The 55,338-nt window shown below is 66.6% G+C and carries 55 protein-coding genes and 2 pseudogenes (1 of these 57 only partly in view); 26 read left to right on the top strand and 31 right to left on the bottom strand.

Features of this window, described 5'->3' with window-relative positions:
* Positions 1–194 precede the first annotated feature (194 nt).
* Both ACILR9_RS26775 and ACILR9_RS26780 read right to left on the bottom strand, forming a co-directional pair.
* Positions 195–1,184, bottom strand: a complete 990-nt coding sequence (locus ACILR9_RS26775) for a Bug family tripartite tricarboxylate transporter substrate binding protein (protein WP_395713032.1) — start codon at positions 1,182–1,184, stop codon at positions 195–197.
* A 190-nt stretch (positions 1,185–1,374) separates the two neighbouring features.
* Positions 1,375–2,568 (bottom strand): CaiB/BaiF CoA transferase family protein, encoded by a 1,194-nt coding sequence (locus ACILR9_RS26780; RefSeq protein ID WP_395713033.1) that lies wholly within the window; start codon positions 2,566–2,568, stop codon positions 1,375–1,377.
* Between the two features lie 152 nt (positions 2,569–2,720).
* Between ACILR9_RS26780 and ACILR9_RS26785 the strand changes: the two genes are divergently transcribed.
* Together ACILR9_RS26785 and ACILR9_RS26790 are read left to right on the top strand one after the other, a co-directional pair.
* Entirely contained in the window at positions 2,721–3,023 is a 303-nt protein-coding gene (locus tag ACILR9_RS26785; protein ID WP_395713034.1) for a hypothetical protein, read from the top strand.
* A gap of 131 nt (positions 3,024–3,154) precedes the next feature.
* Positions 3,155–3,493, top strand: a complete 339-nt coding sequence (locus tag ACILR9_RS26790) for a hypothetical protein (RefSeq protein WP_395713035.1) — start codon at positions 3,155–3,157, stop codon at positions 3,491–3,493.
* A 136-nt stretch (positions 3,494–3,629) separates the two neighbouring features.
* Here the strand turns inward: ACILR9_RS26790 and ACILR9_RS26795 are convergent, their stop codons facing one another.
* Together ACILR9_RS26795 and ACILR9_RS26800 are read right to left on the bottom strand one after the other, a co-directional pair.
* Positions 3,630–4,091, bottom strand: a complete 462-nt coding sequence (locus ACILR9_RS26795) for a type II toxin-antitoxin system VapC family toxin (RefSeq protein WP_395713036.1) — start codon at positions 4,089–4,091, stop codon at positions 3,630–3,632.
* Positions 4,088–4,336: a type II toxin-antitoxin system Phd/YefM family antitoxin gene (locus tag ACILR9_RS26800; RefSeq protein ID WP_395713037.1), complete on the bottom strand. Its 249-nt coding sequence runs from the start codon at positions 4,334–4,336 to the stop codon at positions 4,088–4,090. Before ACILR9_RS26800 ends, ACILR9_RS26795 begins: the two co-directional genes overlap by 4 nt.
* Positions 4,337–4,827: 491 nt before the next feature.
* Between ACILR9_RS26800 and leuA the strand changes: the two genes are divergently transcribed.
* From leuA to ACILR9_RS26820, 4 genes are all read left to right on the top strand, one after another.
* Positions 4,828–6,522: a 2-isopropylmalate synthase gene (gene leuA, locus ACILR9_RS26805; RefSeq protein WP_395713038.1), complete on the top strand. Its 1,695-nt coding sequence runs from the start codon at positions 4,828–4,830 to the stop codon at positions 6,520–6,522.
* Between the two features lie 78 nt (positions 6,523–6,600).
* Positions 6,601–6,852, top strand: a complete 252-nt coding sequence (locus tag ACILR9_RS26810) for a hypothetical protein (protein WP_395713039.1) — start codon at positions 6,601–6,603, stop codon at positions 6,850–6,852.
* 232 nt (positions 6,853–7,084) lie between these two features.
* Positions 7,085–8,491: a TldD/PmbA family protein gene (locus ACILR9_RS26815; RefSeq protein ID WP_395713040.1), complete on the top strand. Its 1,407-nt coding sequence runs from the start codon at positions 7,085–7,087 to the stop codon at positions 8,489–8,491.
* A gap of 13 nt (positions 8,492–8,504) precedes the next feature.
* Positions 8,505–9,704, top strand: coding sequence for a lytic murein transglycosylase (locus tag ACILR9_RS26820; RefSeq protein ID WP_395713041.1), 1,200 nt, complete (start codon positions 8,505–8,507; stop codon positions 9,702–9,704).
* Positions 9,705–9,842: 138 nt separating this feature from the next.
* On the opposite strand, the gene ACILR9_RS26825 is transcribed toward ACILR9_RS26820, so the two are convergent.
* Positions 9,843–10,781, bottom strand: a complete 939-nt coding sequence (locus tag ACILR9_RS26825) for a diacylglycerol/lipid kinase family protein (RefSeq protein ID WP_395713042.1) — start codon at positions 10,779–10,781, stop codon at positions 9,843–9,845.
* Positions 10,782–10,888: 107 nt separating this feature from the next.
* Here ACILR9_RS26825 and ACILR9_RS26830 point away from each other — a divergent pair, with 107 nt between their 5' ends.
* Together ACILR9_RS26830 and ACILR9_RS26835 are read left to right on the top strand one after the other, a co-directional pair.
* A complete protein-coding gene (locus tag ACILR9_RS26830) occupies positions 10,889–12,133 on the top strand; it encodes a glycosyltransferase (protein WP_395713043.1) in 1,245 nt (414 codons plus the stop codon).
* A gap of 75 nt (positions 12,134–12,208) precedes the next feature.
* Positions 12,209–12,589: a VOC family protein gene (locus ACILR9_RS26835; RefSeq protein WP_395713044.1), complete on the top strand. Its 381-nt coding sequence runs from the start codon at positions 12,209–12,211 to the stop codon at positions 12,587–12,589.
* A 120-nt stretch (positions 12,590–12,709) separates the two neighbouring features.
* Here ACILR9_RS26835 and ACILR9_RS26840 read toward each other — a convergent pair whose 3' ends face one another.
* From ACILR9_RS26840 to xseA, 3 genes are all read right to left on the bottom strand, one after another.
* Positions 12,710–13,144 carry a hypothetical protein gene (locus ACILR9_RS26840; protein WP_395713045.1) on the bottom strand — a complete coding sequence of 145 codons (435 nt, stop codon included), beginning with the start codon at positions 13,142–13,144 and terminating at the stop codon, positions 12,710–12,712.
* Positions 13,145–13,155: 11 nt separating this feature from the next.
* The gene (locus ACILR9_RS26845) at positions 13,156–13,884 is read right to left on the bottom strand and encodes a ribonuclease activity regulator RraA (RefSeq protein WP_395713046.1); all 729 of its coding nucleotides are present in this window, start codon (positions 13,882–13,884) and stop codon (positions 13,156–13,158) included.
* 206 nt (positions 13,885–14,090) lie between these two features.
* Positions 14,091–15,602, bottom strand: a complete 1,512-nt coding sequence (xseA, locus tag ACILR9_RS26850; protein ID WP_395713047.1) for an exodeoxyribonuclease VII large subunit — start codon at positions 15,600–15,602, stop codon at positions 14,091–14,093.
* A 234-nt stretch (positions 15,603–15,836) separates the two neighbouring features.
* Here xseA and purD point away from each other — a divergent pair, with 234 nt between their 5' ends.
* The 6 genes from purD (at position 15,837) to ACILR9_RS26880 (ending at position 21,813) form a co-directional block, all read left to right on the top strand.
* On the top strand, positions 15,837–17,114 hold the full coding sequence (purD, locus tag ACILR9_RS26855; protein WP_395713048.1) for a phosphoribosylamine--glycine ligase: 1,278 nt from the start codon (positions 15,837–15,839) through the stop codon (positions 17,112–17,114).
* Positions 17,115–17,146: 32 nt separating this feature from the next.
* A complete protein-coding gene (locus ACILR9_RS26860) occupies positions 17,147–18,274 on the top strand; it encodes an MBL fold metallo-hydrolase (protein ID WP_395713049.1) in 1,128 nt (375 codons plus the stop codon).
* 166 nt (positions 18,275–18,440) lie between these two features.
* The gene (gene queA, locus ACILR9_RS26865; protein ID WP_395713050.1) at positions 18,441–19,487 is read left to right on the top strand and encodes a tRNA preQ1(34) S-adenosylmethionine ribosyltransferase-isomerase QueA; all 1,047 of its coding nucleotides are present in this window, start codon (positions 18,441–18,443) and stop codon (positions 19,485–19,487) included.
* Positions 19,484–20,608: a tRNA guanosine(34) transglycosylase Tgt gene (gene tgt / locus ACILR9_RS26870; RefSeq protein ID WP_395713051.1), complete on the top strand. Its 1,125-nt coding sequence runs from the start codon at positions 19,484–19,486 to the stop codon at positions 20,606–20,608. Before queA ends, tgt begins: the two co-directional genes overlap by 4 nt.
* 13 nt (positions 20,609–20,621) lie before the next feature.
* Entirely contained in the window at positions 20,622–21,230 is a 609-nt protein-coding gene (gene pncA, locus ACILR9_RS26875; RefSeq protein ID WP_395713052.1) for a bifunctional nicotinamidase/pyrazinamidase, read from the top strand.
* A gap of 292 nt (positions 21,231–21,522) precedes the next feature.
* The gene (locus ACILR9_RS26880; RefSeq protein ID WP_395713053.1) at positions 21,523–21,813 is read left to right on the top strand and encodes a putative toxin-antitoxin system toxin component, PIN family; all 291 of its coding nucleotides are present in this window, start codon (positions 21,523–21,525) and stop codon (positions 21,811–21,813) included.
* 404 nt (positions 21,814–22,217) lie between these two features.
* Here ACILR9_RS26880 and pcaF read toward each other — a convergent pair whose 3' ends face one another.
* The 5 genes and pseudogenes from pcaF to ACILR9_RS26905 all read right to left on the bottom strand — a co-directional run bounded on the left by pcaF (position 22,218) and on the right by ACILR9_RS26905 (position 25,637).
* Positions 22,218–23,420 carry a 3-oxoadipyl-CoA thiolase gene (gene pcaF / locus ACILR9_RS26885; protein WP_395713054.1) on the bottom strand — a complete coding sequence of 401 codons (1,203 nt, stop codon included), beginning with the start codon at positions 23,418–23,420 and terminating at the stop codon, positions 22,218–22,220.
* 98 nt (positions 23,421–23,518) lie between these two features.
* Positions 23,519–23,965, bottom strand: coding sequence for a hypothetical protein (locus ACILR9_RS26890; protein ID WP_395713110.1), 447 nt, complete (start codon positions 23,963–23,965; stop codon positions 23,519–23,521).
* Positions 23,966–24,003: 38 nt separating this feature from the next.
* A pseudogene (locus ACILR9_RS26895) lies at positions 24,004–24,162 on the bottom strand (DUF3419 family protein); the annotation flags it as partial.
* Positions 24,163–24,248: 86 nt separating this feature from the next.
* A pseudogene (locus tag ACILR9_RS26900) lies at positions 24,249–24,488 on the bottom strand (DUF3419 family protein); the annotation flags it as partial.
* Between the two features lie 15 nt (positions 24,489–24,503).
* A complete protein-coding gene (locus ACILR9_RS26905) occupies positions 24,504–25,637 on the bottom strand; it encodes a glycosyltransferase family 4 protein (protein WP_395713055.1) in 1,134 nt (377 codons plus the stop codon).
* 207 nt (positions 25,638–25,844) lie between these two features.
* Between ACILR9_RS26905 and ACILR9_RS26910 the strand changes: the two genes are divergently transcribed.
* The 3 genes from ACILR9_RS26910 to ACILR9_RS26920 all read left to right on the top strand — a co-directional run bounded on the left by ACILR9_RS26910 (position 25,845) and on the right by ACILR9_RS26920 (position 29,727).
* Positions 25,845–27,605, top strand: coding sequence for an ABC transporter ATP-binding protein (locus ACILR9_RS26910; protein WP_395713056.1), 1,761 nt, complete (start codon positions 25,845–25,847; stop codon positions 27,603–27,605).
* Positions 27,606–27,651: 46 nt separating this feature from the next.
* A complete protein-coding gene (locus ACILR9_RS26915; protein ID WP_395713057.1) occupies positions 27,652–28,215 on the top strand; it encodes a methylated-DNA--[protein]-cysteine S-methyltransferase in 564 nt (187 codons plus the stop codon).
* Positions 28,216–28,332: 117 nt separating this feature from the next.
* Positions 28,333–29,727, top strand: a complete 1,395-nt coding sequence (locus ACILR9_RS26920; protein WP_395713058.1) for a malonyl-CoA decarboxylase domain-containing protein — start codon at positions 28,333–28,335, stop codon at positions 29,725–29,727.
* Here the strand turns inward: ACILR9_RS26920 and ACILR9_RS26925 are convergent, their stop codons facing one another.
* The 5 genes from ACILR9_RS26925 to ACILR9_RS26945 form a co-directional block, all read right to left on the bottom strand.
* Positions 29,728–30,660 carry an SMP-30/gluconolactonase/LRE family protein gene (locus ACILR9_RS26925; RefSeq protein ID WP_395713059.1) on the bottom strand — a complete coding sequence of 311 codons (933 nt, stop codon included), beginning with the start codon at positions 30,658–30,660 and terminating at the stop codon, positions 29,728–29,730.
* Between the two features lie 10 nt (positions 30,661–30,670).
* Entirely contained in the window at positions 30,671–31,456 is a 786-nt protein-coding gene (locus tag ACILR9_RS26930) for an enoyl-CoA hydratase-related protein (RefSeq protein ID WP_395713060.1), read from the bottom strand.
* A 4-nt stretch (positions 31,457–31,460) separates the two neighbouring features.
* Positions 31,461–32,258 (bottom strand): enoyl-CoA hydratase-related protein, encoded by a 798-nt coding sequence (locus ACILR9_RS26935; protein ID WP_395713061.1) that lies wholly within the window; start codon positions 32,256–32,258, stop codon positions 31,461–31,463.
* Positions 32,259–32,359: 101 nt separating this feature from the next.
* Complete coding sequence (locus ACILR9_RS26940) at positions 32,360–33,475, bottom strand: adenylate/guanylate cyclase domain-containing protein (protein WP_395713062.1); 1,116 nt, start codon at positions 33,473–33,475, stop codon at positions 32,360–32,362.
* Positions 33,476–33,549: 74 nt separating this feature from the next.
* Positions 33,550–34,443 carry an SDR family oxidoreductase gene (locus ACILR9_RS26945; protein WP_395713063.1) on the bottom strand — a complete coding sequence of 298 codons (894 nt, stop codon included), beginning with the start codon at positions 34,441–34,443 and terminating at the stop codon, positions 33,550–33,552.
* Between the two features lie 208 nt (positions 34,444–34,651).
* On the opposite strand from ACILR9_RS26945, the gene ACILR9_RS26950 reads away from it, so the two are divergent.
* The 4 genes from ACILR9_RS26950 (at position 34,652) to ACILR9_RS26965 (ending at position 38,598) form a co-directional block, all read left to right on the top strand.
* Positions 34,652–35,116 carry a cupin domain-containing protein gene (locus tag ACILR9_RS26950; RefSeq protein ID WP_395713064.1) on the top strand — a complete coding sequence of 155 codons (465 nt, stop codon included), beginning with the start codon at positions 34,652–34,654 and terminating at the stop codon, positions 35,114–35,116.
* Positions 35,117–35,137: 21 nt separating this feature from the next.
* Positions 35,138–36,334: an MFS transporter gene (locus ACILR9_RS26955; RefSeq protein ID WP_395713065.1), complete on the top strand. Its 1,197-nt coding sequence runs from the start codon at positions 35,138–35,140 to the stop codon at positions 36,332–36,334.
* A 69-nt stretch (positions 36,335–36,403) separates the two neighbouring features.
* Complete coding sequence (locus ACILR9_RS26960) at positions 36,404–37,807, top strand: FAD-binding oxidoreductase (protein WP_395713066.1); 1,404 nt, start codon at positions 36,404–36,406, stop codon at positions 37,805–37,807.
* A 98-nt stretch (positions 37,808–37,905) separates the two neighbouring features.
* Positions 37,906–38,598 (top strand): site-2 protease family protein, encoded by a 693-nt coding sequence (locus ACILR9_RS26965; protein ID WP_395713067.1) that lies wholly within the window; start codon positions 37,906–37,908, stop codon positions 38,596–38,598.
* An 886-nt stretch (positions 38,599–39,484) separates the two neighbouring features.
* Here ACILR9_RS26965 and ACILR9_RS26970 read toward each other — a convergent pair.
* The 3 genes from ACILR9_RS26970 to ACILR9_RS26980 all read right to left on the bottom strand — a co-directional run bounded on the left by ACILR9_RS26970 (position 39,485) and on the right by ACILR9_RS26980 (position 41,995).
* Entirely contained in the window at positions 39,485–39,832 is a 348-nt protein-coding gene (locus ACILR9_RS26970) for a RidA family protein (RefSeq protein ID WP_395713068.1), read from the bottom strand.
* Between the two features lie 50 nt (positions 39,833–39,882).
* Entirely contained in the window at positions 39,883–40,236 is a 354-nt protein-coding gene (locus tag ACILR9_RS26975; protein ID WP_395713069.1) for a RidA family protein, read from the bottom strand.
* A 175-nt stretch (positions 40,237–40,411) separates the two neighbouring features.
* Positions 40,412–41,995, bottom strand: a complete 1,584-nt coding sequence (locus ACILR9_RS26980; RefSeq protein ID WP_395713070.1) for a peptide chain release factor 3 — start codon at positions 41,993–41,995, stop codon at positions 40,412–40,414.
* Positions 41,996–42,236: 241 nt separating this feature from the next.
* On the opposite strand from ACILR9_RS26980, the gene ACILR9_RS26985 reads away from it, so the two are divergent.
* Complete coding sequence (locus tag ACILR9_RS26985; protein WP_395713071.1) at positions 42,237–42,542, top strand: hypothetical protein; 306 nt, start codon at positions 42,237–42,239, stop codon at positions 42,540–42,542.
* On the opposite strand, the gene ACILR9_RS26990 is transcribed toward ACILR9_RS26985, so the two are convergent.
* From ACILR9_RS26990 to ACILR9_RS27020, 7 genes are all read right to left on the bottom strand, one after another.
* The gene (locus ACILR9_RS26990; protein WP_395713072.1) at positions 42,484–43,986 is read right to left on the bottom strand and encodes an FAD-dependent oxidoreductase; all 1,503 of its coding nucleotides are present in this window, start codon (positions 43,984–43,986) and stop codon (positions 42,484–42,486) included. The genes ACILR9_RS26985 and ACILR9_RS26990 overlap by 59 nt on opposite strands.
* A gap of 14 nt (positions 43,987–44,000) precedes the next feature.
* On the bottom strand, positions 44,001–45,110 hold the full coding sequence (locus ACILR9_RS26995; protein WP_395713073.1) for a mandelate racemase/muconate lactonizing enzyme family protein: 1,110 nt from the start codon (positions 45,108–45,110) through the stop codon (positions 44,001–44,003).
* A 45-nt stretch (positions 45,111–45,155) separates the two neighbouring features.
* Positions 45,156–45,830 (bottom strand): amino acid ABC transporter permease, encoded by a 675-nt coding sequence (locus ACILR9_RS27000; RefSeq protein ID WP_395713074.1) that lies wholly within the window; start codon positions 45,828–45,830, stop codon positions 45,156–45,158.
* Between the two features lie 2 nt (positions 45,831–45,832).
* Positions 45,833–46,468, bottom strand: coding sequence for an amino acid ABC transporter permease (locus ACILR9_RS27005; RefSeq protein ID WP_395713075.1), 636 nt, complete (start codon positions 46,466–46,468; stop codon positions 45,833–45,835).
* Between the two features lie 54 nt (positions 46,469–46,522).
* Positions 46,523–47,395, bottom strand: coding sequence for a transporter substrate-binding domain-containing protein (locus tag ACILR9_RS27010; protein WP_395713076.1), 873 nt, complete (start codon positions 47,393–47,395; stop codon positions 46,523–46,525).
* A gap of 22 nt (positions 47,396–47,417) precedes the next feature.
* Positions 47,418–48,140 (bottom strand): amino acid ABC transporter ATP-binding protein, encoded by a 723-nt coding sequence (locus ACILR9_RS27015; RefSeq protein WP_395713104.1) that lies wholly within the window; start codon positions 48,138–48,140, stop codon positions 47,418–47,420.
* Between the two features lie 162 nt (positions 48,141–48,302).
* Positions 48,303–49,037 (bottom strand): GntR family transcriptional regulator, encoded by a 735-nt coding sequence (locus ACILR9_RS27020; RefSeq protein ID WP_395713077.1) that lies wholly within the window; start codon positions 49,035–49,037, stop codon positions 48,303–48,305.
* Positions 49,038–49,197: 160 nt separating this feature from the next.
* Here ACILR9_RS27020 and ACILR9_RS27025 point away from each other — a divergent pair, with 160 nt between their 5' ends.
* Both ACILR9_RS27025 and ACILR9_RS27030 read left to right on the top strand, forming a co-directional pair.
* Positions 49,198–50,364, top strand: a complete 1,167-nt coding sequence (locus ACILR9_RS27025; RefSeq protein WP_395713078.1) for an NAD(P)/FAD-dependent oxidoreductase — start codon at positions 49,198–49,200, stop codon at positions 50,362–50,364.
* A gap of 16 nt (positions 50,365–50,380) precedes the next feature.
* The gene (locus ACILR9_RS27030; RefSeq protein ID WP_395713079.1) at positions 50,381–51,391 is read left to right on the top strand and encodes an asparaginase; all 1,011 of its coding nucleotides are present in this window, start codon (positions 50,381–50,383) and stop codon (positions 51,389–51,391) included.
* 52 nt (positions 51,392–51,443) lie between these two features.
* Here the strand turns inward: ACILR9_RS27030 and ACILR9_RS27035 are convergent, their stop codons facing one another.
* The 3 genes from ACILR9_RS27035 to ACILR9_RS27045 all read right to left on the bottom strand — a co-directional run bounded on the left by ACILR9_RS27035 (position 51,444) and on the right by ACILR9_RS27045 (position 54,084).
* Complete coding sequence (locus tag ACILR9_RS27035) at positions 51,444–51,878, bottom strand: PIN domain-containing protein (protein ID WP_395713080.1); 435 nt, start codon at positions 51,876–51,878, stop codon at positions 51,444–51,446.
* Between the two features lie 9 nt (positions 51,879–51,887).
* A complete protein-coding gene (locus tag ACILR9_RS27040; RefSeq protein WP_395713081.1) occupies positions 51,888–52,169 on the bottom strand; it encodes a hypothetical protein in 282 nt (93 codons plus the stop codon).
* Between the two features lie 100 nt (positions 52,170–52,269).
* Positions 52,270–54,084 (bottom strand): ABC-F family ATP-binding cassette domain-containing protein, encoded by a 1,815-nt coding sequence (locus tag ACILR9_RS27045; RefSeq protein ID WP_395713082.1) that lies wholly within the window; start codon positions 54,082–54,084, stop codon positions 52,270–52,272.
* A gap of 78 nt (positions 54,085–54,162) precedes the next feature.
* Here ACILR9_RS27045 and ACILR9_RS27050 point away from each other — a divergent pair, with 78 nt between their 5' ends.
* Entirely contained in the window at positions 54,163–55,113 is a 951-nt protein-coding gene (locus tag ACILR9_RS27050; RefSeq protein ID WP_395713083.1) for a hypothetical protein, read from the top strand.
* Positions 55,114–55,124: 11 nt separating this feature from the next.
* Positions 55,125–55,338, top strand: partial view of a DUF1491 family protein gene (locus tag ACILR9_RS27055; RefSeq protein ID WP_395713084.1) — the 5' portion only. Its footprint extends 122 nt past the window's final position; the window shows 214 of its 336 coding nt (coding positions 1–214); the start codon lies at positions 55,125–55,127; its stop codon lies beyond the right edge, outside the window.

Here is a 55,338-nt window from a genome sequence, read left to right on the forward strand (position 1 = left end):
GTGTTGTAGCCGACCCTTCGAGACGCGGCCTACGGCCGCTCCTCAGGGTGAGGTCTCCTTTGATGCTTCAACCAAAGAAGATCACGCTCTAGGTACATGATGACTTGCCAGTTTAGGGTCTACCGGACCGAGAGTGTCTCGCTCATGCTCATGAGCGAGACACTCGCGGTCCGGAAAAGTAATGAGGCCGCCGCCTACTGCGGCTCGAGGTTGAGGCCCTTGACCAGCTCGATCCAGATCGGTCCCTCCTCGGCGACGATCTTCTCGAAGAACACGTGATCCCTCGCGGCATTGTCGATGCCGAAGGTCGTCAGAATCTTCTGGATGCGCTCGGTCTTGCCGATCTCGACCATCATGTCCGAGAGCTTCTGCACGATCTCCTTCGGCATGCCCGCGGGCCCGACCAGCCCGATCCAGCCCTGGACCTGGAAGGCCCGGTCAGTGACGCCCTGCTCCCAGAACGTCGCGACGTCGGGCAGCTTCTTCATGCGGGTCTTGGTCGGCACGGCGATCGGACGGCCATTACCCGACTGCAGCACGCCGCTCGCGGCGGCAACGCTGCCGCTGCCGCCCTGCACAGCGCCCGAGCTAACGTCCTGCCACATCGGCGCCTCGCCGCGATAGTGCACGGCTTCCATGGTGAGCTTGAAGTGGCGGTTCAGCGCCTCGACCGCGACATGGCTGTAGGAACCGGCGCCGTAGGTGCCGAGACTGGTCTTGTTGGCCCGCGCATAGGCGTCGAGCTCCGCCAGGTTCTTCACCGGCAGCTTGGCGTTGACGATCAGCGGCAGGTGGCCGGCATCCATCCACGAGATCAGCACGAAATCCTTGTCAGGATCGTAGGGCAGCTTCTTGAACAGCACCTTGTTCATGATCATGGTGGTCGAGATGGTCCACATCAGCGTGTGGCCGTCCGGGGTCGCGCTCTTCACCTGCTCGGCGGCGATGGCGCCGCTCGCGCCTGCCTTGTTCTCGACGTAGACCGGCTGCCCGGTCATCTGGGCGATGCCCTCGCCGTAGGCGCGAGCAAAAATATCGGTGAGCCCGCCGGCCGGATAGCCGCAAATAATCTTGATGGGCTTGTTCGGCCAGGACTGGGCTATGGCCGGAGCGGCCAACAGGCCGACGGAAGCAGCGGCGGAACCAAAACGAAGCACCTCGCGCCGCGTCGCACGCACGATCATCAACATCCTCCCTGCGGCGCAACGGGCCACCCCGCCCGACGGTCTTGGCCGTCATTGCTCGCGCCAGACGCCACCATGGCGTCGATTGCGCCGATGGTAAACCCCATGACTTTGTTCAAGTCATGACAGGCAGAGTTTGTCCGCGTGTCGGAAAGAACTCATGGCCATGAGTCTGGCGAACGGATGTGCCCTAGGCGGTCTTGGTCGCGCCCGACTTCAGCATGGCGTCGACTTCCCCCTCGCTGTAGCCCGCCTCGCGCAGCACCTCGACGCTGTGCTCGCCGAGCCTGGGCTGCAGGCGCGAGATCTCGGGCTTGGTCTTGCTGAAGCGCGGCGGGATGTCGGGCATGCGCAGCCGGCCTTCGGTCGGATGCTCGACCTCGTGCCAGAAGCCGGTGGCCTGCAGCTGCGGGTCGACGAACAGATCCTCGAGCGTGTTGACCGGGCCGTGCGGGACGTTCGAGTTCTTGAGCAGCTCGACCCATTCCGCGTTGGTCCGCGTGGCACAGATTTCCGCCAGGGTGGCGTAGTAGTACTCGACGTTCTTCAGCCGGTTGGCGAGCGAGGTGAAGCGCGGGTCCTTGCCGAGATCCTCCCGCCCGATCAGGCCGCAGAATTCCTTCCAATGGCCGTCGGTATAGGGCAGCAGCGCAAAGTGGCCGTCCTTGGACGGATAGGGCCGGCGTTCCTTGTTGAGCACGCGCTTGTAGCCAGCGGATTCGAGCGCCGGCCGGAAGGTCTCGCCGTAGAGATGCTCGACCATGACGAACGAGACCAGGGTCTCGAACATCGGCACCTCGACCGCCTGGCCCTTGCCGGTGCGCTCGCGCGCGAACAGCGCCGCGAGCAGGGCCGACACCACGCCATTGGAGCTGGTCTTGTCGGCGACGATGGTCGGCAGGAAGCGCGGCTGTCCGGCGACCACGGTCTGCAGCGCCGCCAGGCCGGAGCCCGCCTGGATGATGTCGTCATAGGCAGCCTTGGGACCCATCGGCCCGGCCGAGCGATAGCCATAAGTCGCCAGATAGACCAGCCGCGGATTGATCTTCTCGAAGGCTTCGTACTCGACACCCAGGCGCTTGGCAGGCTCGGGACGATAATTGTGCATCAGCACGTCGGCGGTCTCGGCGAGCTTGAACAATGCCTTGCGGCCGGCCTCCTGCTTGAGATCGAGCACGATCGAGCGCTTCGACCGATTGCAGCCGAGATAGAACGCGGCCATGCCGGGATTGCGCGCCGGACCGAGCTGACGCGTCGTGTCGCCCTCGGGCGGCTCGATCTTGATCACATCGGCCCCGAGATCACCCAGTTGCTGCGCCGCCCATGGCCCCAGCACCACCGTCGTGCAATCCAGAATCCTGACGCCGGCCAACGGACCCGCCATCGATGCCTCCTCCCCATCCTTTCAGTTCGACTACCACAACTTGGTCACCGGGGGCAGGAAACATGGCGCGTTAGACTCTCCAAAGCTGCAACGAGGCAATGCAACGCCGATCCGTATCGCCTCGTTCTTGCAGCACGTGTGGAGGGTCAGCGATGCTCGGAAACGCGAAATCAGGACGGACTGCCAATTGGTGGAAGGTCTCGGTGGCCATCCTCTCGGGCTTGGCTGCGCTGTCGATCGCGGGCGGCGCGCAGGCGGACAATTGGAAGAAGCACCGTCACCATCACCATCATCATTACTATGACCGGGACTACGTGGTCGTGAAGCCGCGCTACCGGGCGCCGCGCACGGTTTACGTCGTGCCGGAGCCGGTCATGGTCTATCCGCAGCCCTACTCCTACGGACCGGCCTATCCACCGAGCGTCAACTTCAATTTCAGCCTCCCCATGCGATAGGCGCGGTCACAGCTTGGCCACGGGCTGCCTTGCAGGATCGGCCCATGGTTCCACCAAGTCGTCACAATTGGACTCGTACCCCCTCCGTTGGGACGAAAAGCAGAAGTCCTTGTTGTCAGGAGGAGGCTGCAATGCGTTTGGTGGATTGGCGGACCATCCTGGTCGCTGCGATTGCCGGAGCCGGCGTCATGATCTCGACGGCCGGCGCCCAGGCGCACGATGACGATCGCTGGGAACGCCGTCACCACTACAAGGACAAGCACGATCACTGGCGGCACCACGATCGGCCGCCGCGCGTCGTCTACGAGCGTGCCCCCCGGGTCGTCTACGAACGCGCGCCGCAGGTGGTCTATGAGCGTCAGCCTGTCGTGGTCGCGCCACCCCCGGTCTACCTGGCGCCGATGGCTCCCACCTACGGGCCGCCGGCCGATCCGAGCCTGAACTTGAACTTCAACATCCCCCTGCGCTGAAACAGGCTCTGAAAGATTTTGGCTGGCGACCGGCCCGCCACGTCAGTCCCTGAGGGGGCACCGAGCTTACGCCGTTTTTCGCGGTGAGCGCCTGTAGCAGCCGCAACTTCGACTCCATGATCCGAAGAGGAAACTGTCATGCCGGGCCTCCTTCGGCAGCAGCCTCGTCAGGCGACAACACGGCGACACCGAACGGCAGGAAATGCTTCGTGTTGCGGGTGACAATGACGAGTTCATGCGCTGCGGCGATGCCAGCGATCACGGCATCGGCCATGCCGGGATCATGGCCGGCCGCGAGCGCCTTCGCTTCCAATCGCCCGCCGATCGCGGCAGCCTGCGCGTCGAAGCCAATGATCTTGTCATCGTATGTGGAGACGAGACCACTGAGCCATGCTTTCAAGCTCGCGGCCTTCGCCGTTGCCCCCTTGTGGTCGAGGAGCGCGATCCCCTTCTCGATCTCATGAATGGAGACAACCGACAGGAATAACCGGCCGTCGCCGTCCCTGCGGTCCAGCCAAGTGAGGAAGGCGTCGGATGCTTCCGCCTTCGATGGCGCGAGCATGGAGACGACGTTGGTGTCGAGAAGAAAGCCGCTCAAAGCTCGACAGCCCGCGATGGCCTGCGATTACGCGGGAACTCTCCGCCTGGGAACGTTCTGAGATAGCTGACAAGGCCCGGCCGTTTGCGTTCGAGCGCCTTGCGGGCAATCTCCGCCGCCTCGACCGAAACCAAAGCCGCGACGGGTTTGCCATGACGGGTGATGGTCACGATCTCTCCTTTGATGGCCTCGTCAACAAGGCTGGAAAACCCAGCCTTGGCGTCTCTGAGGTTGATGGTCGGCATGTCGCGCGCCCTCCATATGTAGACATACGTGACTACAAGTAATTGGCTGTGGCGCGGACTTCAATGCCGATTTTCACTCCCTGAGGCGTCAGCCTTCGGGGCCGAACAGTTAATCGAACAGGTCGCCGAACCATTGCTCGAGCACCTCGATCTCGGCCTGCGTGACCGGAACGGGATGGGGCCAGTCGTCGGTGACAGTCATGATACGGTCCGGCTGGCGCATGGCCGCGATGCCTCCTGCTGGTTGTTTCTGGGAACTGCCAGGACAAGCAAACCATCCGGCGGGTTGACTCCTGCCCGCGGGGCCGTATTGTGACCCCGATGCTGCGACTGACGACGCTTCGACTTATTGGCTGATCCGCCGGCCCTCCCGGGCCCCTGCGGATCGCTTGTCGTTCGTCATTCCATACCCACCAGTCGCCGCCACATTTCTTTTCTATCGCAGTGTTCGTCCCGAGCCATACGGCCGTGCGCGGCGCGAGGAGCCAGTCATGTCACCCCAGAAACCGATGATGCCGAACGCGGGCGAGAAGTACGTTGCCTTCAAGCCCGTTCCCCTCGCCGGCCGACAATGGCCGTCCAAGGTCATCACCAAGCCGCCGATCTGGTGCGCGGTCGACCTCCGGGACGGCAACCAGGCCCTGGTCGAGCCGATGGACTCCGACCGCAAGACCCGCATGTTCAGCCTGCTGTGCAACATGGGCTTCAAGGAGATCGAGGTCGGCTTCCCGGCGGCGTCGGAGACCGATTTCGACTTCGTGCGCGAGCTGATCGACAACAGGATGATCCCGGACGACGTCACCATCCAGGTCCTGACGCAGAGCCGGCCCGAGTTGATCGAGCGCACCTTCGAAGCCTGCCGCGGCGCCAAGCGCGCCATCGTCCATCTCTACAATTCGACCTCGACCTTGCAGCGCCGCGTGGTGTTCGGCCTCGACTATGACGGCATCATCGACATCGCCGTTTCCGGCGCCAGGCTGGTCAAGCAGCTGGCCGACGCCGATCCCAACACCGAATGGGTCTACGAGTATTCTCCGGAGAGCTTCACCGGCACCGAGCTCGAGTTCGCACGCGATATCTGCGCCGCGGTCGGCGACGTCTACCAGCCGACGCCGCAGAAGAAGATGATCGTCAACCTGCCGGCGACGGTCGAGATGGCCTCGGCCAACGTCTATGCCGACCAGATCGAATGGTGCCATCGCAACTTCAAGTACCGCGATTCGATCATCCTGAGCCTGCATCCGCACAACGACCGCGGCACCGGTGTCGCAGCGGCCGAGTTGGGCTACATGGCCGGCGCCGATCGCATCGAGGGCTGCCTGTTCGGCAACGGCGAGCGCACCGGCAACGTCGATCTCGTCACTCTGGGCCTCAACATGTACACCCAGGGCGTCGATCCCGAGATCGACTTCTCCAACATCAACGAGATCCGCCAGACGGTCGAATACTGCAACCAGCTGCCGGTGCACCCACGCCATCCCTACGGCGGCGACCTGGTGTTTACCGCCTTCTCCGGATCGCACCAGGACGCCATCAACAAGGGCTTCAAGGCCCTCCAGACGTCGAACAGCAAGATGTGGGAGGTGCCCTACCTGCCGATCGATCCGGCCGATCTCGGGCGCACCTACGAGGCCATCATCCGCATCAACAGCCAGTCGGGCAAAGGTGGCATCGCCTACATCCTGAAGAGCGACTACGGCATCGACATGCCACGCCTCCTCCAGGTCGAGTTCTCCAAGACCATCCAGCAGATTGCCGACGAGACCGGCAAGGAGATCCTGCCGGCGCTGATCTGGGACACATTCCGTCGCGAATATCTCGAGAACAGGACGCCGGTCGATTTCGTCAGCCACACGACGGTGCCGGAACCCGGGCATCCGGATATCCGGCTTCTCGATGCGCGGGTAAGCTTCCACGGCAAGGAGCAGACGATCAGCGGCCGCGGCAACGGCCCGATCGCCGGCTACGTCGATGCCCTTGCCAGGAACTGCGGCGTCGGCATCAAGGTGCGCGACTATCATCAGCATGCCACAGGCGCGGGCTCCGACGCCCAGGCGGTGAGTTTCATCGAGGCTGAAACCAGTGACGGCCGGGCCATGTGGGGCGTCGGCATGGATTCGAACATCGTCACCGCGTCGCTCAAGGCGGTGACGTGTGCCGCGAATCGGGCGATCACGGCGAAATAGCGGTATCGTGTGCCGAAGGCGTTCACTACCATTCTGTGCGGGGCGCTGCGCCCCGCACATTCTAGTGGAGTGCCTCACATGCCCCGCATCATGCCCAAGTCGCCGGTCGGATACCTGTTCATCGGCGTGGTCGTCGGCGCCGTGCTCGGCGCCTGCGCCGCCGGTGCCAATCAGCCCAACATGCAGGCCGCGCTTGGCTCGCTCCAGGCGGCCCGTCAGGAGCTGATCCAGGCCAGGCCGAACAAGGGTGGCTACCGCGAGCGCGCCATCAATTTCGTCGACGCCGCCATCGCCGAGACCAGGTCCGGCATCGCCTACGCCGGGAATTGATTCTCATTGCCTCCCCAGCTCCGCTGAGGAGGAGAATGAGATCAGAGATTCCCCTCCCTGCGCGAAGCGCGGGGAGGTGCCCCGTCATACGGGGCGGAGGGGTCATGAGCAGCGGGACTGAGGCTCATGACCCCTCCGTCGCGTATGACGCGACACCTCCCCAGCGAAGCTGGGGAGGAGAATGAGATGAGCACCTCGACGACCGTGCCCGTCAGCGCGTAGAACGGCCGTCATGGCCAAAGCGAAGAGTTCCTCCCCCAAGAAGTCCCGCCCGAAGAAGAGCGGCCCGAAGAAGAGCGAGTCGAGCGCTCCCGACGCGAACCTTCTGGGCGATCTCATGAAATGGGCGAAGGCGGCCGGCGCCGACGCGGCCGATGCGCTCTATGTCAACGGCGAATCGATCTCGGTCGCCCAGCGCATGGGTGCGCGCGAGAAGCTCGAAAGCAGCGAAGGTCGCGATCTGGGATTGCGCGTGTTCGTCGGCCAGCGCCAGGCTTTCGTGTCCTCGACCGACTTCGCACCGGCGTCGCTGCGCATCCTGGCCCAGCGCGCCGTCGACATGGCGCGTGCGGTTCCCGAGGACCCGGTCTGCGGCATCGCTCCGGAAGAGCTCCTGGCGACAAAATGGCCGGACCTCGACCTTTACGAAAAGAAGCGCCCCACGACGAAGTCATTGCTCGCGCTCGCCGCCGAAGCGGAGGACGCGGCGCGCTCCGTACGGGGCGTCACCAACTCGGAAGGCGCCGAGGCAAGCTGGGGGCGCACGTCGTTCGTGCTGGCCGCCAGCAACGGCTTCTCCGGCGCCTACCGACGCAGCGGCTACAGCCTGTCCTGCGCGGTTCTCGCGGGAGAAGGCACGGCGATGGAGCGTGACTACGAATGGTCGAGCGCCATTCATTTCGACGACCTGATGGCCGCCGCCAGGATCGGCCGCAATGCCGGCAAGTTCGCCGTCCGCCGTCTCAATCCGCGCAAGGCGCAGAGCGCCCGCGTGCCGGTCGTCTACGACCGACGCGTCTCGAGCGGCCTGATCGGCCATCTGGCAGGCGCCATCAACGGCCGCGCGGTGGCGCGCGGCACGTCATTCCTCAAAGACAAGATGGGGGCCAAGGTCTTCGCCGACGGCATTCGCATTCTCGACAATCCCCTGCGCAAGCGCGGCCTGGGAAGCCGGCCTTTCGATGCCGAGGGCCTGTCGACCCGGCGCTACGCGGTGATCGACGATGGGGTGCTCACCACGTGGCTGCTCGACCTCGCCGCGGCGCGCCAGCTCGGGCTGAAGCCGACCGGCCATGCTGCACGCGGCACCTCGGGGCCGCCTTCGCCGACGACGTCGAACTTCTACCTCGAGAATGGCGAGGCGACCGTCGACGAACTGATCTCGGACATCAAGAGCGGTCTTTTCATCACCGACATGATCGGCTTCGGCGTGAACGGCGTGACTGGCGATTACAGCCGCGGCGCGTCGGGCTTCTGGATCGAGAAGGGCAAGCTCGCCTGGCCGGTGAGCGGGATCACGGTGGCGGGCAACCTGAAGGGCATGTTCCTCAACATGACGCCCGCCAACGACCTGCAGTTCAAGGGCTCGACCAACGCACCGACCGTGAGAATCGAGGGAATGACCGTCGCCGGGTCGTGATAGACTCGCTGCCATGACCCCTCTTTGGAAAATCGCGCTCCTGGCCGCAACGACGGCCCTCTTCGCCGGGCCGGCCGTCGCGCAAAGCGACTTCCAGTCGTGCCTGCAGACCATCAAGGCCGAGGCGCTCCGCCAGGGAGTGCCTGCCAATCTGATCGACCGCGCCTTCCAGGGCCTGACTCCGGATCAGAAGATCATCGATCTCGATTCGCGCCAGCCCGAATTCTCGCAGACCTATGCCAAGTATGTCGGCAGCTCGGTGTCCGCCGACCGCATCGCCAAGGGCCAGCAGCGGATGGCGCAGAACCGCGCCTTGCTCGACGCCATCCAGGCCGAGTACGGCGTGCCGCCACAATACATCATGGCGTTCTGGGGCCTCGAAACCAACTACGGCGGCTTCATGGGCGATTTCCAGGTCGTGCGCTCGGTGGCGACGCTCGCCTGCATGACCAAGCGCCGCGACTTCTTCAGCAACGAGACCGTGCAGGCGCTGCGTATCCTCGCCCTCAATCACATGACCCGCGACCAGATGCGCGGCTCGTGGGCCGGCGCCATGGGCAACATGCAGTTCATGCCCTCGACTTTCATGAAATGGGGCGTCGACCGGGACGGCAACGGCCGCATCGATCTGTGGACCAGCCTGCCGGACTCCTTCGCCTCGGCGGCGAATTATCTGCGCGGCGTCGGCTTCAGGCCGGGCCTGCCGTCGAGCGAGGAGGTGGTGCTGCCGCAGGGCTTCCCGTTCGACCAGGCGGACTCGACGATCGAGAAGCCGGTGCGGGCGTGGGCGGCCATGGGCGTCAAGAAAGCGGGCGGCGCGCCGCTGCCCAATGTCGACGAGCCGTCGTCGATCATCCTGCCGGCGGGCTGGCGCGGCCCTGCCTTCATCCTCTATCCGAATTTCAAGGCGGTGATGAACTGGAACCGTTCGACGCTCTATGCGCTGGCGGTCGGCATCCTGGCCCGCCAGATCGCCGGCGGCCCGGCGGTCATGCAGGCCCCCCCGGCCGACGACGAGCCGCTGTCGCGCGACTCCATCGTCGACATGCAGTCCCGCCTTGCCAGGCTCGGCTTCTACACCGACGAAGCCGACGGACTCGCCGGCCCCAAGACCCGCTCGGCGGTTCGCCTCTTCCAGAAACAGGTCGGCCTTCCCGCCGACGGCCACCCGACGCCCGACGTGGTGCGCCGCCTGCAGCAGACGGTGCGCTGAGCAGCGGCGCTCATTCTCTTCCGGACCATGGCTCGAATCCCTCCTCCGTAAGACGGGGGAGGATTGGAGATGTGTCCACTCCGCAGATGAGCGCCACGGAGTGGCGCGCTCCCGGCGCAGGAGGAACGCGCTCCCAGCCTACGACGGATGGAGCAGCCGCACAGACCCGGCAGCGAGGCCGATCGACACGGGCAGCGTGAGGGCGTCGTCGCCATCGATCTGTACCGGCTGGCGGCGGGTCTCGCCGGCATCGCTCAGCACGGCAATGCGGACCTCTCGGCCGGTGACCACGCGGTATCCGCCGGTATGCGGCAGGCGGCCCAGCAGCAACGCCAATCCGAAACACAGAGTCTGGGCGCGGCCCCAGCGCTCGAACAGGCAGACATGCAGCAGCGGCTTGGCGAGCGCGGCAGCCGGAGCTATCATGAACGAACCGGCATAATGCCGGCTGCGGGTCACGATCACCGAGGCTGCCTCGTGACGCACGCCATCGATGTCAACCGCATAACGCACCGGCCGATAGCGCCACGCCTCGATCAGCGATTGCCAGACGTAGGCGGCGCGGCCCCAGCGCCGCTTGAGTCCGGTGCTGACGCCCGCGACCACCTTGGCATCGAAGCCGGCGCCCGCCATCAGGAAGAAGCAGCGCGGCGGCTGCGAACCGCTGGCAGCCTGGCCGGCCTGCACCGGAACGGTGCGGCCGGAGACCATGGTCCGGGCGAGGGCGGCAGCTGAGAAATCGAGCCCAAGCTCGTGCGCCAGGACGTTGGCCGTGCCGAGCGGCACGATGCCGAGGGCTGGCCCAACGGCCGATCCGTCGGCGCCCCGTCGGGCGAGGCCGTTCACGACCTCGTTGATCGTCCCGTCGCCTCCGGCCACGGCAATGACGGCGTAGCGACGGGTATCGCAGGTTTCGGCCAGGTGCCTGGCATCGCCAGCCGCCTTGGTTTCGACGACGTCGACCGTCCAGCCCTCGTCGCGGATCTCACCCACCACAGCGTCGACCAGCCCGCGGCGGCGCCGGCCCGCCGTCGGGTTGACGATGAACAGCATTGCCTTGGGTGCAGGAAATGTCATCGAGCTGCCACAACCGGTTCATGGCGACGCAACGGCTGACATACACAATTCAAAGCGTTTCGTGCAATCGCGCACGACAGATTTTGTATCGGTCGCCTTTTATCCACATGACCGTGATCGAACGCCATCAACCGGCCCGCCATCGCGCCATCTTCCTGTCGGACATCCATCTTGGCACGCGCGGTTGCCAGGCCGAGCTGCTGCTCGATTTCCTGAAGAGGAACGAGAGCGAGTACCTGTACCTGGTCGGCGACATCGTCGACGGCTGGCGCCTGAAGCGCTGGTGGTACTGGCCGCAGGCCCACAACGACGTCGTGCAGAAGATCATGCGCAAGGCGCGCAAGGGCACGACCGTCATCTACGTTCCCGGCAATCACGACGAGGCGGCACGGCAATACTGCCAGCTGACCTTCGGCGAGGTGCGCGTCGAGGAGGAGGCGATCCATGTCACGCCCGGGGGGCGCAAGCTCCTGGTGATTCACGGCGATCAGTTCGACGGCATCGTGCGCTATGCGCGCTGGCTCGCGATACTCGGCGATTGGGCCTACACGATGGCGCTGCGCCTCAATACCCTCTTCAATTGGGGACGCCAGCGCCTCGGCCTGTCGTACTGGTTGCTGCCAGAGTACGTGCACGCGCGCATCCGCCCGCCCGTCTCGTGGAGCTACGCCTTCGTGCGGCGCTTTCATGCGCCTTCCGCCGCCGTCCTCGTGGTGGCTCAATCGATCCGCGACGAGCTGGCCGAGCGCGGCTTCAAGAAGCTGGTGCCGTGGTCGCGCGGCGTCGACATCGCAGCATTCCGGCCATGCCCTCATCGCAACATCGAGGAGACGCGGCCGATCTGGCTCTATGCCGGACGCGTCGCGATCGAGAAGAACATCCAGGCCTTCCTCGACCTCGACCTGCCCGGCACCAAATGGGTGGTGGGCGGCGGCCCGCAACTGGGGAAGCTGCGGCGGCGCTATGCCAAGGCGCGCTTCTTCGGCTCGGTCGATACCGAGAAATTGTCGGCGCGCTATGCCGAGGCTGATTGCTTCGTGTTTCCCAGCCGGACCGACACGTTCGGCCTGGTCATGGTGGAAGCGCTGGCGTCGGGCGTGCCGGTTGCCGGCTATCCCGTGCCCGGACCGCTCGACGTGATCACCGATCCCAAGGTCGGCGCGCTCGATGACGATCTCCGCTCGGCCTGCCTGGCCGCCGTCGGACGCGACCCGTCCGACTGCCGCCGCCACGCCGAGACCTTCACCTGGGCAAGTTGTGCCCAGCAGTTCCTCGCGACCCTGCAGCCCATTCCGCGCGGGACCTGGCAACCCCTGAAGCGCCGCGTCCTGCCCGACGCGGCGGCGTCATGAACGTTGAACCGGTCGTGAATGTTGAACCGATGGCCCGGGTTCCTATTTTGCTGGAGTGAAGCCAGCGGAGGCCCCATGCCAGCCCTCAACCACCTGATCATTCCGGCGAAGGACAAGGACGCGTCGGCCACCTTCCTGGCCGACATCCTGGGTGTCGAGGCGGGTCCGCAATGGGGTCCCTTCCGCCCGGTGCAGACCAGCAACGGGGTGACGCTGGATTTCGTTGATTCACAGGACGTGCGCACCTCGCACTACGCCTTCCTGGTCGAGGACCAGGAATTCGACACGGCGTTCGCCAAGATCAAGGCCGCCGGAATCAGCTACTACGCCGATCCCCACAAGCACGAGCCCGGCAAGATCAATCACCATTGGGGCGGCCGTGGCGTCTACTTCGACGACCCGGACGGCCACCTCATGGAACTCATCACCAAGCCCTACGGTGCCTTGCCGGCGTAAGGCGGCGAAAAGGAAAGGTCCCTCCGGGATCTCAAACGAAGTGCAACATCTTGCTAGAAGGGTGTTGTCATGGGCAACAGCATCGTTGTCATCCCGAGCACAGCGAGGAACCTTTGTTCATCAACCAGGCGGCGTGATGCGGCTTCCCGCCAGCACGCCGGCACGGCCTGCCCCGACGCCGGTCTCGCGAATCGTGCAGGCTTGAGCGCCGGCCGGCATCTCGACATCGACATAGCGGATGTCGCCCGCCGCCAGCGTGATCGATGACGGGTTCGCCGAATCGGTCGTGATGCATCGCATGGCGTGCCAGCCGGGGCTGAGCGCGATGCGCATCCAGCTCTTCGGCGCCAGCTGACCAACCACCATTGCCCCCGCCATCACGTTGACGGCACTGCCGCTGGCGGCCGGATTGTAGAAGTAGACGGCCGCCATGCCGGCAGGCGGCGGGCCGAATTGCCGATCGATCGCATCCTGATTGGGCGATGCCGTGGTGACTTGGCCGGATGCGCAGCCTGCCACCACCAGCGCGAGAACGCCCATCGTCATCCAGCGCACGACGCGGCCCTTCAGCCGGCGGCCGGCTCGCCGGCCTTGATCCAGGCTTCGTAGAGCGCCTTCGTCTCGTCGTTCGGCGGATAGGTTCCCGAAATCGGAATCCCCTGGCTGATCCGGATGGCGACGAACTTTTCCAGCCGCTCCTGCTCGAATGAGTCGCGCGCCACCTCGTCGGCGATATGGCGCGGCACGACGATGGCGCCATCCTCGTCGGCCACGATGATATCGCCGGGGTAGACCGGAACACCGCAGATTCCCACCGGTGTCTGGGTCTCGACCGGATGCAGCCGGGTCATGCTGGGCGGTGCCGCGGCTGCGGTGCAGTAGACCGGAAAATCCATCTTGCCGATCACCGGCGTGTCGCGCATGGCGCCGTCGCTCAGCACGCCGGCAACGCCGCGCACCTTGAGACGCAGAGCCAGGATGTCCCCCAGCGTGCCGGCGGCGGTGTTGCCCTCGGTGCCGATGACCAGGACATGGCCGGCCGGCGTTCCTTCGATCGCCTCGCGCTGGGCGCTCGGCGGATCGCTGGGCTTCGGCGGCTGGTCGAGGTCCTCGCGTCCCGGAATATAGCGCAATGTGAAAGCCGGCCCGACCATGCGCGCGGCGCCTGGATTGACCGGCCGCACGCCGTTGATGGCGCTGTTGCGGAAGCCGCGCTTCAGCATCTGCATCGATACCGTGGCGGTGCTGGCATACGTGAAGTTCTTGATCGTGTCCGTCGACAGAGGCGTGGTCATGATGTTTCCCCGAGATGCGCGACCCTATCCGGCCGCGTGGCGCGATTCCAGTTGGGACGCTTGATTTGCGAAAGCGATATTCTGTCATCCTGAGCGTAGCGAAGGATCTCATCTTCACTCGCGGCAGACGACACTGCGACAACTGGCGATGAGATCCTTCGCTGCGCTCAGGATGACATCGGGGTCTTCGCGACCGAATCCTCAGGTCACAGCAACGAGCCCTGCTCGCCACCGCCGCCACGACGACGGGGCGCAGGCGCTGGGCGCGGGGCGGCGCTGGCGCCATCGGTCACGCGCGCGCCGATGCGGCCATCGGCGAAATCGATGGCGAGCGTGTCGCCGGCCCTGAGATCGGCGGCGGCCAGCACGGGATGACCGTCCTGATCACGCACCAGCGTGAAGCCGCGCGCGAGGACGGAGCGGAACGAATAGCTTTCGAGCAGCTTGCCTGCCTGCTCGACCCGTCGCTGGCGATCTTCCAGGAACTCAGCGGTGCAACGCTGCAGGCGGTCGGCGAGCTGATCGACCCGATCGGCCGTGCGTTCGATCTTCTGGCGCGCCTCACCGAGGTAGCGCTTCATCGCGCTGTCGAGCATGCGCGATTCGCTCGTGAAGGCTTGCTGCTTGGCAAGCAGCACGGCAACCGGGCTCACCAGCCGCGCCGCCGCCAGCGCATGGGCGCGGCGCTCGACGAGCTGACGGATGGCAAGCGCCAGGCGTTCGCCGCGCTCGTCGAGGCGCTGCTGACGCTCCTCGATCAGCCGACGCGGATCGCCCAGGCCGCGCGCCAGCCCGGCAAGCTCGACGCCGCGTTCGCGCAACAGGCGGCTCACCCCGCCGACCAGGCGCTTGGCGTAGTCGAGCGTCTCCGCCACCAGGTCGGCACGCACCGGCACCGCCATCTCCGCCGCCGCGGTCGGCGTCGGCGCCCGCCGGTCGGAAGCGAGGTCGATCAGGGTGGTGTCGGTCTCGTGACCGACGGCCGAGATCAGCGGAATGGTCGATGCGGCAGCGGCGCGCACGACGGCCTCTTCGTTGAAGGCCCACAGATCCTCCAGGCTGCCGCCGCCACGCGCCACGATCAGCACGTCGGGTCGCGGAACGGGCCCGTCCACGGGCAGGCGGTTGAAGCCATTGATCGCGGCCGCGACCTCGCCCGCCGCCTTGTCGCCCTGCACGGCGACCGGCCAGACCAGCACCCGGCGCGGAAAGCGTTCAGCCAGGCGATGCAGGATGTCGCGGATCACCGCGCCACTGGGCGAGGTCACGACGCCGATGACCTCGGGCAGGTACGGCAGCGGTCGCTTGCGCTCGGCATCGAACAACCCCTCGGCCTGGAGCTCGCGCCGCCGGTCCTCGAGCAGCTTCAGCAATGCTCCGGCGCCGGCCAGCTCGACGCGATCGACGATGATCTGGTAGCGCGACGAGCCGGCATAGGTCGTCAGCCGGCCGGTGGCGATGACCTCCAGGCCTTCCTCGACCCTGACCCCGAGGCGCGGGATCGTCGCCTTCCAGCAGACGGCGTCGAGCACGGCGTTCTCGTCCTTGAGCCGGAAGTAGCAATGGCCCGATCGCGGGAACGACGGCTGGCTGATCTCGCCGCGCACGCGCACGCGCGGGAACGCCGTCTCGATCTCCCGCCGCAGCGCGAAGGAGAGCTCCGAGACGGTGAATTCCGGGACGTTGCTGACGACCTGTTCGGATGCCGTTGCTTCCATGGGCTGAAGCTATACCGGCGCATCGAGCCCGGTAAGCGGGCGCCTGTGGGTCGCTGCCGGCTTATCCACCATGGCCGAAAACTCCGCTTTGCACCCGAATCGTTTCATGGTTAGGGCCTGTAACGAGACAAGTGGTCCAGTTGTGTCGACGCCTGTTTTGTTACAGGCCTTGTCGTCGCACGGCACCTGTCGGGATATCTGAAATTCAGCCATAGATTTCAAGAGGTTGGGGTCATGCGGGTGTTGGTCGTAGGAGGTGGCGGCCGGGAGCACGCGCTGTGCTGGGCGATCGCCGCCTCGCCGCTTTGCAGCAAGCTCATTTGCGCACCCGGCAATGCCGGCATTGCCCGGGTCGCCGAATGCATCGACGTGGCGGCCGATGATCTGGCGGGCCAGGTGGCGCTTGCGCGCAGTCAGAAGATCGACTTCGTCGTCGTCGGACCCGAGGTGCCTCTGGTCGCCGGCCTCGCCGACCGTCTGACTGAGGCCGGCATCAAGGTGTTCGGCCCGTCGGCCCAAGCCGCCCGGATCGAAGGCTCCAAGGGCTTCTCCAAGGACCTGTTTCGCCGGGCCGGCATCCCGACCGGCGCCTACGAACGCTTCACCGACGTCGGCAAGGCCGTCGATTACATCGAGGCCTGCGGCGCACCCATCGTCGTCAAGGCGGATGGCCTGGCGGCCGGCAAGGGCGTTGTCGTGGCCGAGACGGTCAACCAGGCGATCATCGCGGTCCGCGACATGCTGTCGGGCAACCGCTTCGGAATCGCCGGCGCTTCGGTGGTGATCGAGGAGTTCCTGGTCGGCCAGGAGGCCAGCTTCTTCGCCTTGTCCGACGGCGAGCATGCCCTGCCCTTGATCGGCGCCCAGGACCACAAGCGCGCCTTCGATGGCGACAAGGGGCCGAACACCGGCGGCATGGGCGCCTATTCGCCGGCGCCGATCTTCGATGCGGCCATGCAGAAGCGCACCATGGACGAGATCATCCTGCCGACGGTGCGCGCCCTGGCCGAGGCCGGCACGCCATTCAAGGGCGTCCTCTATGCCGGGCTGATGATCACCGACCAGGGGCCGAAGATCTTCGAGTACAATTGCCGCTTCGGCGATCCGGAATGCCAAGTGCTGATGCCGCGCCTGAAATCGGACATCCTGCCGGCCCTGATCGCAACGGCCGACGGCAACCTGCGTCACTTCGACCTGCGCTGGTCGGACGAGACGGCCCTGACCGTGGTGATGGCGGCGAAGGGCTACCCGGATGCCTATCAGAAGGGCAGCGAGATTCGCGGCCTGGAAGCGGCGAGCCGGATCGAAGGCGTCGAGATCTTCCATGCCGGGACCAAAGCAGACGGCAATCGTGTGCTGGCCAACGGCGGCCGAGTGCTCAACGTGACGGCCGTCGGGCGGACCGTCGAGGTCGCGCGCGACCGGGCCTATCGCGCCATCGACCTGATCGACTGGCCGGAGGGGTTCTGCCGTCGTGATATCGCATGGCGGGCCCTCGGTTCGCAGCCGTGACACTGGCGGGCATCTGTGGCTAGGGTGGTCTCATGCCCGATTCACCCGATTTCGCCCAGCGCCTGCTGGCACAACTGCGTTTCCCCTGCGGCGACGTGCCGGAACCCGGCACGGTCAAGAACGTCGCCCCCGGCATCTACTGGTTGCGCATGCCGCTGCCCTTCCAGCTCAATCACATCAATCTGTGGCTGATCGAGGATCACGACGGCTGGATCATCGTCGACACCGGCATCAACATGCCGCAGACGCGCGAGCTGTGGGAACGGATCTTCGCGGCGGACCTCGGCGGCAAGCCGGTGGTCCACGTGATCGCCACCCACATGCATCCCGACCATGTCGGCATGGCGGGCTGGCTGTGCGAGCGCTGGGGTGCCCAGCTCTGGATGACGCTCGGCGAGTACATGAGCGCGGTCGCCGCCCGCAACGACTTCATCGAGAACGAGGACGTGCGTGCCGCGCATCTGGCGCGCAACGGCGTGCCGGCCGACAAGATTGCCCTGTTCCACCGCCACAAGGGCGGCTACGCCAAGGGCGTGGGGCCGCTGCCGACCTCGTTCCAGCGCCTGATCCACGCCCATCCCATCACGCTCGGCGGCCATCGCTGGGACGTCATCGTGGGCCGCGGCCATGCGCCCGAGCATGCCTCGCTATGGTGCCCCGAGCTCAACGTGCTGATCGCCGGTGACCAGGTGCTGCCCAAGATCAGCACCAATGTCGGCGTGTGGCCCAACGAACCGCGCGCGGATGCGCTCACCTGGTTCCTCGACGGCTTCTCGCGTTTCCGCCGCCTGCCGGCCAACGCCCTGATCCTGCCCTCGCACGGCTTCCCCTTCATCGGTCTGCACACCAGGCTCGATCAGCTGGTGGCCCATCACGACGCCCGCATGAACGACATGGCCAACGCCATCGCCCAGCGCGGCGCCGAGGGCGCGACCAGCTGGGACATGGTGCCGGTCCTGTTCCCCCGCCATCTCGATAACAACCAGGTCGTGTTCGCGTTCGCCGAGACCCTGGCGCACCTGCATTGCCTGGAGACGCGGGCGCGCGTGAAGCGTGAGGTCGTGTCCGGCGTCCATCGCTTCGTCAGCCTGGTCGATCCCGGCATGGACCCGCCGCCCGACGATTCGGACGCAGAGGTGATGGATATCGGCCAGACCTGATTCAAGACCTCCTCCCCAACGAAGTTGGGGAGGTGTCGCCGTCTTACGGCGACGGAGGGGTCATGAGTCTCAGTCGCGATGCTCATGACCCCTCCGTCCGCGATTACGCGGACACCTCCCCAGCAGAGCTGGGGAGGAGCATGAGACGAGCGCAGCACCATTCCCCATGCGAGTCGACCTGTTCGATTTTGCGCTGCCCGGCGAGCTGATCGCGCAGCGCCCTGTCCAGCCGCGCGATTCCGCGCGACTGCTCGACGTGGCGCCGGACGGATTGCACGATCGCAGCATGCGCGACCTGCCAGCTCTCCTGCGCCGCGGCGACCTGCTGGTGTTCAACGACACCAAGGTGATCCCGGCGCGCTTGCAGGGCGTACGGCCGGGGTCCAGCGGACGCCGGGATGTCGCCATCGAGGCCTTGCTGATCCGCGATCTGGGGCATGGCCGCTGGCTCTGCTTCGCCCGACCAACCAAGCGCCTCCGGCCCGGCGATCGACTCACTTTCGCCGAAGCTCTTGCCGCCACGGTCGACACCAAGAACGCCGACGGCTCGCTGGTGCTCGCCTTCGAAACCACCGGCGCCGCCTTTCTCGCAGCCCTTGGACGCGCCGGCGCGGTGCCACTGCCGCCCTATATCCGATCGGGCATCGCCGATGCGCAGGACCGCGCCGACTACCAGACTCTGTTCGCCCGGCGCGATGGCTCGGTGGCAGCGCCCACGGCCGGCCTGCATTTCACGCCGGCGCTGATGGCCGCGCTTGAACAGGCCGGCATCGCCACGGCTGGCGTGACCCTGCATGTCGGCGCCGGGACCTTCCAGCCGGTGCGGGTCGACGACACCGACGCCCATGCCATGCATGCCGAATGGGGCGAGGTCCCGGACGAGACCGCCCGCGCCATCGACCGCACGCGCGCCGCGGGCGGCCGGATCGTGTCTATCGGCACGACCGCGTTGCGCCTGCTCGAGACGGTCGCGCGCACGCACGACGGCGCCATCGTCCGCTGGGCCGGCGAGACCGACATCTTCATCGTGCCCGGTTTTCGCTTCCGCGCCGTCGATCTGCTGCTGACCAATTTCCACCTGCCGCGCTCCACCCTGTTCATGCTGGTGGCGGCCTTCGCCGGACTTGAGCGCATGAAGGCGGCCTATGGGCACGCCATCGAGCGGCGCTACCGCTTCTATTCCTACGGCGATTGTTGTCTGTTGCACCGATGAGCCTCTCGTTCGATTTGCTGGCACAGCATGGCCTCGCGCGGCGCGGCCGCATCGGCACGGCCCACGGCACGGTTGAGACGCCCGCCTTCATGCCGATCGGCACCGCCGGCACGGTCAAGGCGATGATGCCCCAATCGGTCGCCGAGACCGGCGCCGAGATGATCCTCGGCAACACCTACCATCTGATGCTGCGGCCCGGCGCCGAGCGCGTGGCGACGCTGGGGGGGCTGCACAAGTTCATGAACTGGCCGCGCCCCATCCTGACCGATTCGGGCGGCTTCCAGGTAATGTCGCTCAAGGAGCTGCGCAAGCTCGACGACGACGGCGTCACCTTCCGGTCGCCAATCGACGGCACGCAGCACCGCCTGACGCCAGAGCGCTCGATCGAGATCCAGAAGCTGCTCGACGCCAACGTCACCATGTCGTTCGACGAGTGCACGAGCTGGCCGGTCGAGGAACCCGAGGCCGCGGCGTCGATGCGGCTGTCGATGAAGTGGGCCGAGCGCGGCAAGCGGGCGTTCAGCGTGCGGCCGGGCTACGGCCTGTTCGGCATCGTGCAGGGCAGCGTCTTCCCGGCGTTGCGCATGGAAAGCGCCGCGGCGCTGACGGACGTCGGCTTCGACGGCTATGCGGTCGGCGGACTGGCGGTCGGCGAAGGCCAGGAGACCATGTTCTCCGTGCTCGACATCATCGTGCCGATGCTGCCGGCCGACCGGCCGCGCTACCTGATGGGCGTGGGCCGGCCGGCCGACATCGTCGGCGCCGTGCGACGCGGCATCGACATGTTCGACTGCGTGCTACCGACACGCGGCGGCCGCACCGCGCAGGCTTTCACCCGGCGCGGCGAGCTCAACCTGCGCAACGCCCGCCATCGCGACGACCCACGGCCGATCGACGAACACTGCGCCTGCCCGGCCTGCCGCCATCACAGCCGCGCCTATCTGCACCACCTGATTCGCGCCGAGGAGATCCTCGGCGCCATGCTGCTCACCTGGCACAACCTGCATTACTATCAGGACCTGATGCGCGGCTTGCGCGGCGCCATCGACTCAGGCCGACTCGACGACTGGTCGGCGGCGTTCGAGGAAGAGCAGCGCCGCGGCGATATCGCGCCCCTATGATGGAGCCGGCAGGATGCCGAACGAAGCCCTGATCGTCATCGACATGCAGAACGACTTCTGCGAAGGCGGCACGCTCGCCGTTCCCGGCGGGAACGCGATCGTGCCGCTGGTCAATCGGCTGATCGAGCGCCACGACCACGTGATCCTGACGCAGGACTGGCATCCGCCAGGGCATGCCTCGTTCGCCAGCGCCTGGCCCGGCGCCAGCCCGTTCAGCGCGCGCGATTTTCCCTACGGCCCGCAGACCTTGTGGCCCGACCATTGCGTTCAGGACACGCCGGGCGCCGCGTTCCACCCGGACCTGCAGATTGGCAAGGCGCAAATGGTCGTGCGCAAGGGCTTTCATCGCGGCATCGATTCCTATTCGGCATTCCGCGAGAACGACCGCGTCACGCGCACCGGGCTCGATGGTTATCTCAAGGAGCGCGGCTTCACGCGCCTGGTGATGTGCGGCTTGGCGCTCGACTACTGCGTCGCCTGGTCGGCGCTCGACGCCCGCCAGGCCGGCTTCGCGGTCGCCGTCGTCCAACCCGCCACCGCCGCCATCGACCTCGACGGCAGCAAGGCCCGCATGCTGGCCGAGATGCAGCAGGCCGGCGTCACGCTCGACGACGCGCCGTAGTCTCTCTCATTCTCCTCCCTACGCGTTGCGTGGGGAGGTGTCCGCGTAACCGCGGACGGAGGGGTCATGAGCAACGCGACCGAGGCTCATGACCCCTCCGTCGGCGAAGACGCCGACACCTCCCCAGCAAGGCTGGGGAGGAGAATGAGGAAGGCGCCACCGGAGTGGGCGCCGCATCCCAGCGAAGAGTTTGCCAAACACGTTCCAGCGCCAGCGCGATGCCCTGGCCGACGCCGATGCACATGGCCTTCCAAAGAATCTCGATTGGTGGCAAAATTGATATCAAATCTTGATGTTAGTCGTAGTTGATACCAATGTCTTCGTTGGTGCCTGTCTCGGGGCTGGCGCTTGCAGTGCCATCATCGCTAAATGCCTCGATGGCACATGCATCCCGCTCATGGGAGCTGCGCTACTCGCCGAGTATGAGGATGTGCTCGCGCGATCGGTGTTGTTTCGGCGCTCTCGTCTTTCCGCCTCCGAGCGGTCCGAACTGTTCGACATCTTCACCGGGCGATGCGAATGGACGCGCATCTACTCTGGTTGGAGGCCGAACTTGCGGGACGAAGGGACAATCATCTCGTAGAGCTTGCAGTGGCCGGAGGTGCCAGTCACATCATCACTCGAAATGTGCGCCATGTGGCAAGAATGGAACTACGGTTTCCCCACCTGTCCGTTGTCACCCCCGAGGGATTTCTCAAGGAACAAATCAAATGAGTGCTCTCACGCTGCGTTTGCCGAATGACAAGCATGCTCGCTTGAGGTCGTTGGCGCGCCGTCGCGGCACGAGCGTCAATCGCCTCATGGAGGAGATGGCAACCGTCATGATCGCGGAAGCCGACGCCGAGACCCGTTTCGCTGCCAGGGCGGCGCGCGGAAGGGGCAAGACCGCCCGCGGCCTTGCCCTGTTGCGCAAAGCCGCTTTGAAGAGGTGAGGATCGCGAGCGTGTATCCTTCGCGCGCTCGGCGACTAATCGGTTTACCGGCGCCTCACACCCGCTCCAGCGCCAGGGCGATGCCCTGGCCGACGCCGATGCACATGGTGCAGAGCGCGCGCTTGCCGCCGGTCGCCTCGAGCTGGTTGAGCGCGGTGATCATCAGCCGGCCGCCCGAGGCGCCGAGCGGATGGCCGATGGCGATGGCGCCGCCGTTCGGGTTGACGTTGTCGGCATCGTCGGCGAGGCCGAGCTGGCGCAGCACCGCCAGCGCCTGGGCGGCGAACGCCTCGTTGAGCTCGATCGTGTCGAAGTCGCGCACCGTGAGGCCGAGCTTGCCGAGAAGCTTCTGGGTCGCCGGCACCGGGCCGATACCCATGACGCGCGGCGGCACGCCGGCCGACACGGCACCCAGGATGCGCGCACGCGGCGTCAGCCCATTGGCCTTGGCGGCGGCTTCCGAGGCGATGATCATGGCGCAGGCGGCGTCGTTCAGGCCCGACGAGTTGCCCGCCGTCACCGAGCCGCCCTCGCGGAAGGCGGCCGGAAGCTTGGCCAGGATCTCCATCGTCGTGTCGCCGCGCGGATGCTCGTCCTTGGCGACGATCGCTTCGGTCTTGCCCTTCTTGACGCAGACCTCGACGATCTCCTTGTCGAAGAAGCCGCGCTCCTGCGCCGCCTTGCAGCGCCGCTGGCTGCGGTAGGCGAAGGCATCCTGGTCGGTGCGGCTGATCTGGTGCTCGCCAGCGACGTTCTCGGCGGTCTGGCCCATGGGGTCGACGCCGTAGGCTGCCTTCAGGCGCGGGTTGATGAAGCGCCAGCCCAGCACCGTGTCCTCGAGCTTCATCGAGCGATCGAACGCGCCCTCGGGCTTGCCCATGACGTAGGGCGAGCGCGTCATGCCTTCGACGCCACCGGCGATCATCATGTCGGCCTCGCCGAGCTTGACCGCGCGCGCCGCGTGACCGGCGGCTTCCAGCCCCGAGCCGCACAGCCGATTGACCGTGGCGCCAGCGACCTCGACGGGAAGTCCGGCCAGCAGGCCAGCCATGCGCGCGACATTGCGGTTGTCCTCGCCGGCCTGGTTGACGCAACCATAGATCACGTCATCGACCGAGCCCCAATCGACACCTGCATTGCGTTTCATCAGCGCCTTGATGGGATGGGCGGCAAGATCGTCCACGCGCATGGCGGCAAGCCCGCCATTGTAGCGGCCGACCGGCGTGCGAATGGCATCGCAGATGAAGGCTTCGGTCATGTTGGATACTCCCGACTCAGTCGATCTGCCGGGTTAGCATCGCCCCTCGGGCTTGCCAACTCCCGGTCGGGAAGCGTTCGGCTCCCGAGCCGGAAGCGTTAACCCGTTGGTCTGCGGTGGAACACGGCGTATTGGGCATAACCGCCATGTGGGCGGTCGAGGCAGCGCAGCGAACCGGCATGGCTCGCCATTTCCGCGAGCTCGGCCTCGAGCGCCACGCGCGGCTCGACATGAAACCACGCCAGCCACTGGCGGAGGCCGGCGCGGAACCATCCCGGCAGGCGCTCCTGGCCGCCGAAATCGACAATGTGCAGCTCGCCGCCTGCCGGCAACCATTGCAGCGCCCATGCAAGTGCATCCTGCCAGGCCGCGATCATCGACAGGCTGTACGAAAAGAAGATGCGCGAGAAACCCGGCACGCCAAACAGCAGCGACGCATCGAAGCTTGTGGCATCGGCGCGGGCGAGGCGGATGCGTGCCTCGAGCCCCGCTCGATCGATGGTCTGGCGGGCGGTTGCCAGCGGAGCAGGACGTAGCGATCGCACGAGGCGTCGGGGCAGGCGGCGAGATATTCCGTCACCGAGCGATTCAACACCTCGATGCGATCGACGCGCGCGCGGACCGTGTCGAACTGCTCGCGCCGCAGGTAGGGCGGCAACGGCCCTTGGCCGTCGGCGCTGTAGCGTCGGCCGAACGCCTGCCAGGCGAAGTAGTTGTCGTCGAGGCTGAAGCCGCAGGCCAAGCGTTCGACGCGCGCGCAGCACCGCGCCGATTGAGCGCCACGTGAGCCCGGCTGAGATCAACGGCGACGATGTGCGCGGGGTCCCCGGTCAGGTACGACAGGACATTGCAACCGCCGGAGGCGATCGCCACCACACGACACTGCGGCCCGAGCGCCAGCGCTTCGAGATCGATCTCGGGACCCTCCCAGATCTGGGTGTAGACGAGACCGCGAAAGAGGCGCTCGAACAATCGTTCCAAAACCCCTTCGAGGGAAAGCGCACGGTTGCGCCGCACGGCTTCTTTCAGACGGACGCGGCTTTCAGCCCGCAGATCGGCCACTCGCACTCACCTCGGATCGACTCAATCCGAGACGTATAACCCGTCATGCATGCCAGTTTGATGACGGCCCTCTTGCGGGCGCGACGTGGGCTTTGCCGCTCCATTGACCGTCCGCAGCGGACGACGCGCTCCTGCCGCCAGGGCGCGATAGGCCGCGACATAGTCGTCGGCCATGCGGCGGGCGGTGAAGCGCTCCTTGAATCGGGCACAAATTCTCTCGTGCGACAGGCTCGGCAGCTGATGCTCAATGGCATCGACGGCGCCCGCTTCGTCGTTGACCACGAAGCCGGTCAGGCCGTGCTCGATGACCTCGCCAACCGAGCCGCTCGGATAGGCGATCACGGGCGTGCCGCAGGCCATCGCCTCGATCATCACCAGCCCGAAGGGCTCGGGCCAGTCGATCGGCAGCAGCAGCGCGCGCGCGCCGCTCAGGAACTCCGACTTGTCGGCGTCGCTGATCTCACCGATGTACTCGATGCCCGGCAGGTCGAGCAGCGGCCGGATCTCGTGAGCGAAGTAGTCGACATCGACGCGATCGACCTTGGCTGCGATCTTGAGCGGCAGGTTGCAGCGACGGGCGATGCGGATCGCCCGATCGACGGCCTTCTCGGGCGATATGCGACCGAGCACAGCGAGGTAATCGCGCTTCCTCGCGCGCGGCTCCAGCAGGGCGGAAGGCAGCCCGTGATAGATCGTCTTCAGCCAGCGCGCCTGGAGCAGCGGCGTGCGCTGGGCATTGGAGATCGAGATGACCGGCACGTGCGTGAACTCATTGAAAACGGTCTGATGCTCCGGCAGATCGAGCCGGCCATGCATGGTGGTGACAAACGGCGTGGGCTGGCGCGAGAACATCGAGAACGGCAGATAGTCGAGATGGAAATGCAGCAGGTCGAATTCGTGGGCGCGTCGTCGCACCTGCTCCAGCATCGCCACATGAAGCGCCATAGGGTCGCGCACCTTGTCGTCCATGCGCAGCGCACGCGGCCACATCGCTTCGAGCTTCGCCGATGTCCGCGAGTCGCCACTGGCAAACAGCGTGACGTCGTGGCCGAGCGCCACGAGCTCCTCGGTGAGCCAGGACACGACGCGTTCGGTGCCGCCGTAGAGTTTCGGCGGTATGGCCTCGGTCAACGGTGCAATCTGCGCGATACGCATAAAACCTGCCTCCTGTGAAACGATCGACACGAGCGCCTGACAACAACGAACCCCGGCGAAGCGCCGGGGTTCGGTACACGAATTCGAAACTGCAGTGACGTCGGAATGCAGTCGTGGAATGGCAGCCACTCATTGATCACGGTGCGCTCCCCCGTCGAAGATGTAACGAAATCACGGCTCATTCGTTGCAACCTTCTGGAAATGGGGATGGACCGACTCAGCGGCTACGCCGACCGACCCGTTGCATTCGTGCTGCGCTATGTGCGCAGGCGATGGATTGCGCATGCCTCGATTCTTGCCGCCGTGCTCGGCGCCGTCGGTTGCTCGATAAGCACGCAGTACGGAGTCAAATTCCTGGTCGACACGCTGTCGGCCGGACCAACCGCCGACGGCATCTGGATGGCCTTCGCCCTTCTGGTGTCGCTGATCGCTGCAGACAACCTGTTGTGGCGTCTGGCCGGATGGATTGCAAGCCATGCCTTCGTCGGCGTCACGGGTGATCTGCGCAGCGAACTCTTCCGCTATCTCACGGGACATGCCCCTAGCTATTTCGCGCAACGCCTGACGGGCACCCTCACCGGGCGGGTAACCGCCACCTCGAACGCCACCTTCGCCGTCGAGAATCTCTTCATCTGGAACGTGCTGCCGCCCTGTGCGGCGACCATCGGTGCGATCGCCTACCTGGCCGTCGTCAGCCTGCCGATGGCGATGGCGCTGTTTGCCATCTCCGGCATCATCATGATCTTGCTGTTCAGGTTGGCGGCCCGCGGCACCCCGCTCCATCACGGCTTCGCTGATCGTGCCGCGCGAGTCGAGGGCGAGCTGGCCGACGTCCTCGGCAATATGCCGCTGGTCAGGACTTTCGGCGCCATCGGCCGCGAGCACAGGCGCTTCGACCGCACGATCGACAGCGAAATGAGCGCGCGCCGCCGCAGTCTGCAATATCTCGAAGGGCTGCGCCTGCTGCATGCGGCCATCACCATCGTGCTGACCGTCGCAGTGCTCGCCTGGGCGATCGCGCTGTGGCAGCGCGGCGCGGCGAGCGTCGGCGACGTCGTGCTGGTCTGCACGCTGGGCTTCACGGTCCTGCATGCCACGCGCGATCTTGCGGTGGCGCTGGTCGACGTCACCCAGCATATGGCGCGGCTTGCCGAGGCGATCGCCACGCTGCTGCAGCCCCATGCCTTGCGCGAGCATCCAGCGGCGGTGCCGCTGGTGCCCCGGCGACAGGGCGTGGCGTTCGAGAAGGTTGCCTTCGCCTATCCCGGCGGCAGCAAGCTGTTCGAAGGCTTGACCCTCAGGATCGCCGGCGGCCGGCGAACCGGTCTGGTCGGTCCGTCGGGCGGCGGCAAGTCGACGGTGCTGGCGCTGCTGCAGCGTTTCCACGACGTCGACAGCGGTCGCATCCTGATCGATGGCCAGAACATCGCGCACATCACGCAGGAAAGCCTGCGCGACGCGATCTCCTTCGTGCCGCAGGACATTTCCCTGCTGCACCGCTCGATCCTCGACAATATCCGCTATGGCCGGCCCGACGCGTCCGATGCGGACGTGGTCGCGGCCGCCGAAGCGGCGTGCTGTCGCGACTTCATCGAAGCCCTGCCGGAGGGCTTCGCCACGATCGTCGGCGAGCGCGGCACGCGCCTGTCCGGCGGTCAGCGCCAGCGCATCGCCATCGCCCGCGCTCTGTTGAAGGACTCGCCGATCGTGCTGCTCGACGAGGCGACGTCTTCCCTCGACGGCGAATCCGAGGAGCTGATCCGCGAGGCGCTCGACCACCTGATGCAGGGCCGCACCGTGATCGCCGTCGCGCACCGCCTGTCGACCCTGCGCAGCTTCGACCGGATCATCGTCCTCGATCGCGGCCGCGTCATGCAGGACGGCTCGCCCGAGGAGCTGCTGCTGCGCAAGGGGCCGTACCGCGCGCTGATGGACAGCGAGCTGGCGCGCCTGAGGCGGGTGGCATGACGGGCGCGCCTTGACGGGTTGATTGGTCAGGTCGACGGTATTCGCCATGACGACCAACACCGCAATTGCGCAGGGCTTTTCCCTTTTCGAGACGCCGCTCGGCGTCTGCGGCATCGCCTGGAATGGGCGCGGCATCACCGGGCTGCAATTGCCCGAGGCGAGCGCCGATGCCACGCGCGCGCGCCTGCGACGGCGCTGGCCGGGCGCGGCGGAATCCGACCCGCCGGCCGACGTGCGGCAAGCGATCGACCGGGTGCTGGCGCTGCTCGCCGGCGCGGCGGTCGATCTTGCCGACGTGACGCTCGACCTCGACGGGGTCCCCGAGTTCCATCGCAAGGTCTACGCGGTGGCGCGCACCATCCCGCCCGGCCAGACACTGACCTACGGCGACATCGCCAAGCGACTCGGCGTGCCGCAGGAGGCGCGCGAGGTCGGCCAGGCGCTTGGCCGCAATCCGGTCGCCATCATCGTGCCTTGCCATCGCGTGCTGGCGGCCAATGGCAAGATGGGTGGCTTCTCCGCCAACGGCGGCGTCGCCACCAAGCGGCGCATGCTCGAGATCGAAGGGGCGCTGAGCAACGGCCCGCTGTTCGACTTCGCGCGCCGCTGACGTCACGAGATTGCGTCGCCGGCGGACGGCGCGGCAGAAAGTGGCACGGTTGCTGCTGCGGCAATTGCGATGGTCGCCGCCACTGCGGTGACACGTTCGGCATGACATAATCGGACCATGGTTCTTCCTCTTTCCAGCACCGTGGATCGCACCATCGAGCGGCTGCGCAACGCTTTCGTCGAGACGACGCGCGGCGCGCGCGAGGTCGTGGGCGCGCCGATCCGTCCCGACCTGCCCGACGACGACATCCCGCGCCTCAAGGGCCGCATCGACGCCTGCCTCGAAGGCAAGGGCGGCGAGACCGCGCAGCGCCGGCGCGCCGCCGAGCTCGGCCAGACCTACCTGTCGCTGTCCGCGGCCGGTCGCAGGAAGTTCCTGCTGACGCTCGCACACGATTACGGCCTGCCGCGCGAGGCGGCACTGGCGACGGTCGAGCAGTGGCGCGCCTCGAAGGAGGCGCCGCGCGCGCTGGTCAAGGCGCTCGAGCCGCCGGCGGTGCGCCTGCTGCGCGAGTTCGTCGGCGTGCCGCAGGGCGTGAAGTTCGTGGTCGACCTGCGCGCCGAGCTGCTGACGCTCGGCAAGTCGGACGCCGCGGCGCGCATGCTGAGCGAGGATCTGCGGCCGCTGCTCGGCGCCTGGTTCGATGTCGGCTTTCTCGACCTGGTGCGCATCGACTGGGAGGCGCCGGCCTCGCTGCTCGAGAAGTTCGTCGCCTACGAGGCGGTGCACGCCATCCGCTCGTGGCGCGACCTCAAGAACCGGCTCGACAGCGACCGGCGCTGCTTCGCCTTCTTCCATCCGCGCATGCCGGACGAGCCGCTGATCTTCGTCGAGGTGGCTCTGGTCGACGGCCTGGCCGGCAACGTGCAGCGCCTGCTCGACGCGCGCGCCGCCACGCACGACGTGCGCCAGGCCAACACGGCGATCTTCTACTCGATCTCGAACTGCCAGCAGGGGCTGGCCGGCATCAGCTTCGGCAATTTCCTGATCAAGCGCGTCGCCGACCAGCTGGCGCGCGACCTGCCAAACATCAAGGAGTTCGCCACCCTCTCGCCGATCCCGGGCCTGCGCCACTACATCGACGGACGGTTGAAGACCGACGGCGACCAGGCCCTCACGCCGGCCGAGATCGCCTCGCTCGCGCCGGTGATCGACGAGGCGACGGGCGCCGCCGCGGTGCGCAAGCTGCTCGACCGCCCGGTGTGGTGGGAGGTGCCGGCGATCTCCAAGGCGCTGCGCCCGATCCTGAGCCGGCTGGCGGCGAAGTATCTCACTGCGACCGACGAGCGCGGCCGCGCGATCGACCGCGTCGCCCATTTCCATCTCGGCAACGGCGCCATCGTCGAGCGGCTGAACTGGCTGGGCGACACCAGCGCCAACGGCTTCCGCCAGTCCTACGCCATGATGGTGAACTACCGCTACAAGCTTGCCGACGTCGACGCCAACCACGAGGCCTACGCCTCGGGCCGCGTCGTCGCCAGCCGCGAGGTACGGGCCCTCGCCAAGGGGTAGCTACTTGTTCAGATATTCGAGCTTGAGGCCCGGGCGCGGCCATTCGAAGCTCACCAGCTTGCCGGTCAGGGAGAGCGTGGCGTAGGCGGTGCGCAGGTCCTTGCCGCCGAAGCAGACGTTGGTGACCATCGCGTCGGGTAGCTTGTACTGGGTCACCGACTTGCCGTCGGGCGAGATGTCCGACACCGCACCGGTGATCAGGGTGGCGACACAGATGTGGCCGGCCGAATCGACGGCGAGCGAGTCGAACATCTGGTAGCCGCCGAGGCCCACCACCACGCGGCCCTTCTCGCCGCGATAGGGCCCGTTCGCCGACCTGATCTCGCCCGGCGCCGAGAGCTCGAAGCCCCAGCAGCGCGCGGTCGGCGTCTCGACGACGTAGAGCGTCTTGCCGTCGGGCGACAGGCCACAGCCGTTCGGCCGCTCGAGCGGGAAGATCTTCTCCTCGATCTTCGAGCCGTCGGCCTTGGCGTAGTAGACCGCGCCGCGGTCGTTGTCGCGCTCGCGCGTCTTGCCGAGGTCGGTGAACCAGAAGCCGCCGGCATCGTCGAACACCAGGTCGTTGGGGCCGTTCAGCTTGCGCCCGTCACACGACTCGTAGAGCGTGTCGAACTTGCCGGTCTCCGGGTCGACGATTTGGATCGAGCCGCCCTTGTAGTCGGCCGGCTGCGTGCCGGGAAAGGTCCGTCCATCGGGCAGCTTGATCCAGTTGAAGCCGCCATTGTTGGTCACGTAGATCTTGCCGTTCGGCCCCATCGCCGCCCCGTTCGGCCCGCCGCCCAGCTTGGCGATCACGTGCTGCTTGCCGTCGGGCGTCACGCGCGTCAGCGTCTGGCGGGCGATCTCGACCAGGATCACCGAACCGTCGGGCATGGCCACGGGGCCTTCCGGAAACAACAGGCCCGAGGTGATCTCCTTGTGCGGCGTCGTCATGGTCTCTCCCTCACTTGCCTTTGAAAGCCGGCTTGCGCTTGCCGAGGAAGGCCGCGACGCCTTCCCTGAAATCCTCGCTGCGTCCCAGCTCGCGCTGGAAGTCGCGCTCGACATCGAGCTGCTGGCTGAGATCGTTGCCGCTGGCACGCCCCATCGCCTCCTTGATGCGGGCCAGCGACAGCGTCGGGCCGTCAGCCAGGCGGCGGGCGATATCGGTCGCAGTCTTCATCAGGTCGGCGTCCTCGACGACGTCCCAGATCAGGCCCCAATCCTTGGCCTGGGCGGCGCTGATCTGCGGCGCCAGCATGGCGAGCGCGCGGGCGCGCTGATCGCCCACCAGGCGCGGCAGGAACCACGTGCTGCCGCCGTCGGGCAGCAGGCCGATGCGGGCGAAGGCCTGCAGGAAGGTCGCCGACCTGGCCGCAACCGCGATGTCGGCCGCGAGGGCGAAGCTCATGCCGACGCCCGCCGCCGGACCGTTGACCGCGGCAACGATCGGCTTGGGCAGGCCGCGCATCAGGCGGATCACCGGGTTGAAGAATTTGTCCAGGGCGGAGCCCGAATCGCCACCGACGCTCTCGCGATCGGGATCGGCGAGGTCGGCGCCGGCGCAGAAACCGCGGCCGGCGCCGGTCAGCAGCACGGCGCGCACCGAGGGATCCTGGGCGAGCTTCTCCCAGCAATCCTTGATCTCGGCGATCATCTTGCGCGAGACGGCGTTGAGCTTCTCCGGGACGTTCAGCGTCAGCGTGGCGAGGCCCTGGTCCTTGGCGAGGGTGATCTTGTCGTAGGTCATCTGCTTATCGTCCGGTGAAATTGGCGGGGCGCTTGGCGAGGAAGGCGGCGACGCCCTCCTTGAAATCGGCGCTGCGGTTCAAAGCGACCTGGCTGTCGCGCTCGAGATCGAGCTGCTGCTCGAGCGTGTTGGTGGCGGCCGCGTTCATGGCCTGCTTGATGGCGGCATAGGAAAGTGTCGGCCCCTTGGCCAGCCGATGGGCGAGTTTTTGCGCCTCGGCCATCAGCGCGTCGTCGTCGAAGACCTGCCACACCATGCCCATGCGCGCCGCTTCCTCGGCCGGCACCGAGCCGCCGAGCATCGCCAGCCCGCGGGCGCGCGCGTCGCCCACGATGTGCGGCAGGAAGTACGTGCCACCGAGATCGGGGATCAGCGAGATGCGCACGAAGGCCTGGTCGAAGCGGGCCGAGCGCGCCGCCAGCACGATGTCGCAGGCGAGCGCCAGGTTGGCGCCGCCGCCCGCCGCCACGCCGTTGACGGCAGCGACGATCGGCTTGGGCAGCTGCCGGATGGCACGGATCATGGGATTGAAGAGGCGATCCATCGCGGCGCCAAGATCGCGCGGGCCATCGCCCGCGTCCTCGCCCGGGCCGCCGTCGGCGAGGTCGGCGCCGGCGCAGAAGCCGCGGCCGACGCCGGTCAGCAGCACGGCCCGGACATCGCCATCGTCCTTCGCCCGGGCGAGCTCGCGATTGATCGCCTCGATCAGGGCCGGGCTCATGGCATTGAGCCGCTGCGGCCGGTTGAGCGTCAGGGTCAGCACGCCGTCCTCGAGAGCGGCGATAACGGGCGTTCGGTCCATGGCGGCGGAGACTGGCACGCGGGCCGGTCCCGCGCCATCGGGTCACGTCGCATCGCGGCACTTTGGTTCCTGTCTGCGGCCAGCGATGGCGAAGATCCCGATCAGGTGGGCAGGGTGAACACCTCGACCGGCTGGACGACGCCGCGCAAGTGATGGAAGCCCAGCGAGGTGAGCGGCACCGGACAGACCTCGTTGAAATCGGCCGACGCCAGCACCGGCACCTTGAGCTCCTTGGTCAGGCTTTCCAACCGGGCCGCGCGATTGACCGCCGGACCGATGACGGTGAAGTCCAGGCGATTACCGGTGCCGACATTGCCGAACGTCACGGTGCCGACATGCAGGCCGATGCCGAAGCGCACCGGCTCCAGACCACCGGTCGCGCGCGCCTCGTTGGCGGCCTCGATGTCGCCCAGCAGCCGGCGCGCGGCGCCGATCGCGGCCGCCGTGACCATCGGCAGGAACAGCGCATCCTCGGCCGGGAAGTAGCCCATCACGCCGTCGCCGATGAACTTCAGGATCTCCCCGCCATGCGCATCGAGCGCGTCGCCGACCAGCTGCAGGTAATTGTTCAGGAGATCGAGCAGCTCGCCCGGCGCCATGCGCTCGTTCATGCCGGTGAAGTCGCGCAGGTCTGAGAACCATAGCACCGCGCGGATCTCCTGGCCCTCGCCGCGCCGGATGGCGCCGTTCAGCACGCGCTGGCCGATCTCGCGGCCGAGATAGGTCCGCGCCACCGTATCGGCGACACTGCGCTCGATATGCGACTCGACGACCGCGCCCACCATGTCGACCGCGCGCTTGAGGTCGGCGATGTCCTGCTCGGAGAATCCCATCGGGCTGTCGGTGGCGAAGGTGACGACCGGCAACGGTCCGCCGCGGCGCAGATGCAGCGGCAAAGCGAGATAGTCGGTGCCGCCGTCTTCCTTCAGCTCGCGCAGCAGCAGGTGATCGTCCGGCCCGACATCCTTCAGGTGATAACGCACGACGCGATCCTGCTCGCGCGCTTCCTGCAACGGGCTGCCGATATAGGCCGAGGTGAACTGGATGCCGACGGCACGGGCGATCTCCTGCACCTTCTCGCCGCGCCGCCACATATAGCCCATCGCCTCCAGCTCGGGATGGACGAGCTGCAGGCCGACATAGATGCGCCACAGCGGCAGGCCGGCCTCGACCAGACGCACCGCCAGGCGCTCGAGGAAGGCCGCCGGCGTCGCCACCTGCCGGCCCTCGTGATCGAGCCAGTCGGCGATCCGACGAAGTCGGCCGCCGCAGCAGCAGCAGCAGCCGGCGGTCAGCTGCCGACCACCGCCGCCACTTCCTCCGACGAGGTCCGGTAGACCTTGGTGGTCGAAAGATCGGCGATCTTCTCGATATTGTCGGCGACGTCCTCGATCGTGGGCGCGCGGCCGGCGATGCGCACGCCCGGCGCCTCGCGATACTCGATGCGCGCGAAGTAGCCGGCGCCGGCGCTCCAGATCTCGCCGGTGCGCTGGCACTGCTCGCTGCACAGGTAGGCAACCATCGGCGAGACGAACGACGGGTCGAGCCTGGCCAGCATCTCGGGCGTCATCAGGCTCTCGGTCATGCGCGTGCCGGCGACCGGCGCCAGCGCATTGATCAGCACGTTGTATTTCTGCCCTTCGAGGCGCAGCGCGTTCATGAAGCCGACCACGGCGAGCTTGGCGCCGCCATAGTTGGACTGGCCGAAATTGCCATAGATGCCCGAGTTGGACGACGTCACGACGACACGGCCATAGGCCTTGGCGCGCAGGATCGGCCACGCGGCATGCGTCACGTAGGCAGTGCCGAGGAAGTGCACCTTCACCACGAAGTCGAAATCCTCGACCGTCATGTTGTGGAAGGTCTTGTCGCGCAGCACGCCGGCATTGTTGACCACGATGTCGACCGTGCCGAACGTGTCGACCGCGGTCTTGACGATGTTGGCCGCGCTCTTGGCCTCCGCCACCGAGTCGTAATTGGCGACGGCGCTGCCGCCGGCCGCCTTGATCTCCGCCACCACCTTGTCGGCCGCGGCGTGGTTGCCGCCCTTGCCGTCGACCGCGCCGCCCGGATCGTTCACCACCACCCTGGCGCCGCGCGACGCCAGCAGCAGGGCGTGGGCGCGACCGAGACCGTTGCCAGCGCCGGTGACGATGGCGACCCGGTTGTCGAAGCGGATTGTCATTCGCGATCTCCCCTCAATTCTCGCCCTGTCCTCAGGTCTCGTCCCGCAGATGGGCCGGCCGCTTATAGGGCGATCGTCCTCGGCTATGGAATCCATTCCTACTCGGCATTTTCGCTTCACGCAGCCTGCGTCGATGCTCCGCCCATCGCCGCGACCGCTCCGGCCGCGGATTGTCCAGCTGGCCACGGCCAGCAGAACGGAGATGCCCATGTTTGTTCGCCCCGCCCTCGTTTCAACCCTCCTGCTCGCCGGACTCGGCCTGGCCGGTCCGGCGCTTGCCGGCGAATGCCCTGCCGACAAGCTCAAGGCCGACGCCGTCAAGCCGGTCAGCCACGGCCCGCAAGGCGTGACCGACAAGGTCCTGTCGACCATCGACCTCGCCGGCGAAAAGATCGCGCTCAAGGGCCGCCTGATGCGGGTGCGCAGGCTCGAGGTCCAGCCGGGCGGCATCGTCCCCTGGCACAGCCATGCCGAGCGACCGGCCCTGATCTACATCGTCAGCGGCGAGATCGTGGAGAATGCCAGCAACTGCGCCGTGCCGATCCTGCACAAGGCCGGCGAGGTGGCGCGCGAGACGCATGCCACCGCGCACTGGTGGCAGAACACCGGCAAGGCCACGGTGGTCCTGCTGTCGTTCGACATCGCCGCCGATCCCAACGACCACCACATGTGATCGCGCCGCGAGGATCGAGCCATGCCCCTCATCCTGCGCGCGTTCACGATCGGCCTCACCGCCTTCCTGACCGTGGTCGATCTGTTCGCGACGCAGGCCATCCTGCCGGCGCTCGCGCAAGCCTACGGCGTATCGCCGGCCGAGATGGGCTTCGCCGTCAACGCCACCACCATCGGCATGGCGGCGGGCGGCCTCGCCGTCGCGCTGCTCGGCCGCCGGCTCGACCGCCGGCGCGGCATCCTCGCGAGCCTGGCGCTGCTCGCCCTGCCGACGGCGCTGCTCGCCACCATGCCCGACCTGCCGCTGTTCACCCTGCTGCGCATCGCCCAGGGCCTCTGCATGTCGACAGCCTTCGCGCTCACGCTCGCCTATCTCGGCGAGCATACCAGCGCCGCCGATGCCGCCGGCGCCTTCGCTGCCTACATCACCGGCAACGTGGCGAGCAATCTGTTTGGCCGCCTGCTGGCGGCCGGCCTGGTCGATCACTGGGGCCTCGCCGCCAACTTCCATGTCTTCGCCGCGCTCAATCTTGCCGGGGCCGTCCTGGTATGGTCCAGCGTCGCGCGCACGCCGCCGATGCAGCTGACCGAGCTGAGCTACCGCCGGCCGTTCAACAGCTTCCTCGGCCATCTCGCCAATCCGCCGCTCAGCGTCGCTTTCGCCATCGGCTTCCTCATCCTGTTCGCCTTCATCGGCACCTTCACCTATGTGAACTTCGTGCTGGTGCGACCGCCCTTCTCGGTCGGCATGATGATGCTGGGCATCGTCTACTTCGTGTTTCTGCCGTCGATCGTCAGCACGCCGCTCGCCGGCAAGGTCGCAGCCCGCATCGGCACCCGCCCCGCCCTGTGGTCGGCCTTCGCCCTCGCCGCCGCCGGGTTGCCCTTCCTGCTCGCCGACAGGCTGTCTGCCGTGCTCATCGGCCTCGTCCTGATCGCCGCCGGCACCTTCTTCGCCCAGGCCACCGCCACCGGCTTCGTCGGCCGCGCCGCCGCGATCGATCGCGGCGCGGCGAGCGGTCTCTATCTCGCCAGCTACTTCCTGGGCGGCCTCACCGGCAGCGCGGTGTTGGGCGTGCTGTTCGATCGTCTGGGTTGGACCGCGTGCGTCGCCGGCATCGGCCTGTCCCTGGCACTCGGCGCGCTGCTGACGACGTGGCTGGTCGTGCTTCCCGTTGCCGAACCGCAACCGATGCCACTGCCTTCTCCGTCCCGATGACGCACCCTCGCTCGGTTGGCTTTCGCCCGGTTTCAGCGTATCCACGAGCTCTACGCCAGGAGAACCGCAATGGCCGCCCAGGCCCAGGCAAGAGCCCCCGAGGTCGATCTCACCGTCGCCGAGCTGAAGAAGCTCTTCGGCGACCGCGTCAGCACCGCCCATTCCGTCCGCGAGCAGCACGGCAAGGACATCTCCTTCCACGAGGCGCACCTGCCCGATGCCGTGGTGTTCGTCGAGTCGGCCGAGGAGGTGCAGCAGGTCGTCCAGCTCTGCGCCCGCCACAAGACGCCGATCATCGCCTTCGGCACCGGCACCTCGCTCGAGGGCCATATCAGCGCCCCCAACGGCGGCATCTCGCTCGACGTCAGCCGCATGAGCAAGGTGGTGGCGGTCAACGAGGCCGACCTCGACGTGGTGGTGCAGCCCGGCGTCACGCGCAAGCAGCTCAACGAATATATCCGCGCCACCGGCCTGTTCTTCCCGATCGACCCCGGCGCCGACGCCTCGATCGGCGGCATGACCAGCACGCGCGCCTCGGGCACCAACGCGGTGCGTTACGGCACCATGCGCGAGAACGTGCTGGCGCTGCAGGTCGTGACGCCGGACGGCCGCCTGATGCGGCTCGGACGGCGGTCGCGCAAATCGTCGGCGGGCTACGACCTGGTGAAGCTGTTCGTCGGCTCGGAGGGCACGCTCGGCATCATCACCGAGATCACGCTGCGCCTCTACGGCATCCCCGAATCGATGGTCTCGGCGACCTGCGCCTTCGACACGCTCGCGGGCGCGGTCAACACGGTGATCCAGACCATCCAGTCCGGCATTCCGGTGGCGCGCATCGAGCTGATGGACACCGAGACGGTCGACACCGTGAACAAGTACTCCAAGCTCGACCTGCCCCTGAAGAGCACCCTGATGCTCGAGTTCCACGGCACCGAGGCCGGCACCCGGGAGCAGGCCGAGATGGTGCAGGCGCTCGCCGCCGAGAACGGCGGCAGCCACTTCGCCTGGACCGGCCAGGCCGAGGAGCGCAGCAAGATGTGGCAGGCGCGCCACGACGCGGCGTGGGCCGCCAAGTCGGCGCGACCTGGCTGGGGCATGTGGGCGACCGACGTCTGCGTGCCGATCTCGCGGCTCGCCGAATGCATCCTCGAGACGCAGAAGGACATCGTTGCCAGCCGGATCTACGCCCCGATCGTCGGCCATGTCGGCGACGGCAACTTCCATCTCACCATGATGGTCGACCCCGACGATCCGACCTACCTGCCGCGCGCCGAGGCGCTGAACGACCGCATGGTGGCGCGCGCCCTGGCGCTCGGCGGCACCTGCACCGGCGAGCACGGCGTCGGCCTGGGCAAGATCAAGTTCCTCTACGAGGAGCATGGCGAGGCGATGTCGCTGATGCGCTCGATCAAGAAGGCGCTCGACCCCGACAACATCATGAATCCCGGCAAGATCATCGGGCCGATCAACTGAGGGTCCGTGACAGACCCTGACACGACCAACCACAGGACAGGCGCCGGTCGCGCGGCCCCTCGCGGCGCCCCTCCTCGCGCCATTCGTCGGGAACCATCATGAACGAGCAGTTGCTGTCGACGCTGTACACCGCCTCGACCTGGGTGATCCCTGCCCTGCTGGCGATCACCCTGCACGAGGCGGCGCACGCCTTCGTCGCCTCCCGGCGCGGTGACCCGACCGCCGAGCGGCTGGGTCGCGTCACCTTCAATCCGCTGAAGCATGTCGACCCGTTCGGCACGATCCTGTTGCCCGGTATCCTGCTGCTGTCGCATGCGCCCTTCCTGTTCGGCTACGCCAAGCCGGTGCCGGTGAATTTCCGCATGCTGAAGAAGCCGCGGCAGGACATGGTGCTGGTGGCGGCGGCCGGTCCGGGCATCAACATCGCGCTCGCCCTCATCGCCGGCCTGCTCGCCCACGCCCTGCCGCTGCTGCCGCCGCAGGCGGTGCCCTGGGTGGTCGACAATCTCCGTAACACCATCATCCTCAACGTCATCCTCGCCGTCTTCAACATGCTGCCGCTGCCGCCGCTCGATGGCGGGCGCGTCGCCGTTGGCCTGCTGCCCGATTTTCTCGCCGTGCCGCTCTCCAGGCTCGAGCCCTACGGCATGTTCATCATCATCGGCCTGCTGTTTATCCTGCCCCTGATCGGCAGCCAGCTCGGCATCAACCTCAACGTCCTCAACTGGCTGCTGTCGGACGCCTTCGATGCCGTCATCCGATTCGTGCTGCGGGTGACCGGCAACACGTGAGCTGCCGCATACGGCGACTCCGCCCTCCATAGTCGCGCCAGGGTTGCGCCCGCAAAACCGGCACGAGGTGTCTGCCACGAGGTCTTGACACATGAAAACGTCTGCCTTTCCAAGGCGTTGGCTCATCTCGTCGGTCGCCTGCCCGTCGCCGAACAGGGAATTGGAACAGGGAAAGCAAAAAAATTAACAGGGATTTGATCACACGAGATCAGGGAATCTGAAAGCACCGGAACAGGGTCTCGTTCGTCATCCTGCTTGCGGGCCGTTCCGCTCATAGGCGCCTATGGCCGTTCCGCTCCCGCCCGCGCACCGCGCAACGTCCTGGCTCTGATGCATCGGAATGGCGTCGCGTTGACGGCAGGTCGGGTTTCGATGCCGGCGATCATGATCGTGTTCATCGGTTCGCTCGCAGTTTCGCCGCCCCACTGATCAGGACATTTCGCGAGTCGGCAGGCCAGCCGAATCGGACCACGTTGTCGGCCATGAGCTTGTGCAATTGATTGCACGTGCTCCGGATCGCAAGCGAAGAGACTTGTCCAGGTGCCGTTGCCCGCGCGCCGGTCGACAGACTACAATGACCTCCAATTCTCGCGGTGGAATCAAGGACCAGGCACTGACGCGGCGAGAGGGAACTGCGTCAGCGGTGCATCGGTCGTCGTCGATGTTGGTGATCACGGTCATGTCCTCGGTTTGCCTGCAGCTTCAGCGCAGGCGATATCACCTCGCGGCACGGGCGGGCAGGCGGCCCAGCCGAAATGGCTCGCTGTTGCAGCCGCCAGCGTGTGCAATCGAGTGCACACGACCTTGCCGCGGCAATGTATGCCAACCCCGGAATGAAAAAGGGCCGGCTATCGCCGGCCCTTCGACAGTGGCGGGAGGCGAAAGCTTACTTCGCCGCCTGCACCATGATCTCGACCTTGAGGGCGGGATTGGCAAGCTTGGCCTCGACGGTGGCGCGGGCCGGCGTGTTGCCGGGGGCGACCCAGGCGTCCCACACCTCGTTCATCTGGCTCCACGTCGTGATATCGGTCAGCCAGATGTTGGCCGACAGGATCTTCGACTTGTCGGTGCCCGCATCGGCCAGGAACTTGTCGATCTTGGCCAGGATCTGCGCGGTCTGGCCCTTGACGTCGGCCTTGGTGTCGTCGGCGGTCAGGCCGGCGAGATAGACCGTGTCTCCGTGCACCACGGCGCTGCTCATGCGCGGACCGGCATTGATACGCTTGACGCTCATCGTCTTCTCCTCTCCTCGTTGGCTCCAGGCGGCGGCGACCTTAGCAGAGCCTAGCGCGCCGCGACGACCATGATTTCGACCTTCATCCTCGGGTCGTTCAGGCGGGCCTGCACGGTGGCGCGCGCCGGCGTCTGGCCGGGCACCACCCAGGCGTCCCACACCGCGTTCAGGGCGGCGAAGTCGGCGATGTCGGCCAGCCAGATCACGGCGCTCAGGATCCTGCTCCTGTCGCTGCCGCCGCGCGCCAGCAGCGCATCGATCTCGGCCAGGGCCTGCCTCACCTGGCCGGCGATGTCGAGCGAGGTGTCCTCCGGGATCATGCCGGAGAGGTACATGCGGTCGCCGTAGACGCTTGCCTCGCTGAGCCGCGGCCCCGGGTCGATGCGGGTGACCTTTTCACTCATCTTGCTTCCTTGGCGCTAGGGTCGCTGGTTGAGCCTACCGAACATGAAGAAAGATCCCTCGCTGCGCGCGGGATGACAACGAGGATGTGGCCACAACCCTGCTGTCATCCCGAGCGCAGCGACGGATCTTTAAGCAGTGCCTGATCGGAAAGACTTCCGGCATCGAATGCTTCGCTCACGCCCGCTCGCGGATGTCGGAGAAGCGTACTTTCGGCGAGCGTTCGGCGATGTAGCCAAGCTCCCAGGCATTGCGCGCCAGGAAGACCGGCGAACCATCGCGGTCTTCCGACATGCCGCCGCGGTTGACCGACATGAAAGCCTCGAGATCTGCCTTGCTGTCGGCGGAAATCCAGCGCGCCGTCTCGAACGGCGCCGGCTCGAGGTCGATCTTGATCTGATACTCGGCCTCGACGCGGGTCTTCAGCACGTCGAGTTGCAGCTCGCCGACGACGCCCACGATGTGATCGCCGCCGATGATGCGGCGGAACACCTGGGTCACGCCCTCCTCGGCGAGGTCATCGAGCGCGCGCTTGAGCTGCTTGGATTTCATCGGGTCCTCGAGCTTCACGCGGCGCAGGATTTCCGGCGCGAAGTTGGGAATGCCGGTGATCTTGACCGTCTCGCCCTCGGTCAGCGTGTCGCCGACCCTGAGCACGCCGTGATTGGGCACGCCGATGATGTCGCCCGGCCACGCCTCGTCGACGATCTCGCGCTCGCGGGCGAAGAACAGGATGGGCGAGTTGACCGACAGCACCTTGCCGGTGCCCATCTGGGTGAGCTTCATGCCGCGCCGGAACCTGCCGCTGCACAGGCGCAGGAAGGCGATGCGGTCGCGATGGTTGGGGTCCATGTTGGCCTGGACCTTGAAGACGAAGCCAGCGACCTTGGGATCGACCGGATCGATCGGCCGCGGCTCGGCCGGCTGCGGCCGCGGCGGCGGCGCCCACGCGGCCAGCGCGTCGAGGAGCTCGCGAACGCCGAAATTGTTGTAGGCGCTGCCGAAGAACACCGGCGTCAGGTGCCCGGCACGGTACGACTCCAGGTCGAAGGCGGGATAGCCGGCGCGCACCAGCTCGACCTCCTCGGCCAGCCGGTCGTCGGCGATGGTGTAGTTCTCGATCACCTCGCCGATGCGGCTGCGGTCGGCCGTATCGAACACCAGCATGCGATTGCGCGCGAGGTCGTAGGTTCCCTTGAACGCCTGCCCAGAGCCGGTCGGCCAGGTCATCGGCGCGACGTCGAGCGCCAGGGTCGAGGCAATCTCGTCCAAGAGCTCGATCGGATCCTTGGCCTCGCGGTCGAGCTTGTTGATGAAGGTGATGATCGGCACGTCACGCAGGCGGCAGATCTCGAACAGCTTGCGGGTGCGCGCCTCGATGCCGCGGGCGGCGTCGATCACCATCACCGCCGAATCGACCGCGGTCAGGGTGCGGTAGGTGTCCTCGCTGAAATCCTCGTGGCCCGGCGTGTCCAGGAGATTGAACACCGCGCCGCCATACTCGAAATGCATCACCGAGGTGGTGACCGAGATGCCGCGCTGCTGCTCGATCTTCATCCAGTCCGAGCGCGCCCGTCGCGCCTCGCCACGCGCCTTGACAGCCCCGGCGACATGGATGGCGCCGCCGAACAGCAGCAGCTTCTCGGTCAGCGTCGTCTTGCCGGCGTCGGGATGGGAGATGATGGCAAACGTCCGCCGCAGGCCGGCGGGATGGCCGGCGAGATGGGCGTCGAACGCAGGGGACAGGGCGGAATCGGGCACGGGTGGGAGTTCCAGGGGAGTGCGGGGGTTAACCGAGGCCTCGCGGGTCGTCAATCGCGCAATTGCCGGCGGACAGGCGTGAGGGAGGCCGGCACGCGCGTGCGATGTATGGTCTCCCTTGAGCTTCGGGACGCCGCTTCTGCATCACTGCCACAGCCATCGCCATCCCTGCAATTGATTGACGACAGCCTGGCCACGCGGCCGGCGGAGGCGTGTTTTGAGTTCTTTGAGGAACGAGATCGTGCAGTCAGTCCACCACTGGACCGACGAGTTGTTCAGCTTCAGGACCACCCGCGATAAGGGTTTCCGCTTCGCCAGCGGGCAGCTCACGATGATCGGCCTCGAGGTCGACGGCAAGCCGCTGCTGCGCGCCTACTCGATCGCCAGCGCCCCCTACGACGACGCGCTCGACTGCTTCAAAGCGCAGATCGGGAGCGGTAGCTCGACGCGACGACGGACTGTGGCAACGGCTGGCAGGGGTTCCCGGCTCAGCCGCCGCTCACGGCTGCAAGGGCAGCGTGCCTGCCTGCCCGGCGACCTGATGTGAAGGCCCAGCCGATGTGGTGACCCAACCCCTCCAGCAGCATGCCTCCCATGCCGATGAAGCCCGCGGCGTAAAGCCCCGGAATGGCGCGATCGCCCTGCCCCAGCACTCGATGCCGCTCATCCACCGCGACTCCGGAATCGGCGTAGGTGATGTAATAGCGAACAGGTCCCAGGGCGACATAGGGGCCCGCTCCGAACGGTCGCCGAGGCGAGGGACCAGCGGCGGCGCTTGCGTTGTATTCGACGATCGTCCGCTGCAGCGAGCCCGGCGTCATTCCGAGCCTGCGCTCCAGACCGGCCAGATCCCGCGCCTCGTGATAGACATCCTTGCGGCTCCGCCGGTAGTCGGGGAGATAGGCGTAGGCGATGCCCGGGGCCGTCGAGACATAGTGTGGCGGATGAGAGAATTTCTCGCGCAGCTCGCCGTCGAGCAGAAAATACGCCATCCCCTCGGGCTGCTGGGGTATATCGAGATTGGGATCGCCAAGCTCGTCGGTGAAGCGACGGCCCTCCCGGTTGATCATCAGCCCGCCTTCCTTGAGCATGTTGGCGGAGGCGCGCAGCACGGCAGTCAGGAAGCTCATCACGAACGGCCGCAGCAACCCGGCCGGGAGCAGGTCGAGCGCCCAGATCATCGGCTTCGTGACCAGCGCAATCGGCGGCAGGGAGGCGAGAAATCTTGGCGGCGGCGGATCGAAGCGGGCGCCGCCAAGATGAACGTGGGAATTGATCAACCGTCCGCCCAAGGCCAGGACCATGCGATGCCCGTCGCCGGTATTCGTCGGATTGGCCGGCTTGGCGAGGGAGACTTCGGGGCCGATATAGTGCGTGCGCATCTCGCGGTCGCCGCTGAAATCACCTGTCGCAAGAACGACGCCGCCCCTCGCTCTGAACTCGACCATGGCCTCGCCGCACGCGGCTCGGACGCCGACCACGCGGTCATCCAGGCGAACAAGATCGCTTACCGCCGTCTCCGCTTCGATGTGGACGCCCATCCGGCGCGCACGGCGTGCCAGGTGGTAGACATAGGCTCCCGAGGTCGGCAGCACGTTGTGCATTCGGGGTCGGCGATGCGGCGGCTCCAGGGTCGGCCCGATGAACGCCACGCCCATCGATGAGAGCCAGCGGAACGTGTCCGTCACATTGTCGACCAGCACGCGGCGCAGCGCCGTGTTGTCGGGCAGGTTTCGGCGGGCGCAGAACAGGCCCATGTCCTCGAAATGATCGTCCGGCGAATCGAGGATCCCCAGGCGCAGCTGCAGGGGAGTATTGGAGGCGCTGAAAGACCCGACCGAGCGCGCAGTCGACCCGCCCAGCTTGGAGTTCTTTTCAAGCAGGACGACACTGCGCCCCAGCGATCGCGCTTCGATCGCGGCAGCGAGGCCGGCGCCGCCACCGCCGACGACCACGACATCGTAGGTTCGTACCGATGTTGCGCCGGTCATCCTCAGGCCCATCCTCAGACCTTGTATTTCGCGACCTTGGCCCAGTCGACCTGCACGCCAAGGCCGGGCGCGTCGGTCAGGCGTACCTCCGCCGGATAGGGCGGCAACGGATCGACGATCAGGTCATCGACCGCCCGCGCCAGCGGTGAGGCATGCGTTCCGCGCGCGCCGTCGATCGAGGCCGCAAAATGATGCGCTGCCGCCAGGCCGATCCCGGATGCGGTCGAGCAACCGGGCAGGACGCTGAGGCCGGCCGCTTCGCAGATCGTGGCAATCTCCATGCACTTGCTGACGCCCCCGAGCATAGCGAGCTTGACATGGATCCCGTCGGCCGCTCCCATCTCCGCGACCCGGAGAATGTCGGCCGGCGCCCCAATGCTCTCTTCCAGGGCGATCTTGTTGGGCACCAGCGGCCGCAGCGCCGCGAGCGAGCGGAGCTCGTGGCGCGGCAAGGGTTGCTCCACCCATTCCACGTTGGCCTCGGCGAACAGCGGCAGGTACTTGAGCGCATCCTTGAAGCTGTAGCCTTCCGTGCAATCGATCTTCAGGCTGACGTCGGGACCGCAGGCCTCGTGCACGGCCCTGATCACCGCCAGATCGTGCCGTGGACCCTGCGGGTGCCCGCATTTGATCTCGATCTGTCGACACCCCGCCGAGATTCCCTTCAAGGCAAGCTCCACGGCAGACGCGGGCTCCATGAAGCCGATGCCGTAGCCCGGCCCTTCGACCGCGACCGGTATCTCGTTGCTGCCGCCCAGATAGCGCCAGACGGGAATGCCCAGGGCCTTTCCAATGAGATCGTGAAGCGCAATGTCGATCGCGCCCTTGGCCGGCAACTGGCCATTGACGGCCTCGTCCATGCGTCGCCACACGCTGCGAATGGAGAACGGATCGGCCCCGACGATTGCCGGCGCGAGATATCTCTCCAGGATGACCGCGTGTGCCTCCATGACCGTCGAATTCCACTTGGCCTCGGTCACGCACTCGCCAATCCCCTCGACACCGTCGTCGGTGCGCAGCCGGACGATGACGTTGTCGAGCGCCGACAGCGTCAGCGTGGTGATCCGGTGCACCCGATGGTAGGGAATGCGGTAGGGAATGATTTCGACGTCGGTGATCTTCATCGGTCGCAGGTCCAGTCTTGTCGCTTCGAACGGTTCCGGTTGGCGCTAGGCATGCTTCAGCCCGCCCGCCTCCATCCGCTCCAGCCGCTTGCTGAGCACGGAAAGGCCGTAATTCATCAGAAAGTACACGATCGCCACCAGGAGATAGACCGGCACCGGCTGGAACGGCGGCCGCGTCGTCAACAGCACGGCGCGCTCGAAGAATTCCGGCACGCCGATGACGACCACGAGCGACGTCGCCTTCAGCAGCGACGTCATCTGGGTCACCAGCGCCGGCACCATGCGGCGCAGCGCCAGGGGAAAGCGGATCTGCAGGAAGATCTGCAGGTCGCTGAAGCCCTGGGCGGTTGCCGCCTGAATGAGACCCGCCTCCACCGACAGGAACCCGGCCCGCATGATCTCGGCCGTCACGGCACCGGTGAATCCCGAAAGCGCGATCACCGCCGCGGGAAAGGGTTCCAGGTTGATGCCAAAAACCGGCTTCGACAGGAAGTACACCGCGAAGATGAAGAGCAGCAGCGGCAGCGCCCGAATGACCTCGATATAGATCACCGCCGGATATCGCACGACGGCGAGTTGCGACATCCGGGCCAGCGCCAGCAGATTGCCGATGATGAAGGATAGCGCTCCGCAGATGACGGCGAGCAGCACCGTCACTGCCAGGCCATTGGCCAGCAGTCGCATGACGCCGGCGTTGAACAGCCAACCGAGATCGGACATCGCTAGCGCCTCGCCATGGCCCGCTCCAACGCGTTGACGACCGCGGCCGTGGGCAGGGTGAGAAGGAAGTACAGGACCGCCGCCGCCAGGAACGCCACCGAATAGGCGAAGGTATGCGAGCCCACGAAGTTCGCCGCGCCGAGAATCTCGCCCAACGACACGGCGGAACCGAGAGACGTGTTCTTGATGACGTTGATGGATTCGCTCCCGAGCGGCGGGATCACATTGCGAATCGCCTGCGGCAGGATGATCAGGCGCATGGCCTGCGCATAGGACATTCCGTAGGCGGTCGCACATTCGAGCTGTCCAGGATGCACGGCAGCGATCCCGCTGCGGATCACCTCGGCCATGTTCGCGCCGCCGTACAGCCCGACACCCAGCACGACGGCCATGAAGGGCGACATCTCCACGTCGACGCTGGGAAGGGCGAAGAAAAAGAAGAAAATGATGACGATCGGCGGGACGTTGCGGAAGAACTCGACATAGGCCGCGCCGAATGCCCGCACGGGACCAGAGCGGACCAGCCTGAGCTGAGCAACGACCAGCGCCACGGCCATGGCGACGACCCAGGCTGCCGCGGACGCGGCGATCGTGGTCAATAGCCCGTCCAGGAGCACCTGCCGATATTCCTCGAGCACATACCAGCTCATTGGTGCCTGTCCCGTCCCGACGCCATCACCTGCTCAGCGTCGTCACGATGTGGATTCGGCAAAACGCTTGGCCGCCTCGGCGGGCGGCATCCCGTACCAGCTGTCGAGATCCTCGGGCAAGGTCTTGTCGATCCATTTCCTGTAGAAGGCCGCGTACTGCCCATCGTTCTTGATCTTGATCAGAGCGTCGTTGATGGCCGTGGTGAGCGAATCGTTCCCCTTCTTGATCCCGAGCCCCCAAGCCTCGAAAGTGAACTTGCCTCCCACCATCTTCGTGTTCGGATCCGCTTCGACCATGTCCATCAGCAGCAGGTAGCCCGTGGTGAAGGCTTCGCAACGCCTTGCCCGGAGTCCGAGAAAGCCTTCGGAATCGGTCGTGAAGTTGAGGATCTCGGCATCCGGAACCAGCTTGCGGATGGTTTGATCCGGCGTCGAACCCGTGGTCGTGCAGACCTTGCGCTTCGCCAGGTCCTTGTAGGACTGGACCGGGGAATCCTTGCGGACAAGCAGCGATTGGCCAACCCGCAGATAGACGTTCGAATAATCGATCTCGCGCATCCGCTGCTGGGAGATCGTCAGCGTGGCGGCGAGGATATCGACGCGGTTGGTGTTGAGCTGAGTGATGCGATTCTGCGATGTCACAGGCACGAGCTCCACAGCGGCATCGGGCCCGAGAATGATCCGGCTGATCGCCTTGGCGATGTCGACATCGAAGCCCTTCACCTCGTTGGTGTTCGTGTCGAGCGCGCCGAAGCGGGAGGATTCGATTCGGACGCCGACGATCAGCTTTCCGCGTTTCCTGATCTCCTCCAGCTTGCCGTCGCCGGTCTGCGCCTGCACCGCGGCGAGCGGCGCCAGCAGGCCGAGCACAATGCAAACCGTGGCGTGGATCGAGCGTAGAAGGCGATGGTGCATGGGTCTTTCCTCCGGGTGATAGCTAAAGGATCTTGGACAGGAAGGCCTTGGTGCGGTCGTGTCGCGGATTGTCGAAGAATGCAGCGGGCGGTCCCTGCTCGACGATCGCGCCCTCGTCGATGAAGATCACCCGATCGGCGACCTCGCGGGCAAAGCCCATCTCGTGGGTGGCAACCACCATGGTGATACCGCTGCGCGCGAGGTCCTTCATCGCATCGAGAACTTCATGGATCATCTCGGGATCGAGCGCGCTCGTCGGCTCGTCGAACAGCAGGATGCGCGGCCGCATCGCAAGCGCACGCGCGATCGCGACACGCTGCTGCTGGCCGCCGGACAATTCACGCGGATAGCGGTCCGCCTTGTCGGTCACGCCGACCCGCTGCAGCAGCTCGCGCGCGAACCGGTCGGCCTCGGCGCGCGGTTCTTTCTTCACGTTGATCGGGGCAAGCGTGACGTTCTGCAGGACCGTCTTGTGCGGATAGAGATTGAACTGCTGGAAAACCATGCCGATCTGGCGCCGGATGGCGCGAATGTCGGTCTCCTTGGTCTCGATCGGCACGCCGTCCACCAGCAGCGACCCGCCGTCGATCGGTTCGAGGCGGTTGATGCACCGGATGAGCGTGCTCTTTCCCGACCCCGACGGCCCGATGACGACAATCACCTCGCCCTCGCGCACCTGGAGATCGACGTCCTTCAGGACGTGATGCGTGCCGTAGTGCTTGTTGACCCGGCGAAACTCGATGATCGACGCTTGCCGGGCATCGCCTGGCGTGCCGACCGCGCCGCGTCCCGGGAGCGCGCCATGCCGGTTGGCGCTCATCGGCAAAATCTGCCCGACGGACGGCCTGCGTACAGATCTGCATACAACCAGCCGATATGGAGGGGGAGGGAAATCACGGCACGCACCCTAGAACGGACTGTCGGCACGAGACGTTTTCGGCATGTAGAGAAGGCCATAGGCTTCGCGAATCGATGACGTGATCTCCTCGAGGCGACGAGAGATGTGCTTCTGCAGGATCACCACACAGCCCTCGACATCCTTTTTCTGCAAAGCCCGAGCTATCTCGAGATGCTCGTTCTGGGTCGACTTGCGGCCGCGACGATCCATGTCGATCCAGCGTACGAACCTGATGCGATCGTTGATGTTGCGAAGAACCTTGAGCATCTCCCGGTTCCCGGTGAGGTGCATGACGGCTTCGTGGAAATGTTCGTCATAGCCGACGAGCGTCGATGTCGAAGCCCCGTCGCAATCGCTGGTCTTGTCGAGGAACGTGAAGAGCTTGTCGATCTCCCGCGAATCCCCGAGCTCGGCCGCCAGGGGTACGCCGCCGCATTCCACAGCCGCCCTCAGCTGATAGAGCTCATGAATCTCCTTGGGATCGAGGGACCGGCAGAAGAAGCCCTTGCCGGACCTGGATTGCAGGAAGCCTTCCATCGACAGGCGGTTCAGGGCCTCGCGCAAGGGCGTCCTGCTGAGCCCCAATTTCTTTGCCAGCTCGCTCTCGTTGAGCCGCTCGTCCGGCTTGAACCGGAAGGTCGTCACCATAGCCCGGACCTGCTCGTAGGCGCGGTCGGCATAACTTTCGTCCGCAGCGCTCGCATCCGGGGTGCGTCGTCGGGAGATCAGGGCTTGCGGCGCCATTCATTCCTCGCTTGCGGCCAAGGCTGGTGAGCCGCCGATCCGGCTGCAGTCGTTGGCATTGACACAGCTGTATTCAGCCTAGTACGCAGATGGCGGCGCAGCAACGTGTCCGTGGCGCACACGGTACGCCAAATCCGAGCGACGGGAGCGAAGGGCCGCTATGCGCAATCCATACGATCTCTGCATCATCGGAGGCGGCATCATCGGGTGCGCCGTGGCGTTCTATTCGGCTCGTCTCGGCCTGCGACCGATCCTGCTCGAACGCGGCGCCCTTGCGGGTGGGTCATCCGGCATCAATCCGGGAACGGTTTCGCTCGCGACCAAGGCGCCTGGCGAGCACGCCACCCTTGCCCTGGCCGGCATCGGGGAGTTCGCCTGGCTGGAGGACTGTTTGGGCGGCACCTTCGACTACGTCCAGGCAGGCTCGCTGGTGATCTTCGAGACGGGCGAGGAGCGCGCGTTTGCCGAGCGTCATGCCGAAGGACTGAAGGCGTGCGGCGTCGACATCGCCGTCGTCGGGGCCGGCGAGGCGCGAAACATCCAGCCAATCCTGGAGGGACCGATCCAGGGCGCTTTGTGGTCGCCGCGGGATCTCCTGGTGAATTCGGGAAAGCTGACGCGGGCGTTGGCGGCGGCAGCGAGCAAGGCCGGCGCCGAGATCCGCGAGCAGTCGCCGGTCGATGGCGTCGCCGCGGTCGCAGGCAACTGGACCATCCACTCCAACGGGCAAGACGTGTCCGCGCGCTGGCTCGTCAATGCCGCCGGCGTCGGCGCACCGGCCGTCGCCGAGTGGGTGGGGCTGAACCACGACATATTCCCGCGCAAGGGCCAATTGCTCGAGACGACGCCGGTGCCTGCAGCGGCTCCCGTGCGGGTGACCTCGGTGCAGGAGCTGCTGCGCAAGCAGGGCCGCAAGATGACGGTACAACCAGGGCCTTCCGTCGACGTCGGCCTGACACCGCAACGAAGCGGAGCCGTCTTCCTCGGCGGCACCCAGGAGCGGGTGGGACTCGACGCTAGTCTCGACCCGGCAACGTTGGGCACCATCGCGATCAAAGCGGCCCGGCTGTTCCCGAGCCTCAGCCATGGGGCGATCGTACGCGCCTGGTGCGGCTTCCGACCGGCGACGCCCAACGGCCATCCTCTGGTCGGCACGATGCCCGCCTGCTCCAACTACATCATTGCCGGCGGACACGGCGGCGACGGCGTCGCCCTGGCGCCCATCACCGGCCGCTATGTCGCCGAGCTGGTGCAACGACAGGGCAGCCTGCCTGCCTTCGCGCACTACGCCGCGCAACGGCTCTCCCAGTCCGTCTCGGCATCGTAGAGACCGCGAACCCGCCATGTCCGGGAGCCGCCTGCCGCGCGTCGCGCTGATCGGCACGGGGGGAACGCTGTCGACGATCTCCCGTCATTCCCTGGATTTGTTCGACTACGGCACCGGGGCAAGGATCGTCGGGCCCGAGGTGCTGGCGGCGGAGCTTCCGCCGCTCCGCGACGTTGCCGAGATCGTCCCGATCCCCTTTCGCACCATCGACAGCCTCGACATCACACGCGACGACTGGATCGCCCTCGACCGGACGATCCGGGAAACGGCGGACAGGACCAGGCCGCTCGACGGTATCGTCGTGACTCACGGGACGGGAACCCTCGAGGAGACCGCGTACTTCCTGAACCTGACCGTCAAGGCAACTGTCCCTGTGGTCCTCGTCGGAGCCTTCCGGCCCTGGAATGTGATCGGCAGCGACGGACCACTCAATCTGTTGAACGCGGTCCGCGTCGCCATTGCACCGCAGAGCAGAGGATGCGGTGTCCTCGCCTTGCTCCAAGACGAGATCCATGCGGCGCGCGACGTCAGCAAGGAGATCGGCTTCCGAACGCACGGCTTCCGCTCGCCGGAGCTCGGCATGCTGGGAATGGTCGGTCCCGATGGTGCCGTCTCGGTTTACCGGCATCCGACAAGGCTGCATACGGTGGAATCGGAATTCAACCTCGAGGACATTGCGACGCTACCGCGCGTGGACATCGTGTACTCCTATGCGGAAGCTGGTCGTGAACCGATCGACGCCCTGGTTGCGGCTGGCGTCCAGGGGATCGTGGTCGCTGGCTTCGCGACCGGCCGTCCAGCGCCGACCCAGGAAACGGCGCTGGAGAACGCCCATCGTGGGAACGTGCGCATCTTTCTGGCCGCCCGCTCCGGCCATAGCCCGGTTCCCGGGCACACCTCGCTCAACCGACGCGGATTCGTGAGCGCCGACAATCTGAGCCCGCAGAAGGCTCGCATCCTCGCCATGCTTGGCCTCACGGTGACGAACGATCCGGCACGCCTCCAGGATTTCTTCGATCGCTACTGAGCGTGCCAGCGGGCCTGCGTCAACGTCACTGACGAAAACCCCATTCACGCGGCTACGGAGTCGCCGCTTCGGCAAGCTTCCGCATGAGATTGAGCGTCGACCACGTAGCCACACCCGTTCCCGCGAAGTCGCGATCGGTGGTCCACACATCCCCTTCGACGCTCCACGCCAATGCGAGGACGTGGGCGTCACGCGTCGAGCCATTGCGACTGGCCACGGCGTCGCGGAGCGCGACCTCACACGAAGCAAGCAGCGCTTCGAGTGCGCTGACCGGCACTATGATGAGGGTCGCAACGAGATCGTCCAGGACTTCGAGCAGATCCGGGCGCTTCAGTCCCAGCTCGAGCCTCCGGCGCGCCTCGTGAATCACGCGATCTGTCGTCAACAGCACCGAAACGCGCTGCGCCGCCAGGATTGCACCAGAGCTTCGGCCAAATACCGCCGAGATCAGAATTGCTGCGTCGAGGACAAGGGTCGACGAAGGCATCCGCATCCCTCAGCGCCGCTCATTCTTCAGCGCCCGTACTGCCTCGACAGACCAGTCGGTCGGATCGATACCCATCGCGGCAAGGGCTGCGTCATCCGCCGCCCGATCGCGCCGCTTGGCCAGCGCCTCGGCACGCGCCAGCACGGCGGCGAGGCGATCCGGGTCCGTGGCTTTGAGTGGAATCAGCAACCCGACTGTCCGATCTCCGGATTTCACCGGCGTCGGCCCTGGCAGAGCTCCAATGGCTTCACCGGAAATCTTCTGCAGGTCGCGAATGCTGATGTGGCCCATTGCCTTTACATACATCAGTATGTATTCAAAAGCAAGAGGCAGTAGCGACCCACCCCGTGAGGCAGGCATCGATGCTCAACGACGCATTCTTGGCGTCACGTCAGCCCTTGAGCTCCTCGCGCAGGAGCTCGAGCTCCAGCCATTCGGTCTCGGCGGCGTCGAGCTCGGCCTGGGCGGCGCCGAGGCGGCTGGTCTTGGCGGCGAAGGATGCGGCATCGCGACGGTAAAGGTCCGTGTCGCCCAATGCCTGCTGCAGGGAGCTGATCTCGGCGTGCAGGGCGTCGATCTTCCTGGGCAGCTCGGCAAGCGCCCGTTCACGCTTGTAGCCCAGCCGCCGCGCCGGGGCGGCCGGGGCCTCTGGGCGCGATGCTGCGGCGACGGGCGCCTTGTCGCGCCGCGCTGTCGCCGCCGGCGCCTCGCGCGGGCCGCGCTGCGCCACGTAATCGCTGTAGCCGCCGGCATACTCGATCGCCGTGCCGTCGCCCTCGAGCGCGATCGTCGAGGTCACCAGCCGGTCGAGGAAGTCGCGGTCGTGGCTCACCAGCAGGACGGTGCCGTCGTAGTCCGACAGCGCCTCCTGCAGCAGGTCGAGCGTGTCGGCGTCGAGATCGTTGGTCGGCTCGTCGAGCACCAGCAGGTTGGAGGGTGCGGCCAGCGCCTTGGCGAGCAGCAGCCGGTTGCGCTCGCCGCCCGACAGGGTGCGCACCGGCTGGCGCGCCTGCTCGTCGCGGAACAGGTACTGGCGCAGGTAGCTCATGACGTGCATCGGCCGGCCACGCACCGAGAGATGGTCGTTGCGGTCAGCGAGGATATCCCACGGCGTCTTCTCCGGATCGAGCCCGGCGCGGCGCTGGTCGATCACGACCGGCACCAGGTTGGCGCCCAGCTTCACCGAGCCGGTATCGGGCTCGAGCTCGCCGATCAGCATGCGCAGCAGCGTCGTCTTGCCCGCCCCGTTGGGGCCGATCAGGCCGACACGGTCGCGGCGGAAGATGCGGGTCGAGAAATCGCCGACGATGGTGCGCTCGCCGAAGCGCTTGGCGATGTGGCGCACCGTGATGGCGAGCGAGCCCGACTGCTCGGCGGCGCCGACCTCGATGGTGGCGCGCCCGACGGCGCCGATCTGCTGCTGGCGCTGCTTGCGCAGCGCCTGGAGCTGGCGCAGGCGGCCTTCGTTGCGGGTGCGGCGGGCGCGGATGCTCTTGCCGGCCCATTCGGTCTCGCGCTCGATCAGGCGATCGAGCTTGTGCCGCTCGGTCGCCTCGCGCTCCAGGATGTCGCTCGACCATTCCTCGAACGCGGCGTAGCCCTTGTCGAGCCGGCGCACGATGCCGCGGTCGAGCCACAGCACGGCGCGCGCCAGATTGTCCAGGAAGCGCCGGTCGTGGCTCACCAGCACGTAGGCGCCCTTCCACCCGGCGAGCTTCTCCTCCAGCCATTCGATGGTCGGCAGGTCGAGATGGTTGGTCGGTTCGTCGAGCAGCAGCACGTCGGGCTCGGCCACCAGGGCGCGGGCCAGGGTGGCGCGGCGCGCCTCGCCGCCCGACAGGGTCGCCGGGTCGAGTGTGCCGTCGAGCTTCACTTCTTCGAGCAGCGCGGTGACGCGGTAATCCGATGGCCCATGCGAATCGACGAGCGCGGCCGCGACATAGTGCGCGACGCTGGGATGGCCGGAGAAATCCGGCTCCTGCGGCAGGGTGGCGATGGTGACCCCGGGCTGGGCAAAGCGCGTGCCTGAATCGGCGATCGGCTCGCCGGCCAGGATGCGCAGCAGGGTCGACTTGCCGGCGCCGTTGCGGCCGACCAGGCTCAGCCGCTCGCCCGGCGCAATGCCGAGCTCGACGCCGTCCAGGATGACCTGGCCGCCGAGGCGGTAGCGGATGTCGGAGAGTGCGAGAAGGGGCGGATCGGCCATGGTCGACTGCGTTGGGGAGGCGTACATGGCCCAACCTGTCCACATCGGCAAGAGCGCCAACCGGCGCTACAATTGCGCATGCTGCGTGTCGTCGAGGAACCGCGGCGCATCGAGCGCGCCGTCAAGCGTCTGCAAAGCGCCCTGAAGGGCGTGCCCGCCCGCGGTGTTCGCCTGACCTGGCGCGGCGGCGAGCTCACCACCACCATCCGCTGGATGCGCGACGAAGGCTTCTGGTGGGCCCTCGAAGCGCGCACGGCGAAGAACGGCACCGCCAACCGCTACGGCCTGCTGCTCGGCCATGCGCCGGACGCGCCGGCGCGGCGCGAGAGCGTCACCTGCGAGATCAACCTGGCGCGCGCCGGCGCTGACCGGCGGCTCGCCGGGCTGATCGCGAGCGACGACGCGGGCGCGCTCTATCTCGTCCATTCCGGCCGCATCGGCGGCACCCGGCCAGGCCGGCGCAAGGCTGGCTTCCGCAGCTTCCTGACCGATGGCGTGTGGTGCCCGCTCGCCTGGCCGGACGGCAAGGAGACCGAGGCGCTGGTCGTGGCGCCGCTCGACAGCCCGCGGTTCGCGCGCCTGCTCGGGCAGTTCGTGAAGTCGGTACGCGGCTTCAAGGCCGGCGAAACTCACGCGATGCGGACCGGCTTGTGCGTGCCGCCGGCATCGACCGATTCGGCGCGCGTCGCCTGCGACCGCCAGCTGGTCGACGGCGCCCTGCACGAGGAGCTGGCCAAGCGCGGCTTGTTCGGCGGCGACGCCACTCTCTTCACCCTGCGCGGCGAGCTGCCGCGTCCGCTGTTCGCCCTGGTGGCCGACGGGCGACCGGACGAGCTCGCCCTGGCCGTCGGCTCGCTGTCGCTCGCCGCGGCGCGCGGCGATGCCCGGCTGCGGCCGATCCTGATCGCGCCCGCCGCCCTGATCGATTCGCACGACGCCGCGCTGCAGGCCCTGCCCTTCGCCTGCGTGCGCTACCGCTGGCGCGGCGCGCGCGCCGTGTTCGACAATCTCGACGCCGCGCTGGCGTAGGGCGCGCCGACATGGTGATGGGTCTCACCACCGGGCTATGGATCAGCGCCCAGGTGCGGCTGTGCGATCGCGCGTTCATTCCGGCGACCGTCGTGCGCCGTGGCGACCCTGATGCCGGCACCGTGCTGCTGAAGCTCAACCGCTTCGAGGCTGGTGTCACCGTCTACACCCAGACCAGCTCGTTCGACGACGAGCCGGCGTGGAGCCGCGGCACCGGCGCCACTC

Source organism: Reyranella sp. (assembly GCF_044224635.1).
In the GTDB taxonomy this organism is placed as follows: domain Bacteria; phylum Pseudomonadota; class Alphaproteobacteria; order Reyranellales; family Reyranellaceae; genus Reyranella.

Excerpts from the sequence above, each read along its gene's own strand:
- ACILR9_RS26800 (WP_395713037.1), bottom strand. The coding sequence starts at position 4,336 with ATGCCGACCATCAACCTCAGAGACGCCAAGGCTGGGTTTTCCAGCCTT.
- ACILR9_RS26995 (WP_395713073.1), bottom strand. The coding sequence starts at position 45,110 with ATGAAGATCACCGACGTCGAAATCATTCCCTACCGCATTCCCTACCAT.
- ACILR9_RS26945 (WP_395713063.1), bottom strand. The coding sequence starts at position 34,443 with ATGACAATCCGCTTCGACAACCGGGTCGCCATCGTCACCGGCGCTGGC.
- ACILR9_RS26955 (WP_395713065.1), top strand. The coding sequence starts at position 35,138 with ATGCCCCTCATCCTGCGCGCGTTCACGATCGGCCTCACCGCCTTCCTG.
- ACILR9_RS26780 (WP_395713033.1), bottom strand. The coding sequence starts at position 2,568 with ATGGCGGGTCCGTTGGCCGGCGTCAGGATTCTGGATTGCACGACGGTG.
- ACILR9_RS26815 (WP_395713040.1), top strand. The coding sequence starts at position 7,085 with ATGGCCAAAGCGAAGAGTTCCTCCCCCAAGAAGTCCCGCCCGAAGAAG.
- ACILR9_RS27010 (WP_395713076.1), bottom strand. The coding sequence starts at position 47,395 with ATGCACCATCGCCTTCTACGCTCGATCCACGCCACGGTTTGCATTGTG.
- xseA (WP_395713047.1), bottom strand. The coding sequence starts at position 15,602 with ATGGAAGCAACGGCATCCGAACAGGTCGTCAGCAACGTCCCGGAATTC.
- ACILR9_RS26935 (WP_395713061.1), bottom strand. The coding sequence starts at position 32,258 with ATGGACCGAACGCCCGTTATCGCCGCTCTCGAGGACGGCGTGCTGACC.
- leuA (WP_395713038.1), top strand. The coding sequence starts at position 4,828 with ATGTCACCCCAGAAACCGATGATGCCGAACGCGGGCGAGAAGTACGTT.
- ACILR9_RS26965 (WP_395713067.1), top strand. The coding sequence starts at position 37,906 with ATGAACGAGCAGTTGCTGTCGACGCTGTACACCGCCTCGACCTGGGTG.
- ACILR9_RS26975 (WP_395713069.1), bottom strand. The coding sequence starts at position 40,236 with ATGAGTGAAAAGGTCACCCGCATCGACCCGGGGCCGCGGCTCAGCGAG.
- ACILR9_RS26990 (WP_395713072.1), bottom strand. The coding sequence starts at position 43,986 with ATGACCGGCGCAACATCGGTACGAACCTACGATGTCGTGGTCGTCGGC.
- ACILR9_RS26835 (WP_395713044.1), top strand. The coding sequence starts at position 12,209 with ATGCCAGCCCTCAACCACCTGATCATTCCGGCGAAGGACAAGGACGCG.
- ACILR9_RS26830 (WP_395713043.1), top strand. The coding sequence starts at position 10,889 with ATGACCGTGATCGAACGCCATCAACCGGCCCGCCATCGCGCCATCTTC.
- ACILR9_RS27040 (WP_395713081.1), bottom strand. The coding sequence starts at position 52,169 with ATGGGCCACATCAGCATTCGCGACCTGCAGAAGATTTCCGGTGAAGCC.
- ACILR9_RS27025 (WP_395713078.1), top strand. The coding sequence starts at position 49,198 with ATGCGCAATCCATACGATCTCTGCATCATCGGAGGCGGCATCATCGGG.
- ACILR9_RS26880 (WP_395713053.1), top strand. The coding sequence starts at position 21,523 with ATGTTAGTCGTAGTTGATACCAATGTCTTCGTTGGTGCCTGTCTCGGG.
- ACILR9_RS27000 (WP_395713074.1), bottom strand. The coding sequence starts at position 45,830 with ATGTCCGATCTCGGTTGGCTGTTCAACGCCGGCGTCATGCGACTGCTG.
- ACILR9_RS26915 (WP_395713057.1), top strand. The coding sequence starts at position 27,652 with ATGACGACCAACACCGCAATTGCGCAGGGCTTTTCCCTTTTCGAGACG.
- ACILR9_RS27030 (WP_395713079.1), top strand. The coding sequence starts at position 50,381 with ATGTCCGGGAGCCGCCTGCCGCGCGTCGCGCTGATCGGCACGGGGGGA.
- tgt (WP_395713051.1), top strand. The coding sequence starts at position 19,484 with ATGAGCCTCTCGTTCGATTTGCTGGCACAGCATGGCCTCGCGCGGCGC.
- ACILR9_RS26845 (WP_395713046.1), bottom strand. The coding sequence starts at position 13,884 with ATGACCACGCCTCTGTCGACGGACACGATCAAGAACTTCACGTATGCC.
- ACILR9_RS26925 (WP_395713059.1), bottom strand. The coding sequence starts at position 30,660 with ATGACGACGCCGCACAAGGAGATCACCTCGGGCCTGTTGTTTCCGGAA.
- ACILR9_RS26960 (WP_395713066.1), top strand. The coding sequence starts at position 36,404 with ATGGCCGCCCAGGCCCAGGCAAGAGCCCCCGAGGTCGATCTCACCGTC.
- purD (WP_395713048.1), top strand. The coding sequence starts at position 15,837 with ATGCGGGTGTTGGTCGTAGGAGGTGGCGGCCGGGAGCACGCGCTGTGC.
- pncA (WP_395713052.1), top strand. The coding sequence starts at position 20,622 with ATGCCGAACGAAGCCCTGATCGTCATCGACATGCAGAACGACTTCTGC.
- ACILR9_RS26785 (WP_395713034.1), top strand. The coding sequence starts at position 2,721 with ATGCTCGGAAACGCGAAATCAGGACGGACTGCCAATTGGTGGAAGGTC.
- ACILR9_RS26820 (WP_395713041.1), top strand. The coding sequence starts at position 8,505 with ATGACCCCTCTTTGGAAAATCGCGCTCCTGGCCGCAACGACGGCCCTC.
- ACILR9_RS26775 (WP_395713032.1), bottom strand. The coding sequence starts at position 1,184 with ATGATCGTGCGTGCGACGCGGCGCGAGGTGCTTCGTTTTGGTTCCGCC.
- ACILR9_RS26950 (WP_395713064.1), top strand. The coding sequence starts at position 34,652 with ATGTTTGTTCGCCCCGCCCTCGTTTCAACCCTCCTGCTCGCCGGACTC.
- ACILR9_RS26790 (WP_395713035.1), top strand. The coding sequence starts at position 3,155 with ATGCGTTTGGTGGATTGGCGGACCATCCTGGTCGCTGCGATTGCCGGA.
- ACILR9_RS26810 (WP_395713039.1), top strand. The coding sequence starts at position 6,601 with ATGCCCCGCATCATGCCCAAGTCGCCGGTCGGATACCTGTTCATCGGC.
- ACILR9_RS26860 (WP_395713049.1), top strand. The coding sequence starts at position 17,147 with ATGCCCGATTCACCCGATTTCGCCCAGCGCCTGCTGGCACAACTGCGT.
- ACILR9_RS26910 (WP_395713056.1), top strand. The coding sequence starts at position 25,845 with ATGGACCGACTCAGCGGCTACGCCGACCGACCCGTTGCATTCGTGCTG.
- ACILR9_RS26970 (WP_395713068.1), bottom strand. The coding sequence starts at position 39,832 with ATGAGCGTCAAGCGTATCAATGCCGGTCCGCGCATGAGCAGCGCCGTG.
- ACILR9_RS27035 (WP_395713080.1), bottom strand. The coding sequence starts at position 51,878 with ATGCCTTCGTCGACCCTTGTCCTCGACGCAGCAATTCTGATCTCGGCG.
- ACILR9_RS26905 (WP_395713055.1), bottom strand. The coding sequence starts at position 25,637 with ATGCGTATCGCGCAGATTGCACCGTTGACCGAGGCCATACCGCCGAAA.
- ACILR9_RS26930 (WP_395713060.1), bottom strand. The coding sequence starts at position 31,456 with ATGACCTACGACAAGATCACCCTCGCCAAGGACCAGGGCCTCGCCACG.
- ACILR9_RS26825 (WP_395713042.1), bottom strand. The coding sequence starts at position 10,781 with ATGACATTTCCTGCACCCAAGGCAATGCTGTTCATCGTCAACCCGACG.
- ACILR9_RS27045 (WP_395713082.1), bottom strand. The coding sequence starts at position 54,084 with ATGGCCGATCCGCCCCTTCTCGCACTCTCCGACATCCGCTACCGCCTC.
- queA (WP_395713050.1), top strand. The coding sequence starts at position 18,441 with ATGCGAGTCGACCTGTTCGATTTTGCGCTGCCCGGCGAGCTGATCGCG.
- ACILR9_RS27020 (WP_395713077.1), bottom strand. The coding sequence starts at position 49,037 with ATGGCGCCGCAAGCCCTGATCTCCCGACGACGCACCCCGGATGCGAGC.
- ACILR9_RS27050 (WP_395713083.1), top strand. The coding sequence starts at position 54,163 with ATGCTGCGTGTCGTCGAGGAACCGCGGCGCATCGAGCGCGCCGTCAAG.
- ACILR9_RS26920 (WP_395713058.1), top strand. The coding sequence starts at position 28,333 with ATGGTTCTTCCTCTTTCCAGCACCGTGGATCGCACCATCGAGCGGCTG.
- pcaF (WP_395713054.1), bottom strand. The coding sequence starts at position 23,420 with ATGACCGAAGCCTTCATCTGCGATGCCATTCGCACGCCGGTCGGCCGC.